The organism is Petroclostridium sp. X23 (assembly GCF_030013905.1).
Taxonomy (GTDB): domain Bacteria; phylum Bacillota; class Clostridia; order SK-Y3; family SK-Y3; genus X23.
This window is the reverse complement of sequence record NZ_CP124862.1, coordinates 2249185-2306855: the sequence shown is the minus strand read 5'-3', so window position 1 is coordinate 2306855 and position 57671 is coordinate 2249185. Positions and strand designations below refer to the sequence as shown.

General features: G+C 36.0%; 59 protein-coding genes and 1 pseudogene (2 of these 60 only partly in view). 46 read left to right on the top strand and 14 right to left on the bottom strand.

Annotation, left to right across the window (positions count from 1 at the left end):
- The 5 genes from QKW49_RS10995 to QKW49_RS10975 all read left to right on the top strand — a co-directional run.
- Nucleotides 1–1174 carry the 3' portion of a U32 family peptidase gene (locus tag QKW49_RS10995; protein WP_282867578.1) on the top strand. The gene continues 755 nt to the left of window position 1, outside the view, so the window shows 1174 of its 1929 coding nt (coding positions 756–1929); the start codon falls outside the window, past its left edge; the stop codon is at nt 1172–1174.
- Between the two features lie 12 nt (nt 1175–1186).
- Complete coding sequence (locus QKW49_RS10990) at nt 1187–2485, top strand: aspartate aminotransferase family protein (RefSeq protein WP_282867577.1); 1299 nt, start codon at nt 1187–1189, stop codon at nt 2483–2485.
- A gap of 108 nt (nt 2486–2593) precedes the next feature.
- Nucleotides 2594–2749: an aspartyl-phosphate phosphatase Spo0E family protein gene (locus QKW49_RS10985; protein WP_282867576.1), complete on the top strand. Its 156-nt coding sequence runs from the start codon at nt 2594–2596 to the stop codon at nt 2747–2749.
- A 126-nt stretch (nt 2750–2875) separates the two neighbouring features.
- Entirely contained in the window at nt 2876–3214 is a 339-nt protein-coding gene (locus QKW49_RS10980) for a YtrH family sporulation protein (RefSeq protein WP_282867575.1), read from the top strand.
- On the top strand, nt 3211–3684 hold the full coding sequence (locus QKW49_RS10975; RefSeq protein ID WP_282867574.1) for a hypothetical protein: 474 nt from the start codon (nt 3211–3213) through the stop codon (nt 3682–3684). The genes QKW49_RS10980 and QKW49_RS10975 overlap by 4 nt, the downstream gene beginning before the upstream one ends.
- A 9-nt stretch (nt 3685–3693) precedes the next feature.
- Here QKW49_RS10975 and QKW49_RS10970 read toward each other — a convergent pair whose 3' ends face one another.
- On the bottom strand, nt 3694–4332 hold the full coding sequence (locus tag QKW49_RS10970) for a site-2 protease family protein (protein WP_282867573.1): 639 nt from the start codon (nt 4330–4332) through the stop codon (nt 3694–3696).
- A gap of 376 nt (nt 4333–4708) precedes the next feature.
- The gene (locus QKW49_RS10965) at nt 4709–5365 is read right to left on the bottom strand and encodes a BON domain-containing protein (RefSeq protein ID WP_282867572.1); all 657 of its coding nucleotides are present in this window, start codon (nt 5363–5365) and stop codon (nt 4709–4711) included.
- 400 nt (nt 5366–5765) lie between these two features.
- Between QKW49_RS10965 and cdaA the strand changes: the two genes are divergently transcribed.
- From cdaA to glmS, 6 genes are all read left to right on the top strand, one after another.
- Nucleotides 5766–6614 carry a diadenylate cyclase CdaA gene (gene cdaA / locus QKW49_RS10960; RefSeq protein WP_282867571.1) on the top strand — a complete coding sequence of 283 codons (849 nt, stop codon included), beginning with the start codon at nt 5766–5768 and terminating at the stop codon, nt 6612–6614.
- Between the two features lie 11 nt (nt 6615–6625).
- The gene (locus tag QKW49_RS10955) at nt 6626–7975 is read left to right on the top strand and encodes a CdaR family protein (RefSeq protein WP_282867570.1); all 1350 of its coding nucleotides are present in this window, start codon (nt 6626–6628) and stop codon (nt 7973–7975) included.
- Nucleotides 7976–7981: 6 nt separating this feature from the next.
- On the top strand, nt 7982–9586 hold the full coding sequence (locus QKW49_RS10950) for an FAD-dependent protein (protein ID WP_282867569.1): 1605 nt from the start codon (nt 7982–7984) through the stop codon (nt 9584–9586).
- Nucleotides 9587–9699: 113 nt separating this feature from the next.
- The gene (locus tag QKW49_RS10945) at nt 9700–10680 is read left to right on the top strand and encodes a patatin-like phospholipase family protein (protein WP_282867568.1); all 981 of its coding nucleotides are present in this window, start codon (nt 9700–9702) and stop codon (nt 10678–10680) included.
- Nucleotides 10681–10941: 261 nt separating this feature from the next.
- Nucleotides 10942–12291 (top strand): phosphoglucosamine mutase, encoded by a 1350-nt coding sequence (glmM, locus tag QKW49_RS10940; protein ID WP_282867567.1) that lies wholly within the window; start codon nt 10942–10944, stop codon nt 12289–12291.
- Nucleotides 12292–12854: 563 nt separating this feature from the next.
- Complete coding sequence (glmS, locus tag QKW49_RS10935) at nt 12855–14681, top strand: glutamine--fructose-6-phosphate transaminase (isomerizing) (protein WP_282867566.1); 1827 nt, start codon at nt 12855–12857, stop codon at nt 14679–14681.
- Nucleotides 14682–14878: 197 nt separating this feature from the next.
- Here glmS and QKW49_RS10930 read toward each other — a convergent pair whose 3' ends face one another.
- Nucleotides 14879–15754 (bottom strand): DUF6602 domain-containing protein, encoded by an 876-nt coding sequence (locus tag QKW49_RS10930; protein ID WP_282867565.1) that lies wholly within the window; start codon nt 15752–15754, stop codon nt 14879–14881.
- A gap of 746 nt (nt 15755–16500) precedes the next feature.
- A complete protein-coding gene (locus QKW49_RS10925) occupies nt 16501–16773 on the bottom strand; it encodes a hypothetical protein (protein WP_282867564.1) in 273 nt (90 codons plus the stop codon).
- 408 nt (nt 16774–17181) lie between these two features.
- Here QKW49_RS10925 and QKW49_RS10920 point away from each other — a divergent pair, with 408 nt between their 5' ends.
- The 3 genes from QKW49_RS10920 to QKW49_RS10910 all read left to right on the top strand — a co-directional run bounded on the left by QKW49_RS10920 (nt 17182) and on the right by QKW49_RS10910 (nt 19076).
- On the top strand, nt 17182–17574 hold the full coding sequence (locus QKW49_RS10920; RefSeq protein WP_282867563.1) for a methyl-accepting chemotaxis protein: 393 nt from the start codon (nt 17182–17184) through the stop codon (nt 17572–17574).
- Between the two features lie 82 nt (nt 17575–17656).
- Nucleotides 17657–18844, top strand: coding sequence for an anaerobic nitric oxide reductase flavorubredoxin (locus QKW49_RS10915; RefSeq protein ID WP_282867562.1), 1188 nt, complete (start codon nt 17657–17659; stop codon nt 18842–18844).
- A 61-nt stretch (nt 18845–18905) separates the two neighbouring features.
- A complete protein-coding gene (locus QKW49_RS10910) occupies nt 18906–19076 on the top strand; it encodes an ArsR family transcriptional regulator (protein WP_282867561.1) in 171 nt (56 codons plus the stop codon).
- Between the two features lie 67 nt (nt 19077–19143).
- Here QKW49_RS10910 and QKW49_RS10905 read toward each other — a convergent pair whose 3' ends face one another.
- A complete protein-coding gene (locus QKW49_RS10905; protein WP_282867560.1) occupies nt 19144–19821 on the bottom strand; it encodes a Crp/Fnr family transcriptional regulator in 678 nt (225 codons plus the stop codon).
- A gap of 98 nt (nt 19822–19919) precedes the next feature.
- Between QKW49_RS10905 and QKW49_RS10900 the strand changes: the two genes are divergently transcribed.
- From QKW49_RS10900 to QKW49_RS10865, 8 genes are all read left to right on the top strand, one after another.
- Nucleotides 19920–20243, top strand: a complete 324-nt coding sequence (locus tag QKW49_RS10900) for a cupin domain-containing protein (RefSeq protein ID WP_282867559.1) — start codon at nt 19920–19922, stop codon at nt 20241–20243.
- Nucleotides 20244–20249: 6 nt separating this feature from the next.
- Entirely contained in the window at nt 20250–20732 is a 483-nt protein-coding gene (locus QKW49_RS10895) for a permease (protein WP_282867558.1), read from the top strand.
- Entirely contained in the window at nt 20729–21454 is a 726-nt protein-coding gene (locus QKW49_RS10890; RefSeq protein ID WP_282867557.1) for a permease, read from the top strand. Before QKW49_RS10895 ends, QKW49_RS10890 begins: the two co-directional genes overlap by 4 nt.
- Nucleotides 21455–21688: 234 nt before the next feature.
- Nucleotides 21689–22087, top strand: a complete 399-nt coding sequence (locus QKW49_RS10885; RefSeq protein WP_282868119.1) for a metalloregulator ArsR/SmtB family transcription factor — start codon at nt 21689–21691, stop codon at nt 22085–22087.
- On the top strand, nt 22084–23139 hold the full coding sequence (gene arsB / locus QKW49_RS10880) for an ACR3 family arsenite efflux transporter (RefSeq protein ID WP_282867556.1): 1056 nt from the start codon (nt 22084–22086) through the stop codon (nt 23137–23139). The genes QKW49_RS10885 and arsB overlap by 4 nt, the downstream gene beginning before the upstream one ends.
- A gap of 25 nt (nt 23140–23164) precedes the next feature.
- A complete protein-coding gene (locus QKW49_RS10875) occupies nt 23165–23566 on the top strand; it encodes an arsenate reductase ArsC (protein WP_282867555.1) in 402 nt (133 codons plus the stop codon).
- Between the two features lie 559 nt (nt 23567–24125).
- Entirely contained in the window at nt 24126–25520 is a 1395-nt protein-coding gene (locus QKW49_RS10870) for a L,D-transpeptidase family protein (RefSeq protein WP_282867554.1), read from the top strand.
- 155 nt (nt 25521–25675) lie between these two features.
- Nucleotides 25676–25888 (top strand): MATE family efflux transporter, encoded by a 213-nt coding sequence (locus QKW49_RS10865; protein WP_282867553.1) that lies wholly within the window; start codon nt 25676–25678, stop codon nt 25886–25888.
- Between the two features lie 72 nt (nt 25889–25960).
- Here the strand turns inward: QKW49_RS10865 and QKW49_RS10860 are convergent, their stop codons facing one another.
- Together QKW49_RS10860 and QKW49_RS10855 are read right to left on the bottom strand one after the other, a co-directional pair.
- Nucleotides 25961–28108 carry a diguanylate cyclase gene (locus QKW49_RS10860; protein ID WP_282867552.1) on the bottom strand — a complete coding sequence of 716 codons (2148 nt, stop codon included), beginning with the start codon at nt 28106–28108 and terminating at the stop codon, nt 25961–25963.
- A gap of 25 nt (nt 28109–28133) precedes the next feature.
- Nucleotides 28134–29600, bottom strand: a complete 1467-nt coding sequence (locus tag QKW49_RS10855) for an extracellular solute-binding protein (RefSeq protein ID WP_282867551.1) — start codon at nt 29598–29600, stop codon at nt 28134–28136.
- A 534-nt stretch (nt 29601–30134) separates the two neighbouring features.
- Between QKW49_RS10855 and QKW49_RS10850 the strand changes: the two genes are divergently transcribed.
- The 3 genes from QKW49_RS10850 to QKW49_RS10840 all read left to right on the top strand — a co-directional run bounded on the left by QKW49_RS10850 (nt 30135) and on the right by QKW49_RS10840 (nt 32792).
- On the top strand, nt 30135–30710 hold the full coding sequence (locus QKW49_RS10850) for a GrpB family protein (protein WP_282867550.1): 576 nt from the start codon (nt 30135–30137) through the stop codon (nt 30708–30710).
- Nucleotides 30711–30848: 138 nt separating this feature from the next.
- Nucleotides 30849–31769: an ATP-binding cassette domain-containing protein gene (locus tag QKW49_RS10845; protein ID WP_282867549.1), complete on the top strand. Its 921-nt coding sequence runs from the start codon at nt 30849–30851 to the stop codon at nt 31767–31769.
- 186 nt (nt 31770–31955) lie between these two features.
- A complete protein-coding gene (locus tag QKW49_RS10840) occupies nt 31956–32792 on the top strand; it encodes an ABC transporter permease (protein ID WP_282867548.1) in 837 nt (278 codons plus the stop codon).
- A gap of 110 nt (nt 32793–32902) precedes the next feature.
- On the opposite strand, the gene QKW49_RS10835 is transcribed toward QKW49_RS10840, so the two are convergent.
- Genes QKW49_RS10835 through QKW49_RS10820 form a run of 4 tightly spaced genes read right to left on the bottom strand, consistent with a single transcriptional unit; the run spans nt 32903 to nt 35773 of the window.
- Complete coding sequence (locus QKW49_RS10835; protein ID WP_282867547.1) at nt 32903–34000, bottom strand: endospore germination permease; 1098 nt, start codon at nt 33998–34000, stop codon at nt 32903–32905.
- A gap of 4 nt (nt 34001–34004) precedes the next feature.
- The gene (locus QKW49_RS10830; protein WP_282867546.1) at nt 34005–34223 is read right to left on the bottom strand and encodes a hypothetical protein; all 219 of its coding nucleotides are present in this window, start codon (nt 34221–34223) and stop codon (nt 34005–34007) included.
- Nucleotides 34224–34246: 23 nt separating this feature from the next.
- Nucleotides 34247–35425: a Ger(x)C family spore germination protein gene (locus QKW49_RS10825; RefSeq protein ID WP_282867545.1), complete on the bottom strand. Its 1179-nt coding sequence runs from the start codon at nt 35423–35425 to the stop codon at nt 34247–34249.
- 3 nt (nt 35426–35428) lie between these two features.
- The gene (locus tag QKW49_RS10820) at nt 35429–35773 is read right to left on the bottom strand and encodes a spore germination protein (protein WP_282867544.1); all 345 of its coding nucleotides are present in this window, start codon (nt 35771–35773) and stop codon (nt 35429–35431) included.
- Between the two features lie 12 nt (nt 35774–35785).
- On the opposite strand from QKW49_RS10820, the gene QKW49_RS10815 reads away from it, so the two are divergent.
- From QKW49_RS10815 to QKW49_RS10805, 3 genes are all read left to right on the top strand, one after another.
- Nucleotides 35786–36106, top strand: a complete 321-nt coding sequence (locus tag QKW49_RS10815) for a hypothetical protein (RefSeq protein ID WP_282867543.1) — start codon at nt 35786–35788, stop codon at nt 36104–36106.
- A gap of 244 nt (nt 36107–36350) precedes the next feature.
- Nucleotides 36351–37547 carry a CoA transferase gene (locus tag QKW49_RS10810; protein WP_282867542.1) on the top strand — a complete coding sequence of 399 codons (1197 nt, stop codon included), beginning with the start codon at nt 36351–36353 and terminating at the stop codon, nt 37545–37547.
- A gap of 21 nt (nt 37548–37568) precedes the next feature.
- A complete protein-coding gene (locus QKW49_RS10805) occupies nt 37569–38483 on the top strand; it encodes a hydroxymethylglutaryl-CoA lyase (RefSeq protein ID WP_282867541.1) in 915 nt (304 codons plus the stop codon).
- A gap of 96 nt (nt 38484–38579) precedes the next feature.
- Here QKW49_RS10805 and QKW49_RS10800 read toward each other — a convergent pair whose 3' ends face one another.
- A complete protein-coding gene (locus QKW49_RS10800) occupies nt 38580–38849 on the bottom strand; it encodes a transposase domain-containing protein (RefSeq protein ID WP_282868118.1) in 270 nt (89 codons plus the stop codon).
- Between QKW49_RS10800 and QKW49_RS10795 the strand changes: the two genes are divergently transcribed.
- The gene (locus QKW49_RS10795; RefSeq protein WP_349239130.1) at nt 38781–39629 is read left to right on the top strand and encodes a sigma 54-interacting transcriptional regulator; all 849 of its coding nucleotides are present in this window, start codon (nt 38781–38783) and stop codon (nt 39627–39629) included. The two genes, QKW49_RS10800 and QKW49_RS10795, sit on opposite strands and share 69 nt — an antisense overlap.
- A gap of 423 nt (nt 39630–40052) precedes the next feature.
- Here QKW49_RS10795 and QKW49_RS10790 read toward each other — a convergent pair whose 3' ends face one another.
- The gene (locus QKW49_RS10790) at nt 40053–41342 is read right to left on the bottom strand and encodes an IS110 family transposase (RefSeq protein ID WP_282866218.1); all 1290 of its coding nucleotides are present in this window, start codon (nt 41340–41342) and stop codon (nt 40053–40055) included.
- Between the two features lie 416 nt (nt 41343–41758).
- Between QKW49_RS10790 and QKW49_RS10785 the strand changes: the two genes are divergently transcribed.
- Nucleotides 41759–42919, top strand: coding sequence for a PrpF domain-containing protein (locus QKW49_RS10785; protein WP_282867540.1), 1161 nt, complete (start codon nt 41759–41761; stop codon nt 42917–42919).
- Nucleotides 42920–43345: 426 nt separating this feature from the next.
- Here the strand turns inward: QKW49_RS10785 and QKW49_RS10780 are convergent, their stop codons facing one another.
- Nucleotides 43346–44218, bottom strand: a complete 873-nt coding sequence (locus QKW49_RS10780; RefSeq protein ID WP_282867539.1) for a LysR family transcriptional regulator — start codon at nt 44216–44218, stop codon at nt 43346–43348.
- Nucleotides 44219–44352: 134 nt separating this feature from the next.
- Here QKW49_RS10780 and QKW49_RS10775 point away from each other — a divergent pair, with 134 nt between their 5' ends.
- From QKW49_RS10775 to QKW49_RS10705, 16 genes and pseudogenes are all read left to right on the top strand, one after another.
- Nucleotides 44353–44514, top strand: a complete 162-nt coding sequence (locus QKW49_RS10775) for a 2-dehydropantoate 2-reductase N-terminal domain-containing protein (protein WP_349239106.1) — start codon at nt 44353–44355, stop codon at nt 44512–44514.
- Nucleotides 44515–44527: 13 nt separating this feature from the next.
- Nucleotides 44528–44686 carry a hypothetical protein gene (locus QKW49_RS10770; RefSeq protein WP_349239105.1) on the top strand — a complete coding sequence of 53 codons (159 nt, stop codon included), beginning with the start codon at nt 44528–44530 and terminating at the stop codon, nt 44684–44686.
- Nucleotides 44687–44862: 176 nt separating this feature from the next.
- Nucleotides 44863–46779, top strand: coding sequence for a sigma 54-interacting transcriptional regulator (locus QKW49_RS10765; protein ID WP_282867538.1), 1917 nt, complete (start codon nt 44863–44865; stop codon nt 46777–46779).
- 277 nt (nt 46780–47056) lie between these two features.
- A complete protein-coding gene (locus QKW49_RS10760; RefSeq protein ID WP_282867537.1) occupies nt 47057–47230 on the top strand; it encodes a PrpF domain-containing protein in 174 nt (57 codons plus the stop codon).
- A complete protein-coding gene (locus QKW49_RS10755; RefSeq protein WP_282867536.1) occupies nt 47211–47510 on the top strand; it encodes a PrpF domain-containing protein in 300 nt (99 codons plus the stop codon). The genes QKW49_RS10760 and QKW49_RS10755 overlap by 20 nt, the downstream gene beginning before the upstream one ends.
- Nucleotides 47492–47782, top strand: coding sequence for a hypothetical protein (locus QKW49_RS10750; RefSeq protein ID WP_282867535.1), 291 nt, complete (start codon nt 47492–47494; stop codon nt 47780–47782). The genes QKW49_RS10755 and QKW49_RS10750 overlap by 19 nt, the downstream gene beginning before the upstream one ends.
- Before the next feature lie 122 nt (nt 47783–47904).
- Complete coding sequence (locus QKW49_RS10745) at nt 47905–48117, top strand: PrpF domain-containing protein (protein WP_282868116.1); 213 nt, start codon at nt 47905–47907, stop codon at nt 48115–48117.
- A gap of 106 nt (nt 48118–48223) precedes the next feature.
- Entirely contained in the window at nt 48224–49486 is a 1263-nt protein-coding gene (locus QKW49_RS10740) for a 3-isopropylmalate dehydratase large subunit (RefSeq protein ID WP_282867534.1), read from the top strand.
- A gap of 13 nt (nt 49487–49499) precedes the next feature.
- Nucleotides 49500–49991 (top strand): 3-isopropylmalate dehydratase, encoded by a 492-nt coding sequence (gene leuD, locus QKW49_RS10735; protein WP_282867533.1) that lies wholly within the window; start codon nt 49500–49502, stop codon nt 49989–49991.
- 612 nt (nt 49992–50603) lie between these two features.
- Nucleotides 50604–50831, top strand: coding sequence for a hypothetical protein (locus QKW49_RS10730; RefSeq protein WP_282867532.1), 228 nt, complete (start codon nt 50604–50606; stop codon nt 50829–50831).
- A gap of 200 nt (nt 50832–51031) precedes the next feature.
- Nucleotides 51032–52294 carry an SLC13 family permease gene (locus QKW49_RS10725; protein ID WP_282867531.1) on the top strand — a complete coding sequence of 421 codons (1263 nt, stop codon included), beginning with the start codon at nt 51032–51034 and terminating at the stop codon, nt 52292–52294.
- A gap of 254 nt (nt 52295–52548) precedes the next feature.
- Nucleotides 52549–54576: a methyl-accepting chemotaxis protein gene (locus QKW49_RS10720; protein ID WP_282867530.1), complete on the top strand. Its 2028-nt coding sequence runs from the start codon at nt 52549–52551 to the stop codon at nt 54574–54576.
- 81 nt (nt 54577–54657) lie between these two features.
- The gene (locus QKW49_RS26045) at nt 54658–54756 is read left to right on the top strand and encodes a hypothetical protein (RefSeq protein WP_349239104.1); all 99 of its coding nucleotides are present in this window, start codon (nt 54658–54660) and stop codon (nt 54754–54756) included.
- Nucleotides 54757–55117: 361 nt separating this feature from the next.
- Nucleotides 55118–57229: a sodium-translocating pyrophosphatase gene (locus QKW49_RS10715; protein ID WP_282867529.1), complete on the top strand. Its 2112-nt coding sequence runs from the start codon at nt 55118–55120 to the stop codon at nt 57227–57229.
- 46 nt (nt 57230–57275) lie between these two features.
- A pseudogene (locus tag QKW49_RS10710) lies at nt 57276–57416 on the top strand (aldo/keto reductase); the annotation flags it as partial.
- 172 nt (nt 57417–57588) lie between these two features.
- Nucleotides 57589–57671, top strand: partial view of a PD-(D/E)XK nuclease family protein gene (locus QKW49_RS10705; protein WP_349239129.1) — the 5' end (the start) only. Its footprint extends 619 nt past the window's final position; 83 of the gene's 702 nt are visible here — the first part of the coding sequence; it begins with the start codon at nt 57589–57591; the stop codon falls past the right edge of the window.

Genomic DNA, 57671 nt, shown 5'->3' with positions numbered 1-57671 from the left:
GCGGGATAGCAAATATCTTGTATCGTTGATTAATATATACCGTAATGCCATTGACCGGTACTTGGATGACCCGGCGGGTTATTACACCGATGAGGAAGAGTATAAAAAACTTTATGACAGCAGGCAAAGAGAGCTATCTACCGGATATGCCTTCAAGGTACCGGGCAGCGCGAACATCGATTTGAGCGGTAAAAGAGAGCCAAGGGTATTCAGTAGAGCGGTAGAGGAATTTGAAATAGAGAAAGGCAGAATAAAAGAGATAAAAATAAAGCTTAATACAGATAGGGCGTGTAATCAACCCTTGCTGGTGATAAAGGTGAATAATATGGCGTCATTAAAGCAAGCGGTAGATCATGGCGCAGATGAGATTTATCTTGCAGGGGAAGTTTTTAAAAATGACCGCCCATTTAATAAAAGAGAAATAAGCAAGGCGATTGAATACGCGCAGGGAAAGAAAATCTATTATGCGCTGCCTCGGATGATGTTTGAACGGCAGTTCAGTGATTATCAGATGCTTTTAAATGATTTGGAAAGATTGGGAGCAGAAGGGGTGGTTATTACCAACTTTGGTGCTGTAGCAGCATATAGTGGGAAAAAACTGAAGATGGTTGGAGACTATGCGTTGAACTGCTACAACAGCAGGGCTGCAGATTTTTACCATCATGAAGGATTAAATAGGCTGACATTATCGGTTGAAGCACCTGCCAATGTACTGAAAGACGTACTGCACCGTAGTCATGTACCTATAGAAATTGTAGTGCAAGGCGCACCGGTAGTTATGTATACGGAACACTGCGTTTATGCTGCAAGCAGTTCTAAATTCACTTCTCAGGATTGCTGTGAGGATTTTTGCGAAGGGAATAGAACAGTCCTTGTAGATGAACAAGGATGCAAGCATCCAATATATGCGGACCAATACTGTAGAAATCATATGATTACTTCAAAAGATATATGTTTGCTGCCTTTAATAAAAGACTTGTGCAGTTTGGGCGTCGGAGCTTTGAGGATAGAGGGACAGCACTATCAGCCTGAAGTGCTGGGCAAAGTTGTGGCAGTTTATCGGGATGCTATAAAGCATCTGCACCTTCAAGAAGAAAATGATGATGTGCGAACAAACATGCTTAAAGAGATCACGGGAAGAGGACAAACTCTAGGTGCATTGAATTACGATTGAGGAGGCTTGAATATGAGCACAAACTATATAGGGCCGGAGAAAATCTTAGAAAAAAAGAAAGAATATCTCGTACCATGTTCTTACCATTTCTATTCCCAGCCACCACAGATGGTGAGAGGAGAAATGCAATATTTGTATGATAGTGAGGGAACGCAATACTTGGATTTTTTTGCAGGGGTATCAGTGATGAACTGCGGGCACTGTAATCCTGAAATATTGGATAAGACAATCGCGCAGATGAAAACGCTGCAGCATACTACGACCATTTATCTTACACAGCCTATTGTAGATCTGGCTGAGAAGCTTGCAGGGGTAATGCCGGGGGATTTGAAGAGAACTTTTTTCTGTGGGACAGGTTCGGAGGCCAATGAAGGGGCACTGCTGCTGGCAAGGCTTTATACCGGTAAAAGCGAGTTTTTATCCATGTATAACGGACTGCATGGAAGAACACACTTGACAATGGCTGTAACAGGTCTGGGGATGTGGAGAACAGACCCTAATCCCGCAGCAGGTATCAGTTTTGTACCAAATCCGTATTGTTACCGATGTCCTTATAAGGCTGATGATGGGCAATGCGGCATGGAATGTGTGGCGCAGGTAGAGAACGTAATAAAAAAGACTACTTCAGGAAGAGTAGCAGCGATGATTGCAGAACCTATCCAAGGTAATGGCGGCATGATTACGCCGCCTAAGGGATATTTTAAAGCACTAAAAGAAGTTTTAAACAAATATGAAATTCTGCTAATCATAGATGAAGTGCAGACCGGTTTTGGAAGAACTGGAAAAATGTTTGCGATAGAACATTATGATATCCAGCCGGATATTATGACCATGGCAAAGGCATTGGGAAATGGTATGCCCATTGCCGCATATTCAACGAGTGATACAATTGCAGCGGCATTTACCCGTCCTTCCGCTTCTACGCTGGGGGGAAACCCAGTGTCCGCAGCTACCGGTATCGCTGTACTGGATTATATTGAAAACAAAAACTTGTGTGAAAGGGCGCGGGTCCTTGGTGATAAACTAAGACAGGGCTTGATGGAAATAAAAGAAAACCACAGGATCGTTGGAGATGTCAGAGGCATGGGTTTAATGCAGGGAGTAGAATTAGTCAAAGAGAAGAAAGAACCGGCAGTAAAAGAAACGGATATGATACTGGAAGCGCTAAAAGAGAAAGGAATCCTGATTGGGAAGAATGGTGCGGATAGAAATGTATTGGCGTTTCAGCCTCCTTTGATTATTACCGAAGAAGATGTGGATCGGATGTTATGTGAATTAAATAATATTTTAAATAAATGGGATAATAAATAAAAGTTTGTGTTTTTAAATAGGCATTAAATACTATTTTGCAGTATTATGTAAAATGCTACAATCAAATTATTGTAAGAACAGCACAATACTATAAAGGAGACGGATTGCATGACCCATGAAAGAGATGTATTAAAAAAAGAAATTCACCAAGTGCAATACCAGCTTAACAAATTGATAGAAGAAGAAGGGCCTTTATCCGAAAGCGTTTTAAGAGTAAGTGCTATATTGGACAATCTTATCGTTGAGTATTTAAAGAGCGCATAATTTGTGGGGAAGTCAATCTGGAGACGGTTATGGAGTTAACACCGGATGAATATTTCTGGCATAAAAAAGCTACCGGTATAATACCTTTAATTAGTAGATACTCATAATAATTAAAGGGTGATAGCAGTGGTTTTTTTTATTACCAATCTTGTATATAATCTTCTCATTGCTTTCGGAGTGGTAGTGGGAGCAGGCGTGTTTGCAGGAATAGGCGCGTTGGTGAATAATCATCCTCCGCTAAAGACCATGCTGGATGTAGCACGTTCTATAAAAATATGGGCAGTAGCTGTCGCATTAGGAGGTACTTTTTCATCTTTTGAGGCAATAGAACAAGGACTGCTAAAAGGAGAGATCAAATCAGTGATCCGGCAGACTGCATATATTGTTATAGCGCTTATCGGTGCCAATGCCGGGTTCAGCTTTATTAAACTTATTCAAAAATGCGGAGATATGTGGCCGAAATGAACATGAAACATCTAAAGTTTATGATTTGCCTGATAACAGGCGTTGTAATCGGTATAGTACTAGGCGTGATAAGTCTTACTGTCTTGGTAAGCTATAGGATGGATATGTATTCTGAGAGAATCAGCTATCTCGAAGCCGTAGTTCAAGATAAGGACGCACGGCTTAAGAAGCTCGAAGAGTCGATAAATAATACGCGGTTCATATTGAAGGACGTAGAAGTTATTTTAGTATATGAAGGAGATAATATTGAGAAAATAGACCTTGAAAAGCATATAAAAGGAAAATATAATGCGTTAGTGGGTAAAGAAGTAAAAAGTATCGATATGGATATGGCAGCTGCAATCATAGACAATAGAATCATGCGGCTAGGGGATCAGGAGTATAAATTGGCGGTTAAAAAAGTCATGTTGTCGGATGTTCTGAAACTGTGGATTGAAGTGGACGTAAAAAGCCCAGATAGCAGTGAATAAAGACACACGTTACAAAGCCAATAATGTAAACAGACCTTTATAGATGCTGTCCACCAGTGGTGTAATGATGTAGGAAGCAGTAGGAGTGATGATAATTGCAATCAGGATGAATCTGCTAAAATATTTTAAGCGGTAAAGCCTGTTAAGGTTCGTATAGTGCACCATGTTGGAAAGAATGTGAAACCCATCCAACGGATGAATGGGAAGAAGATTAAAAATAAACAGTACAAGGTTAATGCGGACGGTATGTTGGGCAATAGCTGTAATACCGCTGGCAATGGTTTCGTTCATACGGTAAGGTAACCCTGCAACAATAAACAGTTTTAACAGTATTGCAAAAAAGAACGCAATGGCAAGATTGATCATTGGACCCGTTAATGAAACCATTATATCGTCACGGCGGGGATTCTTGAAATTGCGGCGGTCTACTTGCACAGGCCGGGCCCAGCCAAATCCGGTAATAACAATCAATATGAGACCAAAGACATCGAGATGCGGCAGAGGATCGACAGTAAGTCTTCCTTGATCCTTTGGTGTAGAGTCTCCTAACTTGACGGCAGCATAAGCATGCGCGAATTCATGAAAAACAAAACCGATGATTATTCCCGGCAAAGTTAGCAGGATCTCCATGGGATCAAAATGAAGCATATGAACTCTCCTCTTAAACAAATGTATAATGAAATAGTAACATAGATAAGAAAAGAGCGTCAAGAGAGCAGTGGAGAGTGAATAATGAATAGTGAATAATGAATAATGAATAATGAATAATGAATAATGAATAATGAATAATGAATAATGAATAATGAATAATGAATAATGAATAATGAATAGTGATTAATGTACAATATAAAAACCATATAAGTTTTAATAGTTTATAGGACGTTGTAGTACACAGAAGGGCAAGACATGGGGACAGGTCGAGATCACTGATAAGGAGTGAAGCTCCGTCCCCGTGCTTTGCGACTGACCGATGAAGCACTTTCTCAATGATTTCAGACTGTCCCCTGAGTCTTGCTAAGGCTTCTCACAGCCTTCTGATTTTCAATCTATTGCTCACATGGGAGACACCTTCAACGTCGGCGGCCAATTCTATGGCAAGTTCCATATCTTTGGCAGTGGCTACATAGCCTTTTAGTGTGACCTTTCCATTACTTACATCGGTTTGAATATCCGGGATACTGAGGCGTGTGCCTGAAAGCACCTGATTGATTTTATTCTTTAATGTTGCGTCATCATAGCTGTGTGAAGATGTAATATCCAAATTGCTAGCCACATCTTTGATGCCTCTTACGCTGCGGGCAAGCTCAATGGCATGCATCTCATCCGCTAAAGTGCTTACAGCGCCTGTCAATGTAGCGCTGCCTCCCGATACTTTAGAACTGACTCTGCGGAGATTACTGGCATATTTGCTATGTTTGATTGTCCGGTCAAGCTCAGCCATGATATGGTTGTCACTTAGCTCGCCATCCATGGAAATAGTCAGATTGTTTTCAATATTGTGTATTCCATCCATTCCCTTTAAAATCTCTTCCGCATATTTTTTTTCAGCCAATACATCCACGAAGCCGGATAAATGGACAAAGCCGTTTTGATACTCTACATTTATATCCATAGAGCTAGCCCCCATCTTTTCCTCTAAGTTATCTTTGATAATTTTAGTCATTTTTGCATCTTTATCCATATATAAACCTCCATCATATTTTATCACTCGAAAATTCAAGAGCAGAGTTTAAGCATTGTACAAAGTTGGTATGTATACTTATGGATGCATGCCGTTTTCTTTTTATTATTTATGTGATATACTTGTTTATATAAGCCTAAATTAGTAGTGTATTAATACAGATTATTTGGATTGCGGTGTTTAGCATATCAACATAATGTTCATAATTGAAATATATATTTCTTTTTTAGCTCCAAACTCCGAACTCCGAGCTTATAACTATAATTATCATTTGTATAACTTCACCAATTTATGCGATGAAATTATTGTGTATTTTATTCGAAAAAATTATAAAAATTACTGACAAATGGAAAATAAAAAAGGTATAATCTAATTAAAAGATAAACAGGGGTGCGCAGCTGTGCTACAGAGTCTTTATGATTTTTTATTCCAATTTATTAAGTTTATAAAACTAAGCGATATTATTGATGTTACGATTGTTGCCTATGTTATATATAAAACCATTAGGCTTATCCGTGAAACCAGAGCAGAGCAGCTCATTAAAGGGATCGTGATTCTTCTTGTGGTTACACAGCTTAGTGACTGGTTAAACTTAAATACCATTAATTTCATACTAAAAAACACCATGCAGGTGGGTGTATTGGCTCTTTTGGTTGTTTTCCAGCCGGAGCTTCGCCGTGCTCTCGAACAGATGGGAAGAAGCCGTTTTGGCAATATGTTTGTTTTTGAAGAGTACAATACCGAAAGCAGTATCGCTCTTGCTATAGAAGAAATCGCAAAAGCAGTACATACGCTTTCGCAAAACCGCATTGGTGCACTTATGGTTATTGAAAGAGATACAAAAATCGGCGATATTATCAGAACGGGTATTACGATGGATTCCATCATAAGTGCCGAGCTGCTGGTAAATATATTTATTCCTAATACACCGTTGCATGACGGTGCAGTCGTCATTAGGGAGAATAAGATCAAAGCCGCGGCATGTTTTCTTCCCCTTACACAAAACCAAAATCTCAGCAAGGAACTAGGGACAAGACATAGGGCCGCATTAGGCATATCCGAAAACTCTGATGCTGTAGTAATTGTTGTATCAGAAGAGACAGGAAAGATTTCTTTTGCTCTGGACGGAGACCTTACTAGAAATTTGACAGTAGAAACGCTGAAGAAAGCACTCAATAAGACCATTCAGATTAGTAGAGAGAAAAAAAATAAGAAAAAGCTTATATCTTGGAAGGGGAAAGGCAAGTGAAGGGTATTCAAATGAAAGAAATTTTTAATAAGGATATTACCTTGAAAGTTATTTCGGCCCTTATTGCGATTGTTCTATGGATATATGTGGTAGATATTCAAAATCCTGAGAAAGAAGTTACCCTTAAAGATATCCCGATTGAAATAACGGGAAATGAATTGGTCAGTGAAGCAGGTCTTTTCGTGCTTGGGGATGTGGCGGATAAAGTTACATTAAAAATTAAAGGAAAGACAAAAGCTTTGACTGGGGTTAGCGAACAAAGTTTTAGAGTTATCGCGGACTTAAGAGGACTAAACCGGACAGGAGAGCATTCTGTATCAGTACAGGTGGACCCGCTCATTGAAGGCATAACCATACTGGAAAAGAAACCTTATTATATAAACGTAAAGCTGGATAAAATGATGGAAATACAAAAGCCGGTGGAAATAGTACCGAAAGGTTCCGTGAAAGATCCATATATTGCTTTTGAACCTCAGGTAACGCCAAATATGGTTTCGCTTCGAGGACCTTCTTCTGTGATAAGTGCTGTGGATAGTCTAAAGGTTGAGATAGACCTAACCGGGCAAACTAAAGATGTGATTTCTACACAAAAATATGAAATATATAATAAAGCTAAGGAGAAAATAAATAGTACTCATGTATCAAGGGATGTAGACACTGTTCAGGTAGTGTACCCGATTATGAAATGGAAGGAAGTTCCGGTTGTTCCGCAATTGAACGGATCGGCTGCTGACAACTATGTGATTGCAAAAACAGAGATTGTTCCTAAAACCGTTAGAATAGCCGGGAAAAGTGAAGTGGTAGATGCGGCGTACCAGATACTTGCGGATCCGATTAATATCAATAAAAGTAATGAAGATTTAGACATAGATGTCCCATTGAAGATCCCTGATGGTCTGAAGTTGGTAGACCAAACCAATACAGTCAATGTGAAAGTTGATGTTGAAAGGCAGATATCCCGTACATTTGCAGTACAAAACATAAGAGTGGATAATGTACCTGAAGACTTAAGCTACAGGCTTGTTACCAAGCAGGTAGAGGTAACTGTAAAAGGAATGGAAAGTATTGTGAGTGCTTTGGAAAGAAAAAATATATTTGCTTCTATAGATATAAAAGACCTTAATGAGGGTCAGCATGAAGTGCCGTTAAATGTAAAGGTATACTCAGATGTCGAAGTAGTGGGGAGTCATACGGTTACCATTAAGCTATCCAAGCAGAAGAGTGATGGAGAATCCAAACCTGCGACGAATACAAACAATTCAGGGACAAATACACAGACGTCCGAAGGTCAAAACCCGAAGCAGCAGGGGGAGACGTCAACACCGGCAAAGCCTGGAAACACGAATTCGACGGAGGAATAATAGCATATGAGCCTACAAGTAAGCAATATAAGAATGACGCTGGATGAAGATATTAACTTGCTTAGAAAAAAGATATCAAAGAAATTAAGAGTTAAAGAAAGTGAAATCAAAAACCTTCGAATTATCAAAGAATCTATAGATGCTAGACGGAAAAGCAGAATTGAGTTTGCTTATTCGATATTAGTTGATTTATATAGTGATGAAAGCAAGGTGGAAAGAAAACTTTCGGATGGGAATGTTCGGCTGATTATACCGGAGCAGGAACCACCTATCCATTCCGGGGCGGAAATAATAAAAGGCAGACCCATTGTGGTTGGTACAGGACCGGCAGGATTATTTGCCGGTCTTATTTTGGCAGTAAACGGGTATAAGCCTCTATTATTGGAAAGAGGCGATGAGGTAGATGAGAGAAGCAGAAAAGTTCATCGGTTTTGGCAAACAAATCAGCTTGACCCCGAAAGCAACGTACAGTTCGGTGAAGGGGGAGCCGGTACTTTTTCAGATGGAAAATTAACTACAAGGATCAACGACAGAAGATGTGACAAGGTTTTGGAAGCTTTGGTGGAAGCGGGCGCTCCTGATGAAATAGGCTATAGAGGCAAACCTCATATTGGCACCGATTTATTAAAAGATGTTGTAAAAAACATCAGAAACCGAATTATATCACTAGGGGGTGAAGTCAGATTTCGATCAAAGCTGACAAGCATCAACTTTACCGGAACATCATCCATTAAGAGTGTAACCATTAATAATGAGGAAGAGATCATTAGCAATGTAGTGGTGCTGGCAATAGGCCACAGTGCAAGAGATACTTATGAAATGCTGTTGCAGCAAGGGATTGAAATCATCCAAAAGCCGTTTTCCATAGGCGTACGGATCGAACACCCTCAGAGGGTCATAGATATAGCGCAGTACGGGGATTACGCAGGACATCCGAGACTGAAAGCCGCAGACTATCAACTGGTTTATAAAAGTGCGGATAGGACATGCTATTCTTTTTGTATGTGTCCTGGCGGGGTAGTTGTAGCGGCAGCTTCGGAATATGATTCAATTGTTACCAACGGTATGAGTGAATTTGCGCGAGATCGGGACAATGCCAATAGTGCGTTGGTGGTTTCGGTGGGGCCGGGGGATTTTGGGAGCCGTCATCCGCTGGCTGGGGTAGAGTTCCAAAGGAAATGGGAGAGATTAGCTTTTGAGACAGGTCAGAATAGATATAGTGCTCCAGTGCAAAGGGTAGGGGATTTTTTAGAAGGTATACCGTCAAAACATATTGGTACTGTACAACCCAGCTACACCGGCAGTGTGATTCCATCAGACATTACGCGATGCTTGCCGGATTATGTAATCAAGACGATGAAAAAAGGTTTGCAATACTTTGATCAAAAGATAAAAGGATATGCGCAGCCGGATGTCATTATGACCGGTGTAGAGACAAGAACCTCGGCGCCTATCCGTATTAGCAGAAGTGAATCCGGTGAAGCGTTGAATATGCCGGGTTTATATCCTGCCGGAGAGGGTGCGGGATATGCGGGCGGAATTGTGAGCGCTGCAGTTGACGGTATAAGAGCGGCCGAACAAATCATAAAAAAATATGCACCAATTGAATAGCCACTGAGTAAAATGAATTGAGAATTGATAATTGAGAATGCCGTTTTGGGAAGCGTTTCATTTGTTTTAAAGTGTGAATTATCCGTTCTCAGTTGATGATTGAGGTGGTTTTAATGAAAATTGGGGTTGCATTATCCGGCGGCGGGATAAGAGGTGCTGCACACATTGGTGTTTTAAAGGCATTTGAAGAAGCCGGTATCCCTATCGATATGATATCAGGTACAAGTTCCGGCAGCATCATCGCTTCTTTGTATGCTTCCGGGTATACACCAGAGGAGATTGAAAAGATATTTATGAAGTTCGATACCAGCAGTGTTGCTGACCCTGATTGGAGCCAAGCAGTGCCTATTATGATAGATTTATTATTGTTTAAAAGAAGCAAAACCAGAGGGAAGCTAACGCTGGTAGACTTTGATTATTTGGCTTTCATCATTTTTATCTTTAACTGGATATTAAGACGCGAAGGAAGAATAGATGGATTTATTAAGGGAAATACGATTGAAGATACGGTAAGAAGGTGTTGCTGTGAAAAAAAAGTCTATACATTAAGAGATGCCAGAATTCCTTTGGCAATTCCTGCGGTAGATATCAACACAGCGCATACGGTGATGTTTGTATCAGATAAATCCCGGTTTAGAGATACTAGGAGTACCATATTTATAGATGATGCCGACATATGGGACGCTGTAAGGGCCAGTGCCGCGTTCCCTGTTGTATTTAAACCTAAAATATTTCGTGGTCGAAGGTTGGTGGATGGCGGAATCAGCGACAATGTTCCTACAAAGATATTAAGAAGCTTCGGAGCAGATAAAGTATTTGCTGTCAACTTGGGATATTCAGGACAAACAAGAGATGAGATTGATAATATCTTTGAAATTGCTGCCCAGTCCATTGATGTGATGGCGTATCATCTTTCAAAAACCAGGATGTCGGATGCGGATTATATTCTCAAGCCTGAGATCTATGATGTTAAGCTGTTGGAGACATCCAGAATCAAAGAATGTATACAGCGAGGGTATGATCAGACTAAAAAAGCAATGCCGGAGATTAGAAGAAGAATTTTAACAAACACTCGGTATTTAAATGTTCATTAGATATAAGGCAATATATGGGATAGAGTAACTTACTCAAAAAGTCTAATTCATCTCATTCCTAACCCAACAAATACTTTTTGAGAAGTTTAAGTCTATCCTTATGTGATTTTATCAAATTGGGAAATCATTACATTTTGTTTCTTTTCTTGTAAAATACAAGTTGAGACTTGAATAAAATATGGTATAATAGATGAAGATTGCGACAAACGTAATTGATCACTAAGGAATAAGAAGCATGCGTTATATGAAAGGGGTACATAGATGGGAAGATTATTCGGAACGGATGGGGTTAGAGGCATAGCAAACATTGAACTTACACCGGACTTGGCTTTTAAAGTTGGGCAGGCTGGTGCGTATGTATTAACGGAGGAAACGCATCATAAACCTAAAATATTGGTAGGAAAAGACACTAGAATTTCCGGAGACATGCTGGAAGCAGCATTGATTGCCGGAATATGTTCTGTTGGCGCTGAAGCGGTTTCTATTGGCGTAGTACCTACACCTGCGGTAGCTTATTTGACACGGTTATACAATGCCGATGCCGGGGTAGTCATATCGGCATCTCACAATCCTGTAGAATATAATGGCATTAAGTTTTTTAATAGCAAAGGATATAAGTTAAGTGATGCGATAGAAGAAAGAATAGAAGCTATTATTTTAGATAATGCGGAGAAAATTCCTGCGCCCAGTGGGGCAGAAGTGGGGCATAAGACCCAGAATGAAGATGCACTGGATGATTATATTAAATTCGTAAAGAGTACGATCGATTGTGATTTTGAAGGATTAAAGGTTGCTATTGATTGTGCAAACGGAGCCTCTTTTGTATCTGCACCCACCGCATTAATAGAGTTGAACGCACAAGTAAGTGCTATCCATAATGAACCGGACGGAACGAATATTAATAAGGACTGCGGCTCAACACATATGGAGCAGCTGCAAAAGTTTGTTGTAGAGTCCGGCGCAGATATAGGGCTGGCTTTTGATGGTGATGCAGATAGAGTGCTGGCAGTAGACGAAAAAGGCAACTTGGTAGATGGCGATCAAATTATGGCGATCTGCGCACTTCAGCTTATGGATCAAGATAAGCTAAAAGACAATACCTTGGTTGTTACTGTCATGAGTAATCTCGGATTATTCATCATGGCGAAGGAGAAAGGGTTAAATCTGGTACAGGCCAAAGTAGGGGACAGATATGTGCTGGAAGAAATGCTCAATAACGGTTATGAGCTTGGGGGAGAGCAATCAGGACATATCATCTTTTTAGAATATAATACAACAGGGGATGGACTGTTGACAGCGCTTCAACTACTGGCAGTCCTTAAAAAATCAGGCAAGAAAATGTCTGAATTGGCGTCGGTGATGCAAGTGTTACCACAAGTATTGGTGAATGCTAAAATTAGTAATGATAAGAAAAACAGCTATATGGAAGATGCAGTGATTGCGCAAGCCATCAAAGAACTTGAAGAAGACTTTGCGGGAAATGGAAGGGTGCTGATCAGGCCTTCCGGAACAGAACCATTGGTACGTGTCATGATAGAAGGAAAAGACAAAAATTATCTAAAGGAAAAAGCAGAACAGTTAGCGGAACTAATTGAGGAAAGACTGCAATGATTAGTGAATAACGAATAATGAATAGTGAATAGTGAATAACGAATAGTGAATAGTGAATAGTGAATAGTGAATAGTGAATAGTGAATAGTCCTTCCGCATACATATTTATTTTATAATGTGATGTACTATTTAAACCGTGCGATTTATAGTTGTACATTGATCTTAGAATTTAATATTTGGGTTTTAATAATTATTCACTATTCACTATTCACTATTAATTATTAACTGATTTTTGGGGGTGATTCCATTGGGATGAAAGCCGGGGACATTTCTTAAGAGTAGAAATGTGAATCCCTGTTAATAGAGTAATATAAAGCGCCTGAACTGCAGCGATGCAGTTGACGAGGATGAGGTTTATCGATTTTTCGGCGGATACCTCACGGTGTTACATACCACCGTTAAAGATCTTACAAACCCGTAAGCGATTGCGGACTAAAAAAGGTCGGGTATTAATTAAAATAAATATACCAGTGGAAGTGAGGAGTGTTTGGTAATGAACCTTTATTTGTGTTTTTTACTCCCCACTCCCCGCTCGCCGCTGCCAAATAATGGAGGTCTCGAACATGTGTGGAATAGTAGGATATATAGGTGATAAACAGGCGGCACCAATTTTAATAGAAGGTCTTAAGAAGCTCGAATATAGAGGGTATGATTCTGCCGGTGTAGCAATCTTTAACGATTGTAAAGTAAGTGTAGTAAAATCAAAAGGCAGGCTAAAAATATTAGAGGATAAATTAGAAGGTGGTAAGGTTTTACCGGGAACGCTGGGAATCGGCCATACAAGATGGGCTACTCATGGGGCACCATCCGATGTGAACTCCCATCCCCATACAAGCTCATCCGGTGATATTGCAATCGTTCACAATGGGATCATTGAAAACTACCTTAAACTAAGGGAATATCTTCAATCGAAGGGTTATACATTTGTTTCTGACACTGATACTGAAGTTGTAGCGCATTTGGCGGATTATTACTATAATGGTAATTTGATAGATACTATTATTAAAGTAATCAATAAGGTGGAAGGTTCCTATGCACTTGGAATAGTATGCAAGGATCATCCGGAGGAAATGGTTGCAGTAAGAAAGGATAGTCCGCTCATCGTAGGCTTAGGCAAGGATGAAAATTTTATTGCTTCTGATATTCCGGCAATCTTAGAACATACAAGGGATATTTATCTTTTGGAAGATAAAGAAGTAGTACTACTTAGAAAAGATGAAGTAAAGATTTTCAATATGAATAAGGAAGAGACAAAGAAAGAAGTATTTACTGTGAACTGGGATGTATCGGCTGCGGAAAAGGGCGGCTATGAGCATTTCATGATCAAAGAGATATTTGAACAGCCAAAAGTGATCAGGGATACTATTAATCCAAGATTGAAAGACGGAACTGTTGTATTGGACGATATCAAGCTTACCAAGGAAGATATGGACAATATTAGTAAAATATATATCGTAGCGTGCGGAACAGCTTCCCATGCCGGTATAGTAGGAAAAAATCTTATCGAGAAGCTGGTAAGAATTCCTGTTGAGGTAGATGTAGCTTCCGAATTCCGTTATAGAAATCCTATCATAGATGAAAAAACGATGGTTATTGTAATCAGTCAATCCGGTGAAACAGCAGATACACTAGCGGCCCTAAGAGAAGCAAAGAAGCGGGGAGCCAAAATAATGTCTGTTGTAAATGTGGTAGGAAGTTCTATTGCCAGAGAGTCAGACAATGTATTATATACATGGGCAGGTCCTGAAATCGCAGTTGCATCCACAAAAGCATATAGTACGCAGTTGACTGCAATGTATCTGATCGCGCTTTGCATGGCTCAGGTAAAAGGTACAATTTCAAAGGATGAACTTACAGCGATCATTGAGCAATTAAAGACTTTACCTGATAAGGTTGCAAGTATACTAAATGATAAAGAAACGATTCAATATTATGCTTCAAAATATTTTAATGCAAAGGATGTATTTTTCTTAGGCAGAGGACTGGACTATGCAGTAGCCATGGAAGGTTCATTAAAGCTGAAAGAAATATCCTATATTCACTCGGAAGCGTACGCTGCCGGTGAATTAAAGCATGGTACCATTGCATTGATTGAAGAAGGAACATTGGTGATCGCTCTTGCGACCCAAGACCATCTCTTTGATAAGATGCTAAGCAACATCAAAGAAGTAAAAGCCAGAGGGGCAGTTGTAATCGCACTTGCGCAGCAAGGCAATACACAGATAGAGCAAGAAGCGGATTATGTCTTATATTTGCCAGAGCTAGACCAGTTACTGGCTTCATCATTGACAGTTGTTCCATTGCAGTTGTTTGCTTACTATGTAACGGTTGCAAAAGGTTATGATGTGGATAAACCTAGAAATTTAGCAAAATCGGTTACTGTAGAATAAATGATGTAGGGATAGTAGTTGGTGGTGATCTTGTTTAATAAAGCCGTAAACTATTTAATATAGTTGTTTGTAAAGCTTACATGAAAGAGAAAGATTATGAACGGATTCCTTCATAATCTTTCTCTTTTTTTAGCTTCTTTATATTGTAAAAGATTAAGAAAAATCTATATTTAAAACTGCAAATTAGGGTCTATAAGTTAATACATATCAAAATGCTTAGAGAACGTTTTACATATACCTGGTGTAGTAGTAAAAATACCTCCAGATTCTGGCTTTTTATTAGTATAACTATGCCTAATATTGTTATAATAGGTATTTGTAAATAATTGCAAAGGTAGAGATATATGTTCCTCAGTAGCTTCAATAATACTAAATAATCCTTCTTCACTAGATGGTGCGAGACTTTCTTCATTTTCATAAATTGTTACGAAGGAATTGCCCGGAACACAAATACATAATGGTAATAAATTAGCATCATTTAAATTAAGTTGTCTTTGAATTTCCTGAAAGTCAAGTTTTTCGTAAAGTTTAATAAGATTAAAAGTTGTACTAAATGCAAATATTGCGGTAAATATCTTAGTATTATTGTATTTATATGCAATATTTGATATAGATTTTATATTTTCTAAAGCATCAATAAGTGTTCCTGAATATCTATAATTTCCATCAAAAGATTCTAATGGATATTTTTCAACACTACCGTTTTTAGGACAATTTTCTTTATACAAAGTTAGTGTACTTTTTATTTCGATAGCTGCATAAACTGAATTTGGCTTTACTATTGCAAAATTTTCAGTTTCAAAAAATGTTATATCTTTTTTATTATCATAAACAAGAAAGTCTACCTGTTTAGTTTGATCGTTAAAAATACTATCATCACTTGTTTCTTTATAATCACCAATAAATCCTGATTTTACAGATAGACCTAACGGAGTGAATTTACGCAAATATGATTTTAATAACTCTTCACGAAATGAGCCTATTGTACCTGGATGCTTAGTAAATAATGATACTTTTTTTGATTGTGATAATAAATTAGACTGTTCTATTTCATAAAATTCTTTAACACTCATTTTCTTCCCTTTCATAAGTTCTTTTTCTATATTATTATTTTACATACCTCTTGTATCCTTGAAATTCCATTTCGGTTATTCCTTAAATTTGATGACATTCTTAAACCAAGGTTCGCAAATACCGCTTATAAAAGCTCTCACTTTAATAAGCATTGTACAAATAATTCTTATTTTATCATAATAAAAAATTCTACTGAATTGTCCATAAATCCTTCTAGTTAGCTTCATTTTTCATCGCAAAATTCGACAAATTCTATACAATAGACAGGGGGACGGTTCGAAACCACTGATAAAGTCGGAATTTCTTGAGCAGAAGAAATCAGACTAGGGGACTGGTCTGCTGTCAGGCCTGATTTTTGGCCGGACTGCGGCCCTGTCCCCTTGTGTGATTTCTGACCAATTAAGCACTTTTTCAGTGATTTCGAACCGTCCCTATGTCTACAAAGTTTGCACTTGAAATAGTAACTCCAAATAAAGAAAAAAGTACTGGAGAATTTATAGAGTATGTCAATGAACATAATGATGATAACTGTCTTGAAATGCAGCCTCCTATAAAAAGAATATCCGACTAGGAACTGATAAGTTTAATAAAGAAAGAATTTAATATCGAAGCGATAAGAATTCAGAACTTACAGCCTGAAGAACAAATAAGAATTATTAAGAAGTTAAAAGAGTTAGATGGTACTACTTATCAACAGATATCCCGACTTACAGGGACTACAGTGTACAAAATATTTAAAGCATAGTCAAATGAATGAACTGTCCCTGCGTTTGACTAGGGATAGATTTTCACAGGTATGATTCGAGGCATTTCCAACTTTGGTCCACCGGTGGACCAAAGTCAAATCGCTTCTGGTTCCTTGGGCAGTGGGGATGTTTTTTAATAATTCACCGATCTTGACTTCAGCATCCAATACTGCTTCGGCTAGCATCTGACATTCTTCTTTTTTTTGATCCCTTACCGCCTGAGCCAATTTCAATTTTTCTATAGCTCTTATTTCTATTTTAAAATTATCCATCTGTTTTTTCTTCCATTTAACAATTGCCTACCTAAATAAGTTTATAATGAGCGAGTAAATCATTACATTATAAATCAAAATGCAATCAATAACTACTATACAATACGAATGATATATGGATGCGCAAACGCTGTAAGTGTATGCACATATTTACATAATATGAATAAGCGTATTATATTGTTACCATGAATAGTAACTCCTTGTCTTTTAGTACGGGATGAAAAAGGAGGATGAAAATTCAATGACGGCTCAAAATCACTGAAAAAGTGCGATTCGTGTGAAACAAATAAGAGTAAGTATCTAGATATACTTGCTTTATATAAAGAAAATCTGAGATATTAAAAATTAAGTCAGGTATGTGCGAGGATATAGCTTATATGGAAGACATGATTTAAATATAGAAAAAAAGTGAATAATTCAAGCTTGACCCCGAAGTACCCACATCCAGTTAATTTGATTAGTAACGAGATGCAGGAGATATCATCGGGAGCAGGAGATTTAACTAGGCAATTGCAATTTAGAAGCAAGGATGAGATAGGAATATTAACTCAAAATTTCAATAAATTTGTTTCTGATATTAGAAATATAGTGATATCTATTGCGTCGTCGTCATCAGTGCTTAATGAGTCTTTAGATTCTATTTCATTTATCAGCGAAGAATTAGCAAAATCAACAGAGATGATAGCAGTATCCGTTCAAGGGGTATCTTCGGGCAGTGATGAACAATCAGCTATGGTTAAAAATCTGAAAGACTTTATTGACACAATGAGTTGTCTAAAAAACTTAATGACATTGTATTGAAATCTAAAGTTTGATTAGAGTGATATAAGAATGGGCAAATATAAACTATTACACTTAGGACAAATTTTTTGGAGGTGCTTTTATGGGTTATAAAGTAAGTGAAAAAGTTACATGGGTTGGTAAAATAGATTGGGAGTTGACAAGATTTCATGGAAATGAGTATTCAACGCATAGAGGGTCGTCCTACAATTCTTATCTGATAAGAGATAAGAAAACGGTACTCATAGATACGGTATGGCAGCCTTTTGATAAAGAATTTATTGAAAACCTGAAAAAAGAGATAGACCTAGAGAAAATAGACTACATCATTGCAAATCATGCCGAGGTAGACCACAGCGGTGCATTGGAGGAACTAATGCGGGAAATACCCGACACACCTATTTATTGTACTAAAAACGGTGTAAAGTCACTAAAGGGGCACTACCATCAAGATTGGAATTTTGTTGAAGTAAAGACGGGAGATACTTTGGATATTGGGGAAAATAGATTAATATTCGTGGAAGCAAGGATGCTGCATTGGCCTGACAGTATGTTTACATATATGACGGGAGAAAACATACTGTTTAGTAACGATGCATTCGGGCAACATTATGCATCCGAATTGTTATTTAATGACTGCGTGGATTATGCAGAATTATACCAAGAAGCAATAAAATACTATGCAAATATATTAACGCCATTTAGTCCATTGGTAATGAAAAAGATTGAAGAAGTATTGAGTTTTAATTTGCCTGTCGATATGATTTGCCCAAGCCATGGTGTAATATGGCGTGAAAATCCTATTCAGATTGTAAATAAGTATCTGGAATGGGCTAATCATTATCAGGAAAATCAAATAACCCTTATCTACGATACCATGTGGGATGGTACAAGAAGAATGGCAGAAGCCATAGCCGAAGGCATAAAAGCCGCTGATGATAAAGTTGTGGTCAAACTGTACAATGTTTCTAAATCTGATAAGAACGATGTTATCACTGAAGTTTTTAAGTCTAAGGCATTCTTGGTAGGTTCGCCGACCATTAATAGGGGTATTTTGTTTTCAACGGCAGGAATACTTGAAATGATTAAAGGCCTTGGATTTAAGAATAAAAAGGCAGCGGGTTTCGGGTGTTACGGTTGGAGTGGAGAAAATGTAAAAATGATTACAGAGGAAATAAATAAAGCAGGAATTGCAATCGTGGATGAAGGTATAAGGGAAATGTGGAATCCTGATGAAGAAGCATTACAGCGCTGCAGGGAGTATGGTAGGAATTTTATAGAAAAACTATAACCGGGGAATATTCTCCGGTTTTTCATTCTATAAAGGATATCTATGGTAAAGGATAGAAATTTTGTTTCTATTAGGCGATGAAGAATTATGTGTTGATGAGATTGCTGAAAAGATGAAAGTCAGAGTATCAAATGTATCTCAACATTTATCCGTGATGGGTGAAAGAGGTGTAGTTGAGACAAGGAGGACAGGTATAACAGCAACGAGCCTGCTAGAAAACATTTTTGTTTAGCGGGCTCTAGTATTTTGGATAAAATAAACAGATCATAAGTGCTCAAAAGGAGTGGAATATTTACGTGTCAAAGTTTACGAATAATATCAAAATTACAGATGGTAATGGAGCGGGAATCATAATCGACTAAGCCGTCTTTTTTCATCTTATTTAGTTCCCGCGAAAGAGAAGTTCGTTGAATTCCTAACCTCTCAGCCAGTTCATTTTTTGTCAAGGGCAGTTTTATCACATGGCTTTTCTGAGAGTAGTATTCATAGTTTAAAAACTCAACAATGGACTCCCTGATAGACTTCATAGAAATAGATTTAATTTTGTTCGTCAAAATTGCAGTTTTGTCTGAGATGCAGGTCAAAAACTGTATTAAGAAATCTTGGCTATTTTGGCAAAGATGCAGTACAAAGTCTTTGTTAATATGCAGGATGTCAGCATTTGATTTTGCCAACACACTCATAGGATAATAAGGATGCTTTGAAAATAATAAGTTTCCTCCGATAGTATCACCGGTTCTAAACTCTGTTACAGTCAATACATTCCCTTTCTCATCAATCTTCTGAACAGTGACCTCACCTTTTAGGATAATATCCCAAGAAGTACATTTTTCGCTTTCAAAATGGATAATACTGCTCTTTTTATATTGTGAGATAATATATCGGTTATCTTTAAATAAGTCAAGCAATTCTTCCGTAGACAGTCTATCAAATAGTCCTGTTAGTTTTAAAATATCCAAGTAGTTTTTTATATCCAAAAATATCACCTTTTTTTAGAATTAGTTACCTTGGTAACTGTATGCTGCTGTGATTTATTATAATATAAAATCAACAATTTTTAAAGGAGGGATTTATCATGTTAGAGAAAAAATATGAGTACAGCATTACAAAAGAAAAGTTAGTCGAAAGGATTGTGGATGACGAAAATATTCATCTAAACCATATGGTTCTTACCAAAGGAACAAGTCTTCCGGAGCATTATTCCAATTCTAATGTGTATATGATAGTGATACGGGGGACAATGACTTTACAGTTAAATGAGCAGGGACCGCAGCAGTATGCCAAGGGCAACATTGTTAATATCTCATATAATACAAAGATGAATGTATATAATCAAGGTGATGAGGTACTGGAGTTCTTTGTAGTAAAATCACCCAACCCAAAGAACTATAAGGAGTGATGCGGGATGGATATATTTACTATATCTTTATGGGGAATAACAGGAACTGCGTTTGCCGTATCTCTTATTAAGAACAAGAAAAAGACAATTGATTCAATGAAAATGGCAAAAGGTATGATGAAGAACATGATTGGGCAAATTATAGGAATTTTATTTCTTATAGGATTGATTCTAACATTTATACCGCCTGAAGCCATAAAAAGTGTTTTAGGGAAATCGAATCTTTTTGTTTCCACTATTATCTCAGCATTAGCAGGAAGTGTTACTTTAATCCCGGCTTTCGTAGCCTTTCCGCTGGTAGGCTCTTTTGTGAATGTAGGCGCAAGCATTGTCCCTGCTGTTGCATTCTTAACAACGCTGACCATGGTAGGGGTTGTGACATTTCCTTTAGAAAAGCAGGAGTTTGGATTGAAATTTGCAGTCACTCGAAATGTCCTTAGTTTCATATTTGCAGTGCTCATTGCATTAATGATGGAGGTGATCATGTGAAGGTAATTGACATTGTAAAAAAGAATAAATTGCTAACGGGAGTATTTCTGGCATATGCTTTTCTGTTTATTGCAATGCCCGATAAAGCCTATTTATCCGTTAGCAACAGTATGTATTATATTATAGAAATGCTTGAAATTATGCCGGTTATTTTTATACTGACATCTATTATAGAAGCATGGGTTCCTAAAGAGATGATTATAAATGGGTTTGGAGAAAAAGCAGGAATAAAGGGAAGTATTTTCTCATTTCTGCTGGGCAGTTTTTCAGCCGGTCCTATCTATGCCGCATTTCCAATCTGCAAAATGCTTTTAAAGAAAGGTGCAAGTGTAAGTAATGTGGTTATTATCTTAAGTGCATGGGCGGTTATCAAAGTACCGATGCTTGCCAACGAAGCAAAGTTCTTAGGAGTACAGTTTATGGGAGTACGGTGGATATTAACGGTAATAGCCATATTAATAATGTCCTATCTTGTGGCGGCATTTGTTAAAAAAGAGAGTGTTCCCATGCTGCAAGAACAGGATTTGAATCAAATTACCTGTGTGGATATTAAAGAGCAGTATTGCATAGGATGCGGATTATGTGAAAAATTATTGCCTCAGCATTTTGAAATGGCAGACAAAAAAGCCAAATGGAAAGAATCTATACTTAGTCATGAGCAAATAGATAGAATTAAATCCATTATGAATAAATGCCCCGCTAAAGCCATTGGCTTCAGATAAATATGCAACTATAAATATTGGTAACTTCTGTTACCGATATTTTTTTGTATACAGACTATGATAGAAGTGAAAAAAATAAAACTTAAAAATATTTAAAGCATAGCCAAATGAATGAACCGTCCCCGTGTTTGTCACGAGTATCCTAAAGAAAAAACCTTGACAAAAAGTAAATGTTTATATAATATATGATTAAAGTTGAATATAATAATATAATAAGAAGGGATTTATTTGAATATGGTTGATATATTTAAAGCATTGGGTGATGATAACCGTATGCGTATTATAAACTTATTGATAAAGGAAGAGTTATGTGTATGTGAAATTGAAACAGTGCTCAATATAACACAATCCAATGTTTCAAGACATTTAATCAAATTGAAAAGTGCCGGCATTATTAGCAGTTGTAAAGAGGCACAATGGGTACATTATAAAGTAAGTCAAGATTTTCGAGAAAGACACGGATTGTTGTTGCAGCATATCGAAAATGAATTAAGAAAAGAACAACAGTGGAGACATGATAGTAAGAAGTTGGAAAAATACAAAAATAGTCCATATAATTGTGAGCATATACGACAAAATAAACAAGCAGTCATTGAATATTTGGAGAGAGAAAGGGAGGGCGTTTTAGTATGAATAGACAGGATGCAGTAAAAGAAACAAAAGGATTGGGCTTTTTTGAAAGATACTTAACATTATGGGTGGCTATTTGTATCATAGCAGGAGTGGTTATCGGCCAATTGATGCCGGCAATTCCCCAGACACTAAGTCAATTTGAGTATGCTCAAGTATCTATTCCTGTGGCAATTTTGATATGGTTAATGATCTATCCGATGATGCTGAAAATAGATTTTTCCAGTATAGTAGAGGCGACAAAAAAACCTAAAGGATTGACGGTAACCTGTGTAACGAACTGGCTCATCAAGCCTTTCACGATGTATTTAATTGCTGCATTTTTTCTAAAAGTGGTGTTCAAGCCATGGGTTGATGCTGATTTGGCAACTGATTATCTTGCGGGAGCGGTTTTGTTAGGAGCGGCACCTTGTACGGCAATGGTATTTGTATGGAGCCACTTGACCGATGGTGATCCTGCCTATACATTGGTGCAAGTTGCGGTAAATGACTTGATCTTATTAGTCGCATTTACACCCATTGTAGCATTTTTACTTGGTGTAAGTAATGTAACAGTTCCCTATGATACATTGTTTTTATCTGTAATATTATTCGTTGTTATTCCATTATTGGGAGGATACTTATCCCGAAAATATATTATCAAGCATAAAGGAATCGAGTATTTCCAAAATATCTTTCTTAAGAAGTTTAACAATATTACCATCATTGGGTTGCTTCTTACTTTAGTGATTATCTTTTCTTTCCAAGGAGAGATTATCTTAGGGAATCCGTTGCATATTGCACTCATTGCAATACCGCTCATTATCCAGACATTTTTTATCTTTTTTATTGCCTATGGGTGGGCAAAGGTATGGAAATTGCCTCATAATATTTCTGCACCGGCCGCTATGATTGGAGCGAGTAATTTCTTTGAATTGGCAGTAGCCGTAGCAATATCTTTATTTGGTCTGCAATCGGGGGCAGCCTTGGCCACAGTTGTAGGCGTATTGGTAGAAGTACCTGTTATGCTGGCATTGGTTAGAATTGCAAATAAGACAAAGCATTGGTTTAAATAAGTTGATGAAAGAGGTGTATAAACAAATGCAGAAGAAAGTAGCGTTTGTGTGTATTCATAATTCCTGCCGTTCTCAAATGGCGGAGGGATGGGCAAAGAAATTAGGAAGTGAAGTATTAGAAGCCTATTCTGCAGGAACAGAAAACTATCCCGAGGTTAAACCTTTAGCAGTGCAGGTAATGGAAGAAGCAGGGGTGGATATGAGTGAACATCGTCCCAAACTGTTAAGTGATATTCCTGCAGAAGTTGATATCCTTATTACGATGGGATGTAATGTAGAGTGCCCATTTGTGCCATGCAGCCACAGAGAAGACTGGGGACTGACTGACCCGTCAGGCGGACCAATTGAAGGTTTTAGGGAAACAAGAGATATTATTAAACAAAGGGTAGAAGAACTCATTCAAAGAGTAAAGAATAACGATATGTAATATATCATCTGAAAAATCAATATCTGATAGTAAAAAATCCTATAAAAGTATTGTCAGATGTTGGTTTTTTTATTCTAATTATATTGGTGGAAATATATTCATGCTGAATGTGAGATGCTGGAACATCGGTAGCAAAATTGAGCAGCGAGCATGGCATATCAGATGTAACCATTTAGGTTGGATTAAAAAGTTTTCTCCAGTCAACATTTCTAGCGACGAGGTCATGACTGCTAAGGAATATCAAGCTATGAAAAAACGCATTGCTCAACTTGAGAGGAAGATTTAAAATGATTTATTTTTCTTTTGCAAATATAAACAGTTAAATTTGCAAGATTAGTTACCAACTTTATTAAACAAGATCAAATGTTGTACACTTGTTGCATTGGTATTAAGCACGATAGCCGTTGTTGGTTTTCCTGTAGCTTTTGTAGCGAGTATTGTTATTGTAATATTATGGGTGCTGACTATATATTAAGTTTTAAAGTCAAAAATACGAACATATTATAAATTAGCTGCGATATTTTTAAAAATGTATTTTTGATGAAAGGTATAAATCGGTATGAAGAATACTAATATAAAAAAGCTTTTTAAAAGTCAGGTTACAGAAAATATTATTATTTTAATAGCTTCAATTGTACTAACATATTTACTTGTTTCATTATATTTTGTGAATCATTTTTTTTTTAATACAGTAATAAATGGAGCAGATGTTTCATTAAAAGCACGTGATGATGTATATGATATAATTAGAAGTTACACTAAAGGTTATGAGTTACAGTTAATTGAAAGAAACGGCGAAATAGAAAAAATAATAGGGCAAGATATAGGAATGCAATACAATGAAAAAAAGAGTGTTTCTAAAATTAATCAAATGCAAAATTCATTTAAATGGATAAGATCATTATTGAAGAAGCAAAAATACTATGTAAGCGATTTATTTGTTTATGATAAAGATAATTTAGAAAAAAAAATAAATGAATTACATTGTTTAAATACAGATATTATAGAACCCAAGAATGTAAGTTTTAAGTATTCAAATGGTTCATATAAAGCGATTGAAGAAATATATGGGAATAAGATATATAAAGATAGATTAAATGAAGTTATAGAAATGAGTATATTAGAAGGAGAAACAAAGTTAGATTTAAATAAAAATTTTTGTTACGACAACCCGAGGTATACTTTAAGTTCTGATAAGGCCCTTGAAACTAAGAATTTACTAAATAAATATGTATCAACAAAAATGACCTATATATTTGGACGTGAAAATGAAATATTAGATAAGAATATAATAAATGAATGGCTCGGTGTTGATGAAAAGTTAGAAGCAGTAATAAACGAAAAAGCAATTAAGCAATATGTCCGCGGATTGAGTAAAAAGTATGATACCGTTGGTATAGCAAGAAAAATCAAAACATCTACAGGTAAAATAGTAGAAGTTAAGGGCGGATTTTATGGATGGAAAATTAATTGTGATGCTGAAGCAAAAGCACTATTAGAAAATATAAAACTTGGCGAAGTACTTGAAAAAGAACCTATATATACTCAAAAAGCTTTATATAGGGATAAAGATGATATCGGCAATACTTATGTAGAAATTAATATAACAAGGCAGCATTTATGGTTTTATAAAGATGGAAAGCTTATAACTCAAGGGGCCATAGTAACAGGTAATCCCAATAAAGGGAACTCCACTAAGGTTGGAATCTATATGCTTAATTATAAAGAAAAAGGAGCAACTTTGAGAGGAGCAAATTATGAAGCTGAAGTAACTTATTGGATGCCTTTTAACGGAAATATAGGAATACATGATGCAAGCTGGAGGTATTCTTTTGGAAGAGAGATATATAAGAGAAATGGGACCCATGGATGCGTAAATACCCCATTATATTTAGCTAAAACAATTTTTGATAATATAGAAGACGGAACTCCTATTATTTGCTATGAAGAATAGAAATATAGTTAAAAAAGAACAGGATAGAAGTTGAAATGTTATAGAAAATAAATAGTTTTCTTACGGATTGCAACGCTACTCTTATTTTTTTCTTTTCTTGTAAGTTGAAGTACTTCCAATAGCGGTGAGCTTGAAAAAATCATAATCAGGCATTGATGTCGTTTATGACATGTGGAGTAAACATCATATTTGGTGCTGTTTCAAGTGTCGCTGTTACGGCATACGGCGTATACTATAAAATTCAGCAGTTTGTTTTCTTTGCAGCATTCGGACTTAATAACGCATTGATTCCCATTGTTGCATTTAATCATGGTAAGAAAGATAAGGAAAGGATGAATGACGGAATAAAATATGGAGTTGTGTATTAGAGAATATTTCATAGGTTTTTATACAGTTTAACAATTATTTGCTTTTTACTGCACAAGTCTAGTTAAACAATATTAATTGTACTGATTTTCCTGAAACTCACATAACTGCCCTTTGCAAAGATTTTTTGCTTTATATAAAGCTGAATCAGCATTGTGCAGCAACTCATCATAGTTTACAGCATCTTTAGCGAGCCAGACCAGCCCTGCTGAAATCATGATCTTCTTGTGAGTGTTATCAGGGAAGGTAATTACATTCTCTTCAAGCTTCTTGTAGAAATTGCGGATTAAATTTCTTATTTCGTCTTTATCATCAAACTTATACAGAAATACGTAGAATTCGTCCCCTGACCGTCGTCCGGCAATACACCGGTTTGTGCTGAAGCAAGAGAGTAATTCCGCAGTGGTTTTAATATAAATATCTCCCCATTTATGTCCATAGGTGTCATTAATCTGTTTGAGATAGTCAAGATCAAACATAATCAGCGCTGCAACTTTTAAATTCCCGCTTGCTAGTTGAGAAACAACTTGCCGCTGAAAAGCACTTCGGTTATAAAGTTTTGTAAGAGAGTCATAATCACGTTCGAATTTAATTTTATTTTTTTCTCGGATTTCTTCCGTAACATCACTGACCACTCCGAAGGTACGGGTCTCATTAATAATCATTTTTATCTTCACCCATTTTTCCGGAGAATCACTAATTTTATAGACATCTTCTTCTTCCGGTTCCGAACAGTTTAAGATTTGATGCAGCTTTTTAACAAACAAGTCCTTATTATGGTACAATTCGTCTGCTTCCTGTTTATAAAGGGAAAGAATATGCGCCAGCCGATCAGTTGCAAAAACGCGCGTTGAGTCTTTTTTATATTCGAATGCACCAATGTCAACATTCACTAAGTTGATAATCTGCGACATTTTCAAAGTGGATTCAAGCAAATTTTTATTGGCAATCTCCATCGCGTTGGATAGATGATCAATCTCAGATAATCCGGTCTTACGATAGGATGCTGCACTAATCATGTCACTTTCCTGCACTTGCTTTGCCAGCAGTATAATTGGCTTTGAGAACTGATAACTGGCAAGATAGCCTCCTGCTGCACCCATCAGAATAGAGATCACAAAAGAAGTGAACAGGATCCCTTGTATCTTGTGGACAAATTTCAAGAGGTTGTTATCTTCCATCATCCCGATTAAATACCACTGTTCTTGTTCAAAGGGGGTATTGTAGTAATAAAGGCCCATCTTTTCTACACAGGCATATATTTTATTACGGCTGTTGTGGTTGTCAAGCAAATATATATTTCTTTTCATATCTTTACTTGTAAATGAGAGCCTCTCATTTTTTTGAATCATCCGTTCTTGAAGAGCACCATTAGTAATCAGGGGATAAATGCCGCCGTCCTTATTTCTCTGAATAGCGATCATATAACCTAATGAGTCTTGTGGAAATAAATCGATAGCCGGTAAGAATCTATTCAAATAACTCACGGTTATTTCTATACCAATGACTCCAAAAATTTGGCCGGTTGTATTAAAAAGAGGCATTGTATAAGTAATGATAGGTAAATCATTTGGGGATAGGCGAAAGGGCAGACTCCAGTATCCCAACAAATTCGCATTGATGCCTAAAGCTTTAATACTCATAGGTTTGAAATAAAAGTCCCGGTTGTTTTCATCTAAAGTCAGACTATATTTCCATACTTCATCCATAGGGATCTGAAAATTTTTCGAAATTTCGGGGGTACCCACAATTAAGTACAAATCATTATTAGCCTCATCATTGAGCATCGGGTCATAATCTCTAAAATAAAGAGCGGAATGGGTATTACTATTTTGTAGATTATCATTCAGTATAACGAATGCGCCGGTAGCCGTAGTAGTCCGAAGCATGGAAATAAGAGACGGAGCCGACTGAGTAAAAAAATTATTATTTCTTTCTTCCGGAGAAAGCCGGGGATCATTGAGAATAGCTAGCAGTTTTGAGATTTCTTTGACGTAGGGGTCCATATTTGTCCAACGATTTTTGATCTCACGCTGCAAATAGTCCTTACGATTATTTGCTTTTTCATAAAAGGACTGGAATGCATTTGCCTGTGTTTGCGCTAAGACACCGCCGGCCAGTAACGTGCCTGTCAATAATACAGACTGTCCGAAAACCAATAGCATCATAAATATAGTCAGCTTATAGGCAATAGAGTTTTTGTTCCATTTTATTTTCTTCATGCCTGTCTCAACCCTCCCGGCGTTCTTATCTTAAAATAGCAGCTGTTTCTTGCATGAACTGAAAGTACCACTTCTTAAAATTTTCTTCTGAAAGGAGATGTTCAATCCTTTGGTTTCTATCCTCACCCTTTTGTGTATTTTCCTCGATATACTGTAAATCCTTTTGAACCTGTTGGAACATGGAAGTTTCCAAAAGCCGCCTCATATCATAACTTCCATTAAAGGGTTTATTACCGTAAAGTTTATAGGCATCCATCATTTTTAGAGTTGCTTTGATGGAGTTTGTAATGGTAGGGTTTAGAGCATCTACATCAACCTTGTGACTGGCAGATAAAATCAAAGCCTCATTGAGTGATGCGGTTTTTACCGGAAAATATCCGGTTGAAACTGCGAATTCGACATTTTGTTCCTTAGCGGTAAACCATTTCAAAAACAGCGCAGCTGCATATTCATGAGCCGGATCACTCTTAGTAATGCACATACCGGCTCCCTGTTGTATAGCATAATTCTCGCCATGCTCAAAGCAGGGGTAGGGTAGTGCTTCAGATTCAATGGGATATATCTCTGTCTTGCTTAAGGTGATTTCTCTAGGGAAATAAGCGGCTCCGGCAGTAGAACCAACATATGCAATAACCGTACCTGTTTTCGCATCATCGGAACAGAATCGCCCGGTTTTAGTATAGTATCCCTTAAGATAAGGAACATAAAAGTTGTCCCAGATTTTACGGACAAACTTTTCGTTAAAGTTGAGCTTTACCCCTTCCCCTTCAAAGATATACATATCTTCATTCAGCTGCATGGACGCTACCAACATATAATTTGATGGGGAATCAATCCCTATAAAGGCTTTGCCGTCATTGATTTCAGGTGTTTTTGCATCGGTCCATTCATAATATTTCTCCGCTATCCGGGCAACTCCTTCCCAGGTGGAGAGTTCATTAATATCAGCGCCTGTTTCAGCTTCAAAAGCATCCCAATATGTTTTATTTAGAAACAGGTTTTCAGTCGATTTGGCAATAGGGAGAATTTTAAGCTTGTTTTCCTCACCAAATCTTCCTTCGTCCATGAAATCCTGCCGAAATTCTTTTAACTCTTCCTTTGAAAAGTATGTTTCCATATCCACAAGCGGAGAAATTTGATTAATACGGTATGCATTATCCGGGTAGGCAGCAAAAATGTGAGGTAAAGGTTGAGAACCGATTTTATTGTTTGCTGCGTCAAAAACCGTATTTGCTAACTGTTGTACATCCCCTTGACTAAGAGCATCTACAACAATCCCTTTCTCCATACCAACAGTTTCATTAAAGCGTGAAACCAACTGATCAAACTTTTCCTTTGTTTGCCCACTGTAATAATTCCATAATGTAATGGTGGCAGGATGGGCCGGATCCAGCGGTTCTTTTGGGGTGTTCCATTGACTGCAGCCTATCATCATAAGTGTAACTACAGCTAAGCAGAATAATATACTCAATATAACTTTATATTTTGTCATATCATGGCTCCTTCCTATTTTGTATTAACAATAGAAGTAAGGTACCGGTTATCTTCATTTATAAAAGATTATGTCGAAATTTATATTTTTTTGTCTCTTGCTTATATATTACATAATTATACCACAATTGCAAGTGCTTTTATCAGTTTTGTTCACTGCTATATTGTGAAATAGTAGAGGAAGACAGATATGTATTAGAGTTGTTAAGATGTATTCATCAGAACCTCGTTAAGGCAGGAGTTATTAAGACCATGGGAGAATATAAATGGTGCAGCTATAATGCTTATTTAGATGACAAGAATCCCTTAATTTCTAATTCTTAAATCTGGAAAACACTTATACTCATCAAAAAGTCAGGTTCGCTTTTTGAAAACCCGATTTTTTGATGAGGTGCATATGTTATACAATATTTCTTAAAATTGGGATATAGAATAAAAGCCGCCGATATTGTTGTGCTTGTAAAAAATGATTTATTATTTAGGAATTAATGGTATAATACTTATTGTAATTTATAATTGATGATGAGGTAATCATATGGAGAAGCCTTTAAATGAAATGACAAACGAAGAACTTTGGAGACTATTCCCTATTATCTTAAGTGAACATATGCCAATCTGGAAAGAAAACTATTTAGCTGAAAAAACAGTGATTGAGCAAGCGGTTGGACAACACAATATCGTTAGAATAAATCATTATGGCAGTACATCCGTACCTGATTTAATCGCAAAACCAACCATTGATATTCTCCTTGAGATCACTGAGAATATGGATATTGAAAAGCTGAAATGGAGCATGCGGTCAATAGGGTATATATATAGTGAACAGCCTAATAATCCAGCACCTCACATGATGTTTATGAAGGGATATACGCCTCGAGGATTCGAGGGGCAGGTTTTCCATGTTCATGTTCGGTATAGCGGCGACTGGGATGAGCTGTATTTCAGAGACTATCTTCTAACACATCCTGAAGTCTCGGATAAATACGGCAGGCTAAAAATAGAGTTACAGAAAAAGTATGAACATGACAGAGATGGTTATACCGATGCAAAAACCGATTTTATTAATCGAATTGCCAAATTAGCGCGTTTGGAGCTGAAAAATAGAGACTAGTACGAGACTTGCAGTACAGTGGGATACAGTGAATTTTATACTCGCTGCTTTTTATACATACCATACAATTATGGCAAATCTAAATTTAAATAATATTAAAGTAATGCAGATTTAAACTGCTAAGGATAAGAGGGTAAGATGAATTCAATAATCGAAGTTAAAAATTTTACTAAAAAATATGGCGACTTTATAGCTGTAAATAATATTTCTTTTGAAGTGGAGGAAGGGACTATTTTCGCTTTTCTAGGACCTAATGGTGCTGGGAAGAGTACAACGATAAATACCCTATGTACCATATTTGAAAAGACATCCGGGACTCTTTTAATAGATGGTAAAGATGTTACTGCACAAAAAAGTGAAGTCAGGTCTGCCATTGGCGTTGTGTTTCAAGATTCCACGTTAGATGCGAAGATGACAATTGAAGAAAATCTTAAAATGCACTGCGTTTTTTATAGCGTTCCTAAAAAAGAAGTAGAAGAACGTATTCAGTTTGTTTTAAATTTAGTTGATTTATTAGACGAAAGAAAGAAATCAGTTGGCGCCTTGTCAGGTGGAATGAAACGCCGTGTAGAAATTGCCCGCGGGTTGATTCACTATCCAAAAGTTTTATTTCTTGATGAACCGACAACAGGGCTTGATCCGCAAACACGCGCTCATATATGGGAGTATATTATTAAGCTTCAAAAAGAAAGAAATATTACGATTTTTCTTACCACCCATTATATGGAAGAAGCGGAAATATGCGATAAGATTGCAATTATCGATGGTGGAAGGATCGTGGCTCACGATACACCATATGCTTTAAAAAAACAGTTCACAAAAGATAAAGCATATATCACTACTAAAAAAGAACCAGAACTTGAGCAACTGTTAGCCCAGCATGGACTGGCATATGCAAAAAAAGAGGGTTATTATAGGGTTGATGCTGAAAACATTAGACTTTTATTACAAGTTTTAAGTTTGCAAAAAGAAGATATTACTGATATAGAAATAAAAAAAGGCACGTTTAATGATGTGTTTTTAGAAATAACCGGCAAAGAGATTAGGGAGGATGCATAGTTTGAAAGAAAGGCACTTTCAAACTATGTATGCTTCCGGCAGAATTAATGTGCCACCAAAATTTTCGTACAAAGAACGTGCGAAATGGCGATGCACAAAGTATCATTTACGCCTTATTCGGCTCACAGTAAGTGCGTATATAAATTTCATCATATCTTGTGAGCCAGAAAGGCTAATGATACTTATATGAATACGGTATTTGCATTGTGGAGAAGAGGTTTAAAAGCGTTTTTAAGAAATAGGGTAGGATTGATTTTTACGCTTATTTTTCCATTTTTCTTTGTATATGTATTTGGAGCAATTTTTAAAAATGAATTTATAAAAAATCCTATTGCATATATGCTCTCCGGCGTTATCATCACGACTGTATTTGAGAGTGCGCTTAATTTGGCCTCGACAACGGTTGATGATATGGTAAGCGGATTTATGAAAGAAGTTTTGGTTTCTCCTGCCAAAAGAATTGCTGTTGCAATGGGGCAGCTGTTATCGGCTGCCACAGTTTCCACTCTACAAGGGATTATGATTTTAATTTTCGGGTTTTTTGTAGGCATAAAATTTACTACATGGACAACTCCGCTATTTGTTCTTTTAGCGATGATTTGTGTTGGACTTGTTTTTTCCGGTGTTGGGCTGTATCTGGCAACCATTGTGCGCAGCGGTCAGACTTTTCAGATTATTAAAACGGCAGTAACTTTACCCTTAACGTTTACATCAGGCGCATATCTTCCTTTGTCCATGCTGCCCGATTCACTTAAATATGTTGCATATATGAATCCGATGACTTATGCCACAGCTTTTTTTCGTATGATCGTATTGGAAAAAACAAATTTGCCGCCTGCAGAGCTTGTGAAAGAGGGATTAGCAATTGATATAAATGGTTTTATCATTACTCCCATACTTTCTTTAGCCATTATCCTAGCGATAGGCTTAATATTTTTAATATTATCAACAAATTCATTCGTTAGAACTGATTTTTCTCGTATTAGCAGAAGTGCCACTGATGCGAGTGCTTTGTGGGGTTAATTACATATGGGATTCGTCTTATATAAGTATGACAAAAAAATGCCCTACTGCCTCCCTCTTTATTGTTGTCACGTATATGTAAACAAATTTGACTTTATCCTATAACGTCTTTATTCTTTCATTTCTTTTAGAGAAATGTTCTGGGTTTTGATTTTCTTAATCCATGAAATAATGACTAGAAGCAATGGAATAAGAATTTGAAATGGAACTGAATAATATGCCCATATTTCTGCTGCCCATTGAAAAACATCAAATATGTTATCATACACCCAAATGGATAAAGAGGCCACAATTGCAACAACCGGTAAAACAAAAGGCTTATAGTCATCCAGATTAAAAAGCTGTGTAATTCCTATCACTGCCGCATATGTGGCAACAGCAATCTTCACGCCGCCACTAACCAGTAAATTGATTGCGACAAAGGGTTGAATGGTGATATTAGGGATTAATTCGGTAGAGATTTGAGGTGGAAAGGTAACCCTTGACAGCATATCCGGTCCCAGAACCAAAAGATCTCGCAGAATAACACTCAATAGCATAAAACCCACTGCAATAATTGCAAAATATGATGTTTTTACAAGGTCTTTTCTATTTTTTAAATGTGGAAAGATCATCAAAAATGCAACAATCTCCCCAAAAGGAAAGGCCAGCACACCAAAAGATACTTTCAAAACAGGTTTAACGCCCTTTTCTAAGAATGGAAAGAGATTATTAAAGTTATATTGGTTTATGAGGGCCAAGAAGATAGCTGCAACTAAAAGCGGGATTGCCAGCGTTAATAATTCATTTGATCTTGCGATCACTTCCAACCCGTTTTTGACGACATAAGCAACAGTGATGCAAATACACGAAATAATAAAAAGTATTGGAGTTTCCGGAAACATAACAGTGACCATGTATTCTCCGAAATCCCTTGTGACAAGAGCGGCCAAGTGTATAAAATACCATATATATAATGCAGCAGTAATATTTCCTAAGATCTTGCCAAAATTATCTATTAATATTTCAATGAGGTTTTTGGAAGGATTCATGTTTGATATACTAATATAAATACCTAATAAAGCTAATCCTCCAATCCACGCTATGATGAATGCCAACCAGCTATCTTGAAGGGCAGCAGCAGCCGGATTGACAATTGCTGTGTTCCCAAATACAAACCCTATAAGTAATAAAAACAACTGCGCATTTGAAATTTTAACATCTTTCATCAGTTCATCCTCCAGGTATTATAAGTTTCACTATCTTTTCGATGATAATAGATGGACTTTGAGGCGCTTTATCTACCACTTGTAGAATACTTATTGTAAATCCTACTAATATAAGAGAAAAGTAAACAATCATTGTTTTTATTTTGTGGTTTGTTTTTAATAATACTCCAATATCGATTAGTATGATTATGAGAAAAACAGCAATTGTTCCGATAACTAGCATATTAGCCTCCTTTTATGCTTGCTTTAATTAGGTTGGGATGTTTTCTTTATTAATCCCGATCTTTTAATCTTTGCTGACACCTTTATTTCTACCGGTGTGTTGGCGAATTCTTCATTCCAATTGTCTTTGACCTGCTTCCAGTAATCTGTATATTTTCTATGAACGATTTCACCGAAACCAAAGATGTCACTTTTGTATTTCTGTTGCGCTAGTTGGATGACCTCTCGGATCTCTTCTTCAATCGTGACAGAAACTTCTTCTTCCAGCTTTTTAACCATTTCATTTTTAGTTAAATCACCTTTTCCTTGCTGGTCGCCAATAGTGCCTTCTTCTTTTACGGTTACTAAGAGTATAAGCTTTCCGTTTTTCACTTGAACATCCATTTTGCCGGTGGAATGGAATATCTCACTTGCTACCTTTTTTGTTTTATCTACAGGATTGGATACATTAATAATAGTACTTTTGACTTTGTCTTCTATAAATAACAAACCCCTGGTTTCCACGGGATTTAACCATCCTATTAATTTATCTTTCTTAAAAACAGCCGCTCCTTCTACTTCCAGGTCTTTTATCATTGCATGGTCTTTTTTTTGAATAAATTTCACTGTACTAATTGTCGGTTCTTTCCCAGGACTGTTTATATCCTTCATAAGATCAATAAACATGAGTTCCTTCATTTTTGCAAGTGCGGTAGAGTTTTCTATAATGCTTGTTAAATGCATGGCAGGAATCTCTTCCATTTCACTTCTTGTTTCTAATATTTCTTTTGCGGTCGTTCCTTTAGCTATTAGAACTTTGGCTGTGGAATTTCTTTCTTGATCTCTTTCGAAAAAATCCAAGGCATCTGCAATGCCTTCCTTAGCGAGACCTTCACCAATTACTATTAGTTGTACATGTCGGTAATAAGGTTTTCGATTAACTGTTGACAGTAGGTTTCTGACAGCCTCAAATATAGTGTCTCCCTTACTGGAAAAAACCTCAGCAGCCTTTTCTTGCGTACCTCCTGTGGTTTTCGTCTTAATTACTGAAGGTTTTGCCAGCTGTACTGTAAGTTCAAATTTCTGATCATTTCCTTTATCCAAGCCTACTGCAACAACGAAGACCATTTCGGTGACGTCTCTATTATTCCAGCACCCTGTTGTAATCATTATAATTAAGCAAATATTTAGAAATATCATCCATCTTTTTATTGGATTATACATAGGCTAATCTTCTTTCTTTCTAAAATCAATTTTCATTCTATATTTTGCTTTATCTGAACCTGCTCCCATCAAAGACATCGGCCTTGTAAACATGAACCAAATAGGAGCCCGAATCAATGAATCCTTTAAGTCCATCCCATTTAGAGGAGAAAGAGGAGACATATAGGGTACACCGAAAGAACGCAATGTACACAGGTGCATTATAAGAAGTACGGTTATTATTGCCATTCCCATTAAGCCTAATATATTTGCAGCGATGAGCATGATCAGCCGAATAATGGGCATCGCTGCTCCCAATGGTGGCAGAATGAAGCTGGTAATGGCTGTGAGGGAAGTGATAATGACCATGAAGCGATACAGGTGATTAATCCGTTATTGATTGCATATGATTGGCCAGGGAATATAAGGGAGTTTATCAATATTATGGAACGATTATCTTTAGTAGTATTGCAATCAAGTCCAGATGAGTGGGCTAAGGGGTTAAAAAAAGTTATGCATGCCCCAGAGGGGGAAGATGACTACCTCACACTAAAAGTAAATATTAAAAATGGGCTAAAGGGTGCCGTAAAGGATATTGAGAAAGATATCATAAATTCTATGCTTTTAAAATATGACCAGGACAAAGATAAGGTAATTGAGGAACTAAAGATAGGTCGTGCTACATTTTTTAGAAAAATATAAAAGAGAAAAAGTTTGGTATCGAAAATGATTTAATTGAATATTAAAATTGATACTGCATAAACCTAGTTTTTATGGTGCAAATGAAAAAATATAAAAAAGTTAGTATCAAAAGTGATATGCGCAATTGTCGAGAAAACACTAAAATAGCTAAAAAAACTTTGGCACGATAATTGCTATTACTATAAATATAGGGACTTAGTGATTGATAAAATAAAAAACTAATACAAATTAAGGAGTGATATTTATGTTAAACGCAGGAGCATTACAAGGAGTAAAAATCTTAGATTTAACAAGAGTTCTAGCAGGACCATTTGCAACTATGATGATGGCCGATATGGGCGCTGACGTTATAAAGATTGAGATGGTTAATAAGGGTGATGACAGTAGACAGTTTGGTCCTTTCCTAAATGGTGAAAGTTCTTATTATATGAACTTAAACCGTAACAAGAAAGGTATAACCCTTAACCTTAAGAATCCAAAAGGAAAAGAAATCTTTATTGAAATGGTTAAGAAGGCTGACATAGTGATGGAAAATTATCGTCCTGGAACTATGGAAAAGCTGGGATTAGGATATGAAGATTTAAAGAAAATTAATCCTGGGATCATATATGCTTGCGTATCAGGATTCGGACATTATGGTCCATATAAGAATCGTGCGGGATACGATATTATTGGACAAGCTATAAGTGGTCTAATGAGCACGACTGGTCAAGCAGATGGTGAGCCAACTCGTACAGGTACAGCAATGTCAGATGTATTAGCAGGTTTATCAGTAACGACTGGAACTTTATCAGCATTACATTATAAAGATAAAACAGGAATTGGACAAAAAGTAGACGTATCACTTGTTGATGCTACAGTGGCAAGTATGGAAATAATAAACCAAATTTACCTTGTAGAAGGACGTATACCAGAGCGTATTGGAAATAGATATGAATCTTGTTATCCATATGATTCATTTAGAGCTAAAGATGGAAGTATTGTTATTGGTGCGGCAAATGATAAGTTATGGTCAAATGTATGTAATTTAATGGGAAGACCAGAATTAGCAACTTGTGAAGACTTTGATAAAAATTTTAAACGCGTTCAGCGTCATGCAGAAGTTAAAAAGATAGTTGAAGAGTGGACAGTACAGCATTCAATAGACGATCTAGTTGAAGCGTTATTAGAAGCTGGTGTTCCAGTTGCCCCAATCAATACTATAGATAGAGTAGTTAAGGATCCACATATTGCAGGGGCAAGGGAAATGTTTGTAGATGTGGAACATCCTAAGGCTGGAAAGATGAAGATAACTGGATGTCATATTAAGCTATCCGAAACTAAGCCATTAGTTAAGACACCAGCACCACTTTTAGGTGAGCACAATAAAGAGGTTTATAGTGAATTTATGGGATTTGATGAAAAAGAAATCACAACTATGATAGAAGAAGGAATAATCTAGTCGTTTATTGGGGGTAAAATTATGAAATTTCATAAACAAATTGAAATAGTAGAAGTTGGTCCACGTGATGGCTTACAAAACTTGAAAGATTGGATACCTACTGAATTTAAAATAAAATTAATTAATGATTTAATTGCTGCTGGCATCAACACAATGGAAATGACTTCCTTTGTACATCCGAAGGCAATACCTCAAATGAAAGATGCAGAAACTGTTACTAAGACAGTAATAGGTCAATTTATAGATAAGGGTGCAAGAATATTTGCACTAGTCCCTAATCTGCGAGGAGCAAAGATAGCTGATGAATGTGGATTAAAAGAGATAACTTACGTTGTGTCCGCAAGTGAAAAGCATAATCTTGCAAATATAAATCGTACTGTAGAACAATCCTTGGATGAATTAGCTAAGATTAGGACTGAATTACCAAATATTCAAATACGTTTAGATGTAGCTACAGCTTTTGGATGTCCATTCTTGGGGGATGTAAGTGAAGATTTGGTTATTAATCTTATTAAAGCTGCTGCAGATATAGGAATTAATACTATAACTTTGTGTGATACCATAGGAGTAGCTAATCCAAAGCAAGTATATGAATTATCACAAAAAGTTTCTAAGGAGTTTCCGAATTTACCTTTAGGCCTACATCTTCATGATACTCGAGGAATGGGGCTCGCTAACTACCTTGCAGCTATGGAAGCGGGAATAAGCATATTCGAAACATCTATAGGAGGTTTAGGTGGATGTCCTTTTGCACCAGGTGCCGCTGGTAATACAGCTACTGAAGATCTTGTAAATATGTTAAATGGGATTGGAGTAGAAACAAATATTGATGTGAATAAATTAGTAGATATATCAAGAGTTATAGAAGATACTTTGGAAATGAAGCTTACTAGTCATATGGTGAATGTAAACACCTCCTGTACTGGAATTCAATAAAATTAATAATTTAAAATGTTAAAATAAAGTTTTTCTGTAAGTGCTTCAAAAGATGACGTCTAGCTATATCACAACTATGGTGGTAAGCTGGTGATATCATTTTTTGAGGCACTTTTTATGTTTATAATTCAGCCTGCATTCCGCTGGTAGCTGCTCGGACCAAGGCAGGTAGTTATTCAGAAATTCTGGATGATTATTAAAGTCTGTGTCTGGCATTTCTTTTAGGATGTATTTTAGATACTCATACACATCCAGATCATTTGCTCTAGCAGATTCTACCAGAGTATATAGAACTGCATTCGCAGTTGCTCCTTTTGGTGTATCTGCAAAAAGCCAAGCTCTTCTTGCTGTAGCATATGGTTTGATATTTGCTTCACAGAGATTATTGGAGATTGGCAGACGTCCATCCTACTTGAAAGTGAACTTTTTGGTTATGAAGGTGGTGCTTTCACGGGAGCAAAAAAAGAAGGTAAACAGGGACTTTTTGAATTAGCTCATAATGGAACTATTTTTCTAGATGAAATTGGTGAAATATCAAAGGGGCTGCAAGCCAGATTGTTGAGAGTAATTCAAGAAAAGGAAATAATGAGAGTAGGCGGTGATAAGATCATCCCTGTAGATATAAGAATATTAAGTGCTACAAATCAAGAGCTTGAGAAATGGGTCAACACCGGGGAATTTAGACAGGATTTATATTACCGCTTGAATGTATTCAATATCGTAATTCCCCCATTGAGAGAACGAAAAGAAGACATAGTACTTATTGCTAAAAAATTATTAACTCAATTTGGAGGTAATGCTATTGATATAGATAATGCAATACAGGTGCTTAATCCCTTATTGATTGCATATGATTGGCCGGGAAATATAAGAGAGTTTAGTAATATAATGGAGCGACTGTCTTTAATTCTATTGCAAACAAGTCTAGATGAGTGGGGTGATGAGTTGAAAAAAGTTATGCATACCCCAGCTAGGGAAGATCACTATATCACACTAAAAGTTAATATTAAAAATGGGCTAAAGGATGCCGTAAAGGATATTGAGAAAGATATAATAAATTTAATGCTTTTAAAATATAACCAGGATAAAGAAAAAGTGATTGAAGAATTAAAAATAGGTCGGGCTACATTTTGGAGAAAAATATAATATAGAGTTATTCTTATAAAAAGATACCATGTGGTATCAATTTTGATTAAAATCAGTATCATATTTGAGAATGACCTTAAGCGTGAAATATTCATATATATTTATAATAATTATGCAACATCGGTATCAAATCGGTATCAAATATGAGACAAGCGTTTTCTGAAACGTGCTAAAACTATAGTTAAAAGTTTTGGCGCGGTTCTTGCTGTATTTATAGAGTAAGGAGATAATATTAAAAATAAATATTATTAGAATTATATTAAGACCAGCTAATTGTTGTCAATAGGTTTTAAGAAATTTTCTTTAAAAATATTTTAAAGCAAGTGCCTTGAATATAGGCATGACAACAAAACCACCTACTTTTGGTAAACATAAAATAGCCGGTCTCTGGACATTGAAAACTAAACATTGAGCATGTATGTATTAAGCCGCTGAATTCTTTGCTATAAGCATTTTTGCATGTTCTTCAGGCATTCTTAAAACAAATGGTTTTCTATCTCTGAGAACAGCAAAGATGATTGAAACCAGCTTATGCATTACTGCACCTAGTGCTACTTTTTTAGGCTTACTTAGGCATTTTTTTCGGTAGTATTCATACAATACCGGATTGTGTTCCTGGCCATTACGTTTCTTACGTACATTAGCCAGAGCGGTCGTGAAAACTACTCGTCTAAGCAATCTAGGACCCCGTTTGGACATCTTGTTTTCAGTACCTTCAAATTGACCTGATTGAGTAACAGAGGGGTCTACACCGAAGTAAGCAACCAGCTTGTCCGGCTTGGAGAAAGCACTAAAATCTCCGATTTCAGCTATAATAGTAGCTGCAGTCAGTAGTCCGATACCGGGGATGGAGCACAGTAGTTCGATCGTCAAAGATAGAACCGGCATATCCTTTGAAGCATCCTTGTCCAAAAGCTCGTGGATAGCTTCAACGGCTGCATCCAGAGATTGCATCAAGGTTTTAATCATGACAATATTGGCTTTAAGCATTGCAGCATTGGCAATGGAATTAATGCTCAAAGGCTTGAAGTTGCTGGCCTTGGAACAAAGTGATTCGTATTTACCTGTAGCCCATTTAATGTTTTTCCTGGCGGTCTTTTGTATAAGAGAAATCAATTTCTGTCTATCGGCTTTGAGGATATCCTCAGGTGTAGGATATTTTTCAAGAATCGCTAGTGCAGTGCAGGAGGAAACATCCTTGAAGACTTCGGTAAAGCTTAAGAAAAGCTGGTCAACAATACCCAAGAGCCTGTTCTTATAGGCAGTAAGCTGGTCAGAAAGCTTGTAGTAGTGGCGGCAAAGGCTTCTTAGGCAATCTATGTCTTCGTGAGGAATATTGGTGGTTTTAAGCTGTCCGAAACGGTACAGTAAGGCAATCCTCTTAGCATCCACTTTATCATTTTTTACTTTCCTAACCCGAATATTTTTGATAGAATCAGATTGGATGGGGTTTATGACGCAAACCTCATATCCATTCTTCGTGAGGGTTTGGAAAAGGATTTTGTGGTAATGGCCGGTGGATTCCATGATGACGACAGGCTTTGCTTCAAACTCCTTTTCTGCTTTTCTAAGGAGCTCAAAGGCTCTGTCAAAGTTGGAATAGGCATCATGGTTAATCCGGATGCGGGCATACACCTGATTTGAAGGTGAGAGAATTGCCATCTCTGAGAACCGCTTACCCACATCGATCCCGGTAACAGGAACCTGGTTCATAAAAAAGCCTCCTTCATTTTTTTGTATTGTGGACAATGGAGCATCCATTCCTACTCCTGTAAGTATGCAACCTAGCATGTGACACGAGGAACCAGCTAAAAAGCCGGCCTCAACCAGCCAAATCATGTAAACTTACCGGAATGGATAGACAGTCTTAATTACGGGTAGTCGTCTCCATGAGGAGCCGTCCCAGGAGGAATTCCATCAACCCTCCGAGTCCGAAAAGCATTATACATGATTGTCAAGGTACAGGCCAGCCAAATACTGGCAGTAGGCTAAGGTGAGAAGCCTATTGATTTGCTTAAGGTTTAGATACGATATGTTCAAAGTTATGTTAAGTATTAAGATTTGGTAATTCCAGCAACTAAAGTGTTGCTGATTGATTACAACTATATTGTACTAGGAGGAAGAATAATATGCACCCAGAAATGAAAATGGTCAAATGTTCAATTATGCGTGGAGGAACTAGCAAGGGTATATTCATCATGAAAAATGATTTGCCAAAGGACGCAGAGGAAAGAGATAAAGTAATACTTTCTGTATATGGAAGTCCTGATTTAAGACAGATTGATGGATTAGGTGGAGCTGATGTATTAACAAGCAAGCTTGCAATAATAGCACCACCAACGAGAGAAGATGCAGATGTAGATTACACTTTTGCTCAAGTTAGCTTTGCTGAAGCTTTTGTAGATTATGGTGGAAACTGTGGAAATATATCTTCAGCAGTTGGACCGTTTGCAATAAACGCGGGATTAGTTGAGGCTAAAGAACCAATAACAACTGTAAGAATTCACTTAACAAATTCTAATAATATATTAGTTGCTGAAGTTCCTGTAAAGGATGGCAAAGCAGCTGTAGAAGGCGATTTCAGAATAGATGGGGTACCTGGTACTGGGGCAAAAATTACATTAGATTGGTCAGATACTCAAGGTGCTTTTACCGGTAAACTGCTACCAACAGGAAATGTTAAAGATATTATAAGCGTAGATGGAAAGGATTATCCAGTATCAATAGTAGATGCAGGTAATCCACTAGTGTTTATCAAGGCTGAGGATATTGGAATTGATGGAACTGAAACGCCACAGCAAATCGAGAGCAACAAAGCACTTATGGATTTAATTGAACAGATTAGAGGTAGAGCAGCTGAAAGGATCAATATGGTAGAGAGCTGGGAACTTGCCGCTACTAAAACTCCATATGTACCGTTTTTTGCAATTGTAAGTGCATCAAAGGATTATACAACTTTTGATGGTAAAGAAATAAAAGCGAAAGATATAGATATAGTATCTAGATTATTATTTATGTTAAGAATGCATAAAACTTACCCTGGTACAGGAACAGTTTGTACTGGAGCAGCAGCAAGAATACCAGGTTCAGTAGTTTGGGAAGTTCTAAAGGAAGAAGCAAAATCTAGAGTATCAATCAATATTGGTCATCCAGCAGGTATTATTCCTGTTGAATCAGAAGCTGAAGTTAAAGATGGAAAAGTAATTTTAAAGAAGGCTGCTATGTATAGAACAGCTAGAACGATTATGGATGGATATGTATATGTAAGGAAATCTGTTTATAATAAATAAATCTTTCATTAATACGCTGCTCCCAGAGAAGTAGATTTTCAGTTGTGGATTTCACAATATTACCTCCCATCTGATTACTTGCTGATAGTATATCAAATGGGAGGTCAACATGCATGACGGTGATTGTTCCAGCGCTTACTATTATTTGAAACGAATCATGTATAAATCAAATAACAGAAATTTAAACGACTCAAACAAGCTATTCACTTACAAAGATCTTAGAAGGGTGGGCATTCTTCTGAAACCTCACAGAATCTAAAATTACACAAGGATGATCCACCATTCTTTGGAGTATTTCTGAGTAATCATAAAATAGTATCTTACAGGGATGGGATAAAAGTTATAAATGAAGGGTCTTATGTTGAAGATAATGACCTTCATATCCAGTAGATATCCTAATTCTATGCAACAGTATATGAATTATTATTACATGTTTTTATAGGTATTAATAATGTGATTAAACATTTTCTTTACAGCAGGTGCCATAAACGCTTGATTTAAAGTGGTTATTCCGATAACTCGATATTCACGAGGCTCTATTGGATATATATCTACATTATTATTTTGGTTACGCATTACCAACTCAGGCATAATACAAATCCCAAAACCACTTTCAACCATAGCGATTGTGGATTGATCATCAACTACATGACAGGTGGATAGAACATTTAAACTATACTTATGAAAAAAATTATTGATGTCAGCATCGCTGCCTTTTCTTTGATATACAAATCGCTGACCTCTTATATCATCAATAGTTATAAATTCTTTGTTTTTAGGATAAAAGTTCTTTGGTACTACACATACAAGTGGATCTTTATATAAGGGTGTAATATTTATCTTTTCTGCACTTGAGGTAGATAAAAATCCTATATCCACTACACCATTTCTTAACCAGGCTGAAACGTCATTATAATGTCCCTGATATAATTCTATAGAAATATTAGAATAAAACTTTTGGAATGAACTAACAATAGAGGGTATCCAATTTGTACATACACTATTAAATGTTCCAATCTTTACAGTTCCTTTTTCAAGTCCGTTTAATAAGGAAACTTCCTGTTTAAGATGTTCCTCGCTATTAAGAACTGCTTGTACATGAGGTAATAAATTCTCACCATAACCAGTTAATTGTATGCTTGTTTTGTTTCTGATAAATAAAGGAAAACCCAATTCTTTTTCTAAACTTGAAATAGAGTGACTTATGGCAGAAGGGGTTAAATGTAAGATATCAGCAGCCCGCTGAAAACTATTCTGCTCTACAACGGTTTTAAATATTTTATACGATGGCAATGACATAATTCTAATATCTCCTTTTATAATATAAATGAAAATTATTCAACATAATAATGAAAATAATGAATTTTACTTATGTAAGTAATTGTATTAAAATAATCTAAAATAGTCAATAGATTCTATGAGGGGGTTATATTATGAGAATTGCAGTTATAGGTGCGGGTGCAATGGGAAGTCTTTATGGTGCATATTTATCACGTAATAATGAAGTTTATATGATTGATGTTAATAGCAAAATTATAGAATCCATAAATGAAAGAGGGTTAATCATATATGAAAAAGAAGTATTGTTATATTAATTAGTTATATAAGATGAAGATAACAGGATGTCATATTAAGCTTTCCGAAACTAAGCCATCAGTTAAGACACCAGCACCACTTTTAGGTGAGCACAATAAAGAGGTTTATAGTGAATTTATGGGATTTGATGAAAAAGAAATAGCAGCAATGAAAGAAGAAGGAGTAATCTAAGCATGAATTTACACCATAGGCTTAAAGTCCTTGGAACCTTTCGTAGTTCAGTTTCAAATTAAAGGACTATCTCGTGTAAAAGCGAGATAGTTACTTTCTTGGCATTGATTAAGTTGCTAGATTTCTTTTGAAGTGGCGTTAATCTTCATACGACTGACTCAAAGGAGGGAGTATTTTTGAATAATATCACAAGTTACAACAAGCGTTCGCAATTCAGTGTTGCTCTTATATCTCCTTATGAATACATGGGTGAATTGTTTACGAGTATTGCTAGGATAAATGGAGTAAAAGCATATGTTGAAATAGCATCACTTAACAACGCCGTTAATATTGCTAATAAGTTTAAAGATAAAGTGGATGTTTTTTTAAGCAGAGGGGGAACGTCTGATTATATTGAGAATTCAGTTGATACACCTGTAGTATCAATTCCGGTAACTGCTTTTGATATAACGAGGGCCATGCATTCTGCAAAAAGGATCGCAGATGAGGTGGCATTGGTGACGTACAACAACAGTGTATTTGATATAAATGAAATAGAGAATATACTGCAAATTAAAATACATGAGTACACATTTGTATCTGCAACTGATATTGAAGAGAGTGTTATTGATATAAAAAACAAAGGGATAAAGGTAGTAGTAGGGGGGATGCCTGTAGTTCAGGTAGCAGAAAGGAATGGTATAAAAGGCGTCCTTATTGAATGTAGTGAGGATTCAATACAACAGTCGCTAAAAGAGGCTTTGAGTATAGCTCAAGTTCGTAATGATGAAATAGAGCGTTCGGTAAGGCTTAGATTTATATTAAACTCAATTACGCAGGGAATTATTGTTACGGATGAAAATAATAAGGTCATTATTTACAATTCAGCAGCAGAAAAGATTTTTCGGATTTCTTCTGAGAAGGCTCTAGGAAAAGATGCATTAGAAATTATTCCCAACAGCAGAATGCATAAAGTATTTGAGAGTGGAGAAGCAGAACTTGGAGCACTACATGATATTAATGGAGGAACTATAGCTACAAATCGTATTCCAATAGAAGCTGACGGTAAGCGTATGGGGGTTGTAAGCACTTTTGAAGATGTTACAAAAATACAGCAGTTGGAACAAAAAATAAGAGAAAAGAAGCATAAGAAGGGATTTGTTGCTAAGCATTGTTTTAATGATATACTAACCGCTAAAAATGAAATGATTAAATTAAAAGAAATGGCGAGTATGTATGCTAAAACTGATAGTACTATTTTAATACAAGGGGAGTCAGGTACGGGAAAAGAACTATTTGCACAGAGTATCCATAATGCCAGTCATCGTTCCAATGGGCCTTTTGTAGCAGTTAATTGTGCAGCAATCCCTGACCAGCTACTTGAAAGTGAACTTTTTGGTTATGAAGGTGGTGCTTTCACGGGAGCAAAAAAAGAAGGTAAGCAAGGACTTTTTGAATTAGCTCATAATGGAACTATTTTTCTAGATGAGATTGGTGAAATATCCAAGGGGTTGCAAGCCAGATTGTTGAGGGTAATTCAAGAAAAGGAAATAATGAGAGTTGGTGGCGATAAGATTATTCCCGTAGATATAAGAATATTAAGTGCTACGAATCGAGAGCTTGAAAAACGAATTCACACCGGAGAGTTTAGACAGGACTTATATTACCGCTTGAATGTATTCAATATTATAATCCCACCTTTGAGAGAACGTAAAGAAGATATAGCTCTAATTGCTAAAAAATTATTAGAACAATTCATAGGTAATGCTATTGATATTAATAAAGCGATACAGGTGATTAATCCGTTATTGATTGCATATGATTGGCCAGGAAATATAAGGGAGTTTATCAATATTATGGAACGATTATCTTTAGTACTATTGCAATCAAGTCCAGATGAGTGGGCTAAGGGGTTAAAAAATGTTATGCATGCCCCAGAGGGGGAAGATCACTATATTACACTAAAAGTTAATATTAAAAATGGGCTAAAGGATGCCGTAAAGGATATTGAGAAAGATATCATAAATTCAATGCTTTTAAAATATAACCAGGATAAAGAAAAAGTGATTGAAGAATTAAAAATAGGTCGGGCTACATTTTGGAGAAAGATATAATATAGAGTTATTCTTATAAAAAGATACCATGTGGTATCAATTTTGATTAAAATCAGTATCATATTTGAGAATGGCCTTAAGCGTGAAATATTCATATATATTTATAATAATTATGCAACATCGGTATCAAATCGGTATCAAATATGAGACAAACGTTTTCTGAACCGTGCTAAAACTATAGTTAAAAGTTTTGGCGCGGTTTTTGCTATATTTATAGAGTAAGGAGATAATATTAAAAATAAATATTATTAGAATTATATTAAGGAGGAAGAATAATATGCACCCAGAAATGAAAATGGTCAAATGTTCAATTATGCGTGGAGGAACTAGCAAGGGTATATTCATCATGAAAAATGATTTGCCAAAGGACGCAGAGGAAAGAGATAAAGTAATACTTTCTGTATATGGAAGTCCTGATTTAAGACAGATTGATGGGATTAGGTGGAGCTGATGTATTAACAAGCAAGCTTGCAATAATAGCACCACCAACGAGAGAAGATGCAGATGTAGATTTACACACTTTTGCTCAAGTTAGCTTTGCTGAAGCTTTTGTAGATTATGGTGGAAAAAAAACTGTGGAAAATATATCTTCAGCAGTTGGACCGTTTGCAATAAACGCGGGATTAGTTGAGGCTAAAGAACCAATAACAACTGTAAGAATTCACTTAACAAATTCTAATAATATATTAGTTGCTGAAGTTCCTGTAAAAGGATGGCAAAAGCAGCTGTAGAAGGCGATTTCAGAATAGATGGGGGTACCTGGTACTGGGGCAAAAATTACATTAGATTGGTCAGATTACTCAAGGTGCTTTTACCGGTAAACTGCTACCAACAGGAAAATGTTAAAGATATTATAAGCGTAGATGGAAAGGATTATCCAGTATCAATAGTAGATGCAGGTAATCCACTAGTGTTTATCAAGGCTGAGGGGATATTGGAATTGATGGAACTGAAACGCCACAGCAAATCGAGAGCAACAAAAAGCACTTATGGATTTAATTGAACAGATTAGAGGTAAAAAGCGAAAGATATAGATATAGTATCTAGATTATTATTTATGTTAAGAATGCATAAAAAAAAACTTACCCTGGTACAGGAACAGTTTGTACTGGAGCAGCAGCAAGAATACCAGGTTCAGTAGTTTGGGAAGTTCTAAAGGAAGAAGCAAAATCTAGAGTATCAATCAATATTGGTCATCCAGCAGGTATTATTCCTGTTGAATCAGAAGCTGAAGTTAAAGATGGAAAAGTAATTTTAAAGAAGGCTGCTATGTATAGAACAGCTAGAACAATTATGGATGGATATGTATATGTAAGGAAATCTGTTTATAATAAATAAATCTTTAAAGTTTTTATGAATTTTCTATTATTTCAAAAATCAGTTTATAGTATAACAATATTTAATACAAATCACAAAATGAAGTCTGTTTAAGGGGGAACAGTTGATGGGAAAGACGATAGCAGAGAAAATACTTGCAAAGGCCGCAGGTGTAGAAGTTGCAAATGCTGGAGATATTCTTTGGGTAAATGTTGATAAAGCTATGATGGATGATATATTAGGGCCTAGAGTAGAAATTGCTGAAAAGATGAAATTAATTAAAGATGAGGTATGGGATAAAGATAAGGTTGTTATTATATCAGATCATTACACTCCACCTGCAAGTATTAAGCAAGCTGAGATTGTAAAATTTACAAGAGAATGGGCTAAAACTCATAAAATAGATAACTACTACGAATTTGTAGGTCCATGCCATCAAATAATGGCTGAAAATGGTCATGTAAGGCCAGGAACAGTAGTGCTTGGTACAGATTCACACACTTGTATGGGAGGGGCACTAGGTGCATTTGCTAGTGGTGTAGGTTCTACAGAAATGCTTGGCATATTGCTCACTGGTAAGACATGGTTGAAGGTTCCAGAGACTATTAAAGTTGAGTGGAAGGGACAGCTTCAAAATGGTGTAATGGCAAAAGACATGTCATTAAAGACAATTGGAACAATAGGACATGCCGGTGCCACTTATAAGGCGGTAGAGTATGTTGGAGATACTATTGAAAGTCTTATAATGGATGAACGTATGGCTATCACAAATATGGCTGTAGAAATGGGAGCAAAGGCTGGCATTATTCCACCTGATGCAAAAACAATTGAATATCTTAAGGGTATTGGTGTTACTGAAGGTTATACCTTCTATAGCAGTGATAATGATGCAAATTACTGCCAGGTGTTAAATTTTGATTCTAGTAAGTTAAAACCAGTAGTAGCATGCCCTAATGAAGTGGACAATGTAACGGAAATAGAAAATGTAGCTGGAACTAAAATTCATCAAGCTTACATTGGTTCATGTACTGGTGGAAGGTATAACGATTTAGAAGCTGCAGCTAGTATTTTAAAAGGTAAAAAGGTTAAAAATGGTGTGCGTCTTTTGGTAGCTCCTGCTTCACAAGAGGTTTACAAGAAAGCATCTAGAGATGGAATATTATCAGTATTGGCTGATGCTGGTGCTGTTATTATGGCACCTAGTTGTGGTCTATGTGTAGGAGTACATTCAGGATTGCTTGCGGATGAAGAAGTTTGTATTTCTTCAAGCAATCGTAATTTTATTGGGAGAATGGGTAGTAGTAAATCTGGAATTTATCTTGGATCACCTATGTCAGTGGCAGCTAGTGCCATCACTGGAGGTATAACTGATCCACGTGAATTTATATAGGAGGTAAATGAATATGAGTACTTTAGTTAAAGGTAAGGTTTTAAAATATGGAGATAACATTAATACAGATATAATATCTCCACCACAATATATGGAACTTAGTTTTGCAGAGGCAGCAAAGTATTCTATGAGTGCCATTGATCCAGAGTTCTATAATAAGATAAAAAAGGGAGATATTATAGTTGCTGGAGCTAATTTTGGTTCTGGATCAAGTAGAGAAACTTCTCCATTAACACTTAAATATCTAGGAACAGGGGCGATTGTAGCTAAGTTCTTTGCAAGAATATTTTATCGTAATGCTATCAATCTGGGTATTCCAGTGATTGAGTGCAGCGAAGTTGATAAGATTGAAGATGGAGATGAAATTAAAATTAGTATTGAAGAAGGCGTGATTTACAACATAACGAAAAATGAAAGGTATAGCTGTAGTAAAATTCCTTCGCATATCTTGGAATTAATAAACAAGGGTGGACTTGTTTCATATTTAAAAGAAGTAGCAAAATAATATAATCTAGCGAAAGATAAAAGGTATATAACTATATATATTTTAATGCTGAATGAATTTTCTAGAGTAACTTTAAAAGGTTGCTCTAGAAAAACTAGGCTGGATGTAAATGTTACCAAATTATGTGTTTATATGATCATAGATTGATAAGAAAAAGCTTGTTGCTAAGCCGGAAAATAAAGTAAAGGTAGTGTATGTTAATGAAAATGAATGTATTAAGAATCCAGTACTTTTTAAGAAAAGTTTAGCAGCTCTAGGAGTTACTATTTTTGGATTTATGCTTCATGGTGTATTACATTTTTAATCAGCCACAATAGCTATAACTGGGGCAGTTGTTTTATTATTTATTTCAAATATATCTTCAGAGAAAATATTACATGAGGTAGAGCGGAAAATTATATTTTTCTTCGTTGGACTATTTATAATGGTAGGGTGGCTAGAGGCAACCGGAGTTATTAGTGCTTTAGCAGAATGGGTAATTAGTGTTACTAAAGGAAATCTAACTTTAACCACTATGTCTATATTAAGGGTATCTGTAATAGCTTCAGCTTTTGTTGATAATATCCCTATTGTTGCAACTATGATATACCATTAATCCAGGATATGGGGTCAATGACTGGTATGAACCTAGAACCAATATGGTGGGCTTTATCTTTAGGGGCTTGCTTTGGAGGAAATGGTACAGTTTTAGGTGGCAGTGATAGTGTAATTGCAAGAGGAATGGGAGAAGATCATGGTGAGAAAATTACCTTCGGAGAATACTTTAGACTTGCCCTTCCTCTTATGATACGTACAATAATTTTTGATTCTATCTATTTACTTATTTTTTATATTTCATAGAGGTGGACAAGTAAAGGTGTATTAATGGGTAATTCTATTGCTTTAGTTTATGTTAGATATGTAATCATTGTATAAAAGGAAATCTGTTTGTGACATCCTAATAGAATATACTGCAAATCATAAAATTTAATTACTTCTATATTAGACTTTTGCAAAAAGGAAATTTAATTTTAAAAATATTTTTATCAGGGGGATTTAATATGACAAATTATCTATCTTTACTTTCATTAGTATTTTTAATAGCAGCGATTGCTGTAGGTTTCATAAAAAAATTGAACGTAGGATTTATTGCAGTTGGTTTTGCCTTAGTTATAGGAAGAATTACAGGTATGAGCGATAAAGTAATTATTAGTGGGTTTAATACTTCTCTTTTTGTAATGCTGGTTGGAATAAGCTATTTGTTTAGTATTGCTCAGATAAATGGAACATTAGAGTTAATAGCAAAAAAGTTTATAGCTTTAGCTGGTAAGAAAACGTACCTAATTCCAATTATAATGTATATATTAGGAGCTGTAATAGCTGCTATAGGCCCAGGAACAATACCAGCCTTTGCATTAGCTGCGGCATTTGGTGTTCCACTAGCTCTTGCCATGAAGACGAATCCACTTCTACTAACTTCCATGGGACAACTAGGAGCTATAGGAGGAGGAATGACAGCTATTGCACCTACAGGCATTATTGGGATCAATTTATCAGCACAACAGGGAATAAATAATGTGGCAATTCCGCTATTAGGAAACGCGATAATCGGATCAGCTTTCTTTGCGATTATATTGTATATAGCATTTAAAGGATATAAGGCTGGAGGAGAAAATCCTTTGAAATTAAAGGACCTTCCTAAATTTAATAAAAATCAAATAATAACCATGTTAGGTATCTTATTGATGGTAACTGTTACAATTGCATTTAAAATAAATGTTGGATTATCATCATTTTTAATTGCAACAATTCTTACTATATTTAATATTGCAGATGAAAAAGAGTGTATCAAATCTATGCCATGGGGAACTCTTATATTAGTAACAGGGGTAGGGGTGCTTATGAATGTAGTAATAGCATCAGGTGGAATAAATATCATGGCAAAAGCATTGGCAAGTATCATGAATGAGAAAACTGCAGCACCATTAATAGGTCTTACATCTGGTATAATGTCTTGGTTTAGTTCGACTTCAGGTGTGGTTATGCCTACGATGATACCTACAGTAAATACTGTAATGCAAACCGTTGGAGGCAATTTATCAGGACCAGAATTAGTATCTGCAATATCAGTTGTAGCTTCAGTAGCAGGCCTGAGTCCAGCATCTACTGGAGGAGCACTTGTTTTATCTGCATACCTAACAAATGTACATCTTGATGACGAAGAGCAAAATAAGCTCTTTGCGAGACTGTTTATAATATCAGTTTGTGCAGTTATAGCCTTAACATTATTTGTTGGATTAGGTGGATTTAAATTTATAAAATAATCAAAGTACTAAGTTCTATATGCTTCTTTTTAAGTAAGAGGATGGAACAAGTAAAGCTTTTCAACATTAATGATTAACTTACGAAAATTAATAAATAAAAATACTTAATTAAAGTGGCAGGAGTATTTTAAAAAGATGATTATTGGTAGTGGACACAAAATAAAGGTGTCCACTACCAATACTGAAAATAGTAACTATGGATATATAATTACTACATATTAGGTATAAAGACATAGAGGACGGGAAATTAGGCAATGACAATAAAAATAAAAATTCCATTGACGATTGTAATGCTAGTAGTCTTTTCTTTATTGACAACTGAGATATTAGTATATCACTCCAGTAGAGACATTCTGACGAATGAGATAAATGATAAGCTTTCAACAAACTCAGAAAAAACATCACTCTATATTAAAGGGCTAGTTGAGGGGGTGCTAACTACTACTAAGTTAATTTCAAATCAGGATACTTTTAAAGATTTATTAATTATGAGATATGAAAAATCAGATGCAGAGTTTTTAAGTGAAAATAATGTATTGCTTGAAAAGGCTAATGAGTTATTAAAGAAAAGTTTTGATAATGTTAAAGATCGGGAACATCTTTTTATTGTAGATAAAAACGGACTAAATGTAGCGGATAGTGTTCCTGAAAACGTAGGAAAAGTAAATATATCTGATAGGAGCTATTTTAAAGAAGCGTTATCAGGCAAGAATACGATAAGTGATATTATTGTTGCAAAATCTAATGGAAAAACTGTTGTTACGTTTTCAACTCCTATTAAAGATAACGATGGAAATATAATAGGTGTATTTGTAGATGTTGTTAAAACAGATTTTTTTACGTCCAACTTATCTAATATAAAGATTGGGCAAAGTGGTTATATATATTTAATGGATAGTAATGGAATAATCTTATCACATCCGGAAAAAGATAAAATAAATACTAAGACTGTAGTTAAAGAATTAGAAGATGCAGCCACTAGTGAAGTGGATTCAACGGATTTAAAAGCTAAAAATATACTTTATACAAATGAGGGGATAGAAAAAGTGGCATCCTATGTAAAGATAAGTGGTGTAAAGTGGATGCTAGTTGCTACAGTAAACTATTCAGAAGTAGAATCGCCTATTAATGCTTTGCTTAAGGAATCGTCATTCATTGTGCTTATTTTCATTTTGATTGCCACAGTGATAGGTTGTTATATTTCCAGGCTTGTGGTGACTCCAATTACACAAATGTTAGGAGTAATGAGTGAAATGTCATCAGGGAACTTAAATGTAGCAATGAATATCAAGTCAGTGGATGAGTTTGGCATGCTTTCAAATAAATTCAATGAAATGACAGAGAAAGTGAAGAACCTTATTAAAGATATGAATAGTTCCATAAATGTATTAAATACAAGCGCCGAGGAGATTAGTATAGCTTCAAGCTCTACGGCACAAGCTATCGATGAAAATGCAGCTACAACACAGGAAGTAGCAGTGGCGATTGGGAGACAAGCTATGGATACGCAGCAGGTATCTTTGAAGATAAATGAACTAGGAGAACAAGTTGAAGATATTAATGAAAAGTCACAAATTATAAAATATAGTTCAGATAATATATTAAGGATGTTCAATATTAACAAACAAATAGTTGAAAACTTGATGGAAATTACAGAGCAAAGTGTAGGAGAAATAGAAAAGGTTTCTAACATTAGTAAAAAGCTAGAAGAAAGTTCTAATAATATTGGTGATATCATAAAAGTAATTAATTCAATCGCTGATCAAACAGATCTATTGGCATTAAATGCGTCTATTGAAGCTGCTAGAGCTGGAGAAGCCGGGAAGGGGTTTTCTGTAGTAGCTGATGAGATTAGAAAACTAGCAGAGAAATCTTCAAGTTCCGCAAATCAAATAGCTGTAATTATAAAGGAAACTCAGAGGTACTCTTTAGAAAATGCTAAGACAGCATATGTAATGAAAGGTATTATAGATATTCAAAATAAATATGTGGACCAAACAAAGGACTCATTTAATACAATAATGGATGATGTAGTATATTCTACAGAGCAGATTAAGAGTATAAATGCCGCAATTGAAAAAATAAACTTGTATAAGAATGAGGTTATTTCAAATATGCAAAGCGTAACTGCTACAATTGAAGAGGTTTCTGCATCAGTAGAGCAAGTATCTTCAACGACAGAAGAGCAAGTAGCGATGGTAGAGCACTTAAAAAACATGATTCATGATATAGATTATCTTTCAAAAGTTCTTGTGCAAGCATCTTTAGTTTTCAAAATATAGTAAATTACGTCTAAAGTTAAATCAGAAATTTAGGTGGTTAAAAATATTAATAATTAGTAAAAAGTTAATATACTTATATAAGTGTTATATTCTTTAATAGAAAGAGGAAGAGCTTTACATCCTGCATTGAATGAATTGTATGCATGGGATGAAGAACAAATTGAGCTTGATAATTTATAATATAATAATATATTTATATAAAAATTTTAACTTTGTAAGTAATGAGGCAGAGGAAGATTGTACGGGTTTTGAAAAATTGGGAAAAATAATCTGAAATAAGAAAATTTTGATAGTCAGAATGGCTACGTCAATTACCTAACATAGAAACATCTCAAAATATTTTTGGAAATAGGCTCCATATTGCGAGGCTTCAAATTTATATATTATTGGCAAGTGCTTTTGGAAAAATATAAGATTTTAATGGGATTTTGTTTGAAATTTTGGGGGGAAGTTTAAAAAATCACCATTCGGAATTGAGATAAATGGAGACCTGACGGGTTTCTGAATACATTTTATTTGTTAAAAGGGGGAACACACATTAATGAACAATTCAGTATTATATTTTGCTCCAATTGCAGGAGTACTTGGATTATTATTCGCTTTTTTCTTATCTAATAAAATTTCTAAAACAGATGTAGGTACAGATAGGATGAAGGAAATTGCTGGTTATATTGAAGAAGGTGCTATGGCTTTCCTAGCAAGAGAATATAAAGCTCTTGCAGTTTTTATTTCGGTTGTATTCGTTATCTTAGGAATCACTCTTGATTGGTTAACAGCTATTTGTTTTATAATTGGAGCTACATTTTCAATCTTAGCTGGATATTTTGGAATGAAAGTTGCAACTAAGGCTAATGTTAGAACAGCAAATGCTGCAAGAGGGGAACAAGTTAAAGCTCATGAGATTGCAGTTACAGATGCTAGTACTATAACCGCAAATGTTAGTAAAGAAAATTCTTCAAGTAGTGCCGAAAACAAGGCTCTTGAAATCGCCTTTTCCGGCGGAGCGGTTATGGGGATGTCTGTAGTAGGATTAGGACTTTTAGGTATAGGAATATTATATTTAATATTCGGATCAGATAAAATAAATGTTATCACAGGATTTGGTCTTGGAGCGAGCTCAATTGCATTATTTGCACGAGTTGGCGGTGGTATTTATACTAAGGCTGCGGATGTTGGGGCCGACCTTGTTGGTAAAGTAGAAGCAGGAATACCTGAGGATGATCCAAGAAATCCAGCAGTTATTGCTGACAACGTTGGAGATAACGTAGGTGACGTTGCAGGAATGGGAGCTGACCTTTTTGAATCCTATGTTGGTGCAATAATTTCAACATTAACCCTTGGAGCAGTTTTATTCAGTAAGGGTGAAGGAATTGTTTTTCCATTGGTTCTTGCTTCTGTAGGTATTATCTCTTCTATAATAGGTTCTTTATTTGTTAAGGATAATGAAAATTCTAATCCGCAAAAATCTTTAAAAACTGGTACTTATGTAAGTGGTGTTATTGTTATCATAACGGCGGTAATATTAAGTAATATGTTATTTGGAAATTTAAATGCCTTTTGGTCCGTTGCAGTAGGTTTAATTGCAGGTGTTTTAATTGGACAAGTAACTGAAGTTTATACCTCCGGTGATTATAACCATGTTAAGAAAATAGCTAAGCAATCACAAACAGGGCCAGCGACTACAATAATTTCTGGTCTTGCAGTTGGTATGTATTCTGCAGTACTTCCAATATTATTTATTTCAGTTGCAGTTTTAGTTTCTTTCTTCGTAATGGGTGGAAGCTCTAATGCTACTATGGGGCTTTATGGTATTTCACTAGCTGCCCTTGGAATGCTTTCAACTGCTGGTATGACCGTTGCAGTTGATGCGTATGGCCCAATAGCAGATAACGCCGGTGGTATAGCTGAAATGTCAGAACTTCCTAAAGAGGTTAGAAAAATAACTGATAAACTTGATTCAGTAGGAAACACGACTGCAGCAATTGGAAAAGGTTTTGCAATTGGTTCGGCAGCTTTAACAGCACTTGCATTATTTGCTTCATATTCACAAGCGGTTGGGTTAAAATCAATTGATCTTTTAAATCCTGTTACATTGGTTGGTGTTCTTATAGGTGGTGTTTTACCATTCTTCTTCGGAGCGCTTTCAATGGAAGCTGTAGGTCATGCAGCAAACAAAATGATTGAAGAAGTTCGAAGACAGTTCAGAGAAAATCCTGGCATTATGGCGGGTAATACAAAACCTGACTATAAGACTTGCGTTGATATTTCTACCGCTGCAGCTCTAAAGGAAATGGTTCTACCTGGTGTTCTTGCCGTAATTGTACCAGTTGTAGTTGGTGTTTTATTAGGTGCAGAAGCTTTAGGTGGACTTCTTGCAGGGGCAGTTGTATCTGGAGTTCTTTTAGCTATATTTATGTCTAATTCTGGTGGTGCTTGGGATAACGCTAAAAAATATATTGAAACTGGAGAGCATGGTGGAAAAGGTAGCGATGCACATAAAGCTGCAGTTGTTGGAGATACCGTTGGTGACCCATTCAAAGATACTGCAGGTCCAGCTATGAATATTCTAATAAAACTTATGACAATTGTTGCATTAGTATTTGCGCCTTTGTTTGCTAAAGTAGGTGGGATTTTAATAAATCTCATAAAATAATAGTTTAATAAAATATATGTTTTAAGTTAATTTTGAGTATGATAACGTACTGCTACTTCATAATCCTAATACACTTATGGAACCAGAGGAGGTTGCTCAAGCATTTGATGAACTTCGTAGCAGTGGCAAAATTATGTGTTTTGGAGTGAGAAAGCATAATTCTATGCAAATTGAATTACTTACCTAAGTCATTTGTACAAAACTTAGGTAAATAGAAAAAGCAGAAACGTTTATAGGCTTTCAAGAATAAAACGGGTGGCAGAGAAGACGGCATGGATTCTTACGGAACATATAAAAAAAGGAAAATTTAATGAATTTTATTTTGAAGCAAGCTTTGAAAAAAAAGCAAATTTCCTCCTATAGAAGTTATTCTTCCTAATGAAGAAACTATATATATTGAAGGAAGAATAGACAGGGTAGATGTAATAAGAACAAATGAAGA

Excerpts from the sequence above, each read along its gene's own strand:
- QKW49_RS10900 (WP_282867559.1), top strand. The coding sequence starts at position 19,920 with ATGTTAGAGAAAAAATATGAGTACAGCATTACAAAAGAAAAGTTAGTC.
- QKW49_RS10845 (WP_282867549.1), top strand. The coding sequence starts at position 30,849 with ATGAATTCAATAATCGAAGTTAAAAATTTTACTAAAAAATATGGCGAC.
- QKW49_RS10820 (WP_282867544.1), bottom strand. The coding sequence starts at position 35,773 with ATGGTCATTATCACTTCCCTCACAGCCATTACCAGCTTCATTCTGCCA.
- QKW49_RS10810 (WP_282867542.1), top strand. The coding sequence starts at position 36,351 with ATGTTAAACGCAGGAGCATTACAAGGAGTAAAAATCTTAGATTTAACA.
- QKW49_RS10930 (WP_282867565.1), bottom strand. The coding sequence starts at position 15,754 with ATGAGTGTTAAAGAATTTTATGAAATAGAACAGTCTAATTTATTATCA.
- QKW49_RS10780 (WP_282867539.1), bottom strand. The coding sequence starts at position 44,218 with ATGTCATTGCCATCGTATAAAATATTTAAAACCGTTGTAGAGCAGAAT.
- QKW49_RS10990 (WP_282867577.1), top strand. The coding sequence starts at position 1,187 with ATGAGCACAAACTATATAGGGCCGGAGAAAATCTTAGAAAAAAAGAAA.
- QKW49_RS10865 (WP_282867553.1), top strand. The coding sequence starts at position 25,676 with ATGTCGTTTATGACATGTGGAGTAAACATCATATTTGGTGCTGTTTCA.
- QKW49_RS10945 (WP_282867568.1), top strand. The coding sequence starts at position 9,700 with ATGAAAATTGGGGTTGCATTATCCGGCGGCGGGATAAGAGGTGCTGCA.
- QKW49_RS10850 (WP_282867550.1), top strand. The coding sequence starts at position 30,135 with ATGGAGAAGCCTTTAAATGAAATGACAAACGAAGAACTTTGGAGACTA.
- QKW49_RS10750 (WP_282867535.1), top strand. The coding sequence starts at position 47,492 with ATGGCAAAAGCAGCTGTAGAAGGCGATTTCAGAATAGATGGGGGTACC.
- QKW49_RS10970 (WP_282867573.1), bottom strand. The coding sequence starts at position 4,332 with ATGCTTCATTTTGATCCCATGGAGATCCTGCTAACTTTGCCGGGAATA.
- QKW49_RS10875 (WP_282867555.1), top strand. The coding sequence starts at position 23,165 with ATGCAGAAGAAAGTAGCGTTTGTGTGTATTCATAATTCCTGCCGTTCT.
- leuD (WP_282867533.1), top strand. The coding sequence starts at position 49,500 with ATGAGTACTTTAGTTAAAGGTAAGGTTTTAAAATATGGAGATAACATT.
- QKW49_RS10720 (WP_282867530.1), top strand. The coding sequence starts at position 52,549 with ATGACAATAAAAATAAAAATTCCATTGACGATTGTAATGCTAGTAGTC.
- QKW49_RS10855 (WP_282867551.1), bottom strand. The coding sequence starts at position 29,600 with ATGACAAAATATAAAGTTATATTGAGTATATTATTCTGCTTAGCTGTA.
- QKW49_RS10740 (WP_282867534.1), top strand. The coding sequence starts at position 48,224 with ATGGGAAAGACGATAGCAGAGAAAATACTTGCAAAGGCCGCAGGTGTA.
- QKW49_RS10775 (WP_349239106.1), top strand. The coding sequence starts at position 44,353 with ATGAGAATTGCAGTTATAGGTGCGGGTGCAATGGGAAGTCTTTATGGT.
- QKW49_RS10860 (WP_282867552.1), bottom strand. The coding sequence starts at position 28,108 with ATGAAGAAAATAAAATGGAACAAAAACTCTATTGCCTATAAGCTGACT.
- QKW49_RS10885 (WP_282868119.1), top strand. The coding sequence starts at position 21,689 with ATGGTTGATATATTTAAAGCATTGGGTGATGATAACCGTATGCGTATT.
- QKW49_RS10840 (WP_282867548.1), top strand. The coding sequence starts at position 31,956 with ATGAATACGGTATTTGCATTGTGGAGAAGAGGTTTAAAAGCGTTTTTA.
- QKW49_RS10730 (WP_282867532.1), top strand. The coding sequence starts at position 50,604 with ATGACTGGTATGAACCTAGAACCAATATGGTGGGCTTTATCTTTAGGG.
- QKW49_RS10785 (WP_282867540.1), top strand. The coding sequence starts at position 41,759 with ATGCACCCAGAAATGAAAATGGTCAAATGTTCAATTATGCGTGGAGGA.
- QKW49_RS10985 (WP_282867576.1), top strand. The coding sequence starts at position 2,594 with ATGACCCATGAAAGAGATGTATTAAAAAAAGAAATTCACCAAGTGCAA.
- QKW49_RS10805 (WP_282867541.1), top strand. The coding sequence starts at position 37,569 with ATGAAATTTCATAAACAAATTGAAATAGTAGAAGTTGGTCCACGTGAT.
- QKW49_RS10755 (WP_282867536.1), top strand. The coding sequence starts at position 47,211 with ATGGGATTAGGTGGAGCTGATGTATTAACAAGCAAGCTTGCAATAATA.
- QKW49_RS10895 (WP_282867558.1), top strand. The coding sequence starts at position 20,250 with ATGGATATATTTACTATATCTTTATGGGGAATAACAGGAACTGCGTTT.
- QKW49_RS10770 (WP_349239105.1), top strand. The coding sequence starts at position 44,528 with ATGAAGATAACAGGATGTCATATTAAGCTTTCCGAAACTAAGCCATCA.
- QKW49_RS10715 (WP_282867529.1), top strand. The coding sequence starts at position 55,118 with ATGAACAATTCAGTATTATATTTTGCTCCAATTGCAGGAGTACTTGGA.
- QKW49_RS10955 (WP_282867570.1), top strand. The coding sequence starts at position 6,626 with ATGAAAGAAATTTTTAATAAGGATATTACCTTGAAAGTTATTTCGGCC.
- QKW49_RS10830 (WP_282867546.1), bottom strand. The coding sequence starts at position 34,223 with ATGCTAGTTATCGGAACAATTGCTGTTTTTCTCATAATCATACTAATC.
- QKW49_RS10965 (WP_282867572.1), bottom strand. The coding sequence starts at position 5,365 with ATGGATAAAGATGCAAAAATGACTAAAATTATCAAAGATAACTTAGAG.
- glmS (WP_282867566.1), top strand. The coding sequence starts at position 12,855 with ATGTGTGGAATAGTAGGATATATAGGTGATAAACAGGCGGCACCAATT.
- QKW49_RS10915 (WP_282867562.1), top strand. The coding sequence starts at position 17,657 with ATGGGTTATAAAGTAAGTGAAAAAGTTACATGGGTTGGTAAAATAGAT.
- QKW49_RS10825 (WP_282867545.1), bottom strand. The coding sequence starts at position 35,425 with ATGTATAATCCAATAAAAAGATGGATGATATTTCTAAATATTTGCTTA.
- QKW49_RS10835 (WP_282867547.1), bottom strand. The coding sequence starts at position 34,000 with ATGAAAGATGTTAAAATTTCAAATGCGCAGTTGTTTTTATTACTTATA.
- QKW49_RS10790 (WP_282866218.1), bottom strand. The coding sequence starts at position 41,342 with ATGAACCAGGTTCCTGTTACCGGGATCGATGTGGGTAAGCGGTTCTCA.
- QKW49_RS10950 (WP_282867569.1), top strand. The coding sequence starts at position 7,982 with ATGAGCCTACAAGTAAGCAATATAAGAATGACGCTGGATGAAGATATT.
- QKW49_RS10925 (WP_282867564.1), bottom strand. The coding sequence starts at position 16,773 with ATGGATAATTTTAAAATAGAAATAAGAGCTATAGAAAAATTGAAATTG.
- QKW49_RS10725 (WP_282867531.1), top strand. The coding sequence starts at position 51,032 with ATGACAAATTATCTATCTTTACTTTCATTAGTATTTTTAATAGCAGCG.
- QKW49_RS10870 (WP_282867554.1), top strand. The coding sequence starts at position 24,126 with ATGAAGAATACTAATATAAAAAAGCTTTTTAAAAGTCAGGTTACAGAA.
- arsB (WP_282867556.1), top strand. The coding sequence starts at position 22,084 with ATGAATAGACAGGATGCAGTAAAAGAAACAAAAGGATTGGGCTTTTTT.
- glmM (WP_282867567.1), top strand. The coding sequence starts at position 10,942 with ATGGGAAGATTATTCGGAACGGATGGGGTTAGAGGCATAGCAAACATT.
- QKW49_RS10975 (WP_282867574.1), top strand. The coding sequence starts at position 3,211 with ATGAACATGAAACATCTAAAGTTTATGATTTGCCTGATAACAGGCGTT.
- QKW49_RS10760 (WP_282867537.1), top strand. The coding sequence starts at position 47,057 with ATGCACCCAGAAATGAAAATGGTCAAATGTTCAATTATGCGTGGAGGA.